The sequence below is a fragment of the Rhodoferax sp. GW821-FHT10B06 genome (genome assembly GCF_059415605.1).
This window is the reverse complement of the sequence record NZ_JBWKNO010000016.1, coordinates 1-56736: the sequence shown is the minus strand read 5'-3', so window position 1 is coordinate 56736 and position 56736 is coordinate 1. Positions and strand designations below refer to the sequence as shown.

The following is a 56736-nucleotide window of genomic DNA, read 5'->3' as shown; positions in this document are numbered from 1 at the left end:
GGTCTTGGGCGCCGCCTCCCATTGGGCGAACATGGCCTGGTACGCAGCTTCCACATTGCGGGCAAAGCCCAGCTCGTCCATCAGCCGGCTATCCCGCATCTGCTGGCGCAATGTGGCCCGCTGATGTGCCAGGGCAGGCAGGTCCGCCGCCAGGGCCACCACTTTGTCCACGTACTCGTCTTCCGTCTGCGCTATCCACTCTGGGTGGCCTATGCCTTCCAGGATGGCGCTGCCGATGCGTCCCACGCTGGGGCGCCCCGCCAGGGTGACAAACGGCAATCCCATGTACAGGGTTTCAAACAAGGTCGTGCCGGAGTTGTGCGGGAAGCAGTCCAGCCCGATGTCGATGCCGCGCAGCACGTCCCACGGCGGGCTGTTGAATCCAATATGCAGCCGCTCCGTGGCAATGCCATGGGCGGTGAATTTATCTACCGCCGCTTGCTGGACGCTGGCATCTTTGAAGGAGCTACTGTCAATAACGATATGTGCCGTGGGCAAGCGCTGCAGTATGGCAGCCCAAACACGGATAGTGCGGTGGTTGATGCGCACGCCCCGGGTCAGGGTGCCCAGGGTCACATAACCGCGCTGCAGTGCAGGCAGGGGGCTGGGTTCGCCGGTGGTGGTGACTGGACGGTAGGCAGTGTAGCTACCGGGCAGGCGCCATGGCTTTTCTGAGAACAAATGTTCGCAGCCCTCAGGTGCGCTGGTGGCGTCGGTGAGGTAGTAGTCGATGGCTTTCAGGCCGGTGGTGTAGCCGTAGCCCATCCAGCTCATGGATACCGGGGCCGGTTTGCGGGCGAACACACCCAGGCGGTTGCCGGCGGTGTGGCCGGCCAGGTCCACCAGAATGTCAATGCCATCCGCACGAATACGCGCCGCCAAGGCCGCATCGCTCATGCCACGCGTGGGGACCCAGTGCTCAACGTAGCCCTTGTAGCGCTGGGTGGCGCCGTCTTCCTGGGTAAGCTCCGCATAGGCATAGACATCGACCACGCGGGCATCATGGTGGGCCAGCAGGGGTTCCATGAAGAAGGTGCAGGCGTGGTTCTTGAAGTCGGGCGAAACATAGCCGACCTTCAGGCGTCGGCCGGCCGCCGGTGGGTTGCTATGGGCTTGCCACTCACTGCGGTGTGGCGCTCCAAAACGCCTCTCGAAGTCCGCATAGATCTCGTAGATCGCCGCCGCACTCTTGTCCGGATGGTAGTTGGCGACGAACAGCAAGTTGTCAAACGCGACACGGTGGTCGGGCTTGGAGGCCAGCGCGTGCTGCAGGGCGTCTATGGCCTCGTCCACCTGTCCGTGGGCATTGAAAATGCCGCTCAGGTTGTTATAGGCCTCGGCAAAGTCGGGCTGCAAGGCAATTGCCCGCTCAAAGCAGGCATGCGCATCATGGATCTGGCCGTTCGCGTTGAAGGCCAGGCCCAGGTTGTTGAAAGCCTCGGCGTAATCGGGTTTGACCGCCACAGTGGCGCGAAACACGGCGATGGACTCGGGAATCTGCCCCAACTCGAAATGCGCGCGGCCCAGGTTGCAAAGACCCTCGGCATCATTCGGCAGCAATTGCACAGCCCGTTTCTTGACCTCCAGGGCCTCTTCCTTTTTGCCTTGCGGCTGCAGCATGGCTCCCAGCGCCTTCCAGGCAAAACCGCTTTCCGGGCAGCGCTCCACCAAGGCCCGGGCATAAGCCTCACCCTGTACATAGCTTTTCTGCTGGAAGTAGACCACCAGGGCTTTTTGCTCTGCCGGGGTGGGCTCCAGCGCCACATGCGGCTTCACGACCTCGTCTGCCGCCGGTACGGGCAGGCGCTCGGACAACGCATTGAACATCGCACGCGACAGACCCTGGGCTTGCGCCAAAGGCAAGACCTGGCGCGCCATATCGAAATACTGGCAGCGGATCAGCCCATCGATATAGCTGAACCAGAACTGGGTGCTGGTGGCATCTACATTCAGCGCCGCCTCGAAATACGGCAAGGCCTCCAGGGGCCGCAGCAGCTGTATGGCCAGCAGCACCCCCAGATTGTGGTTGGCATCGGGGTTGAGAGGCTCATCCTGCAGCACGGCGCGGTAAGCCGCTTCGGCCTGCGCATACTCCATCCGGCGGTGCGCATCCATGGCCTGCGCCAGCAAGCCCTCGGCCACGGAGTCGTCCGTGCGCGGCAGGCTTGCGGTATCGGTGGTCGCGAGAGTCATGGTCGTGCCGCCCTGGGGCACAGGGCCTATGGGATATTCGTACCCTGGAAGAATAACCAGCACCGAGCGAATGCAAAGGCCGATTTGACGTCGTTTTGCGCCCCTTCTCCCCGTGCAAACATCTTTAAATCCGATACATTTACACACAGGGTCAAACCGCTGGCACCGGCACTATCGGCCCAGCCTATCGCCACAACGCTTGCCAACATCCAAACATGATTGTCCTCATCGGCTACGCCGTCTCCATGGGTTGCATTTTCGGCGTGTACGTCTTCCACGGTGGCAATATCAGCGTAATCCTGCATGCCCTGCCGTTTGAGTTGATCACCATTTTTGGTGGCGCACTGGGCGCCTTCGCAGTCAACAACCAACCCAAAGTGCTCAAGGCCACCATCGCCTTGCTGCCCCAGGCACTCAAAGGGTCCAAGTACACCAAGACCCGCTACATGGAGCTGCTGTCCCTGCTCTACGACATCCTGCAAAAAGCACGCAAGGAAGGGCTGATGGCCATTGAAGGCGACGTGGAATCCCCCCACGAGTCTGAGCTTTTCAAGAAATATCCGACGGTCGGCAGCGACCACCATGTCGTGGAGTTCATGACGGACTATCTGCGCATGATGGTGTCAGGCAATCTGAATGCCCATGAAATCGAGTCGCTGATGGACAGCGAAATCGATACCCACCACGCAGAAGCCCATGCCCCCGTCGCAGCCATTGCGCGCCTGGCCGGCGCACTGCCCGCCTTCGGGATCGTGGCCGCCGTGCTGGGGGTGGTGAACACCATGGGCTCAGTGGGCCAGCCACCGGCTGTGTTGGGTGGGATGATCGCGTCCGCCCTGGTCGGAACCTTTCTGGGGATTCTGCTGGCCTACGGGGTGGTAGAGCCCTTGGGTGGCCTGCTGGAGCAAAAATCCGAAGACAGCGCCAAAGAATTGCAGTGCATGAAAACCACGCTGCTGGCCAGTATGCAGGGCTACAACCCCGCCACAGCCATCGAATTTGGCCGCAAAGTGCTGTTCTCCCCTGACAGACCCAGCTTTTCCGAGCTGGAAAACCATGTGCGCGGCAAGAAATAACCTGAGCAAAGACCGACATGGCGACTGAGGGCAAAAAACTTCAACCGATCATCGTCAAGAAGATCAAAAAAGGCGGCCACGCTGTGCACGGCGGCGCCTGGAAGATTGCTTACGCCGACTTTGTAACCGCCATGATGGCGTTCTTCCTGCTGATGTGGCTGCTGGGCTCCACCACAGAGGGCGACAAAAAAGGGTTGTCCGACTACTTCACGTCCCCCCTCAAGGTGGCCATGCAGGGCGGTAGCGGCGCCGGTGCCAGCAACAGCCTTCTACCCGGCGGAGGTGCGGACTTAACCAAAACAGTCGGACAAGCTGCACGCGGCTCAGGCGACGACCCGAAGAAAAAGAAGATGGACGAAACAGCCGCCAAGGCCGAAGCCGCCAAACAGGACGCCAAACGCATGTCCACATTGCGCGCCAAGATCGACGCCCTGATTTCCAGCAACCCCAAACTATCCGAATACCGCTCACAGATTCGCCTGGAAAGCACACCTGACGGCCTACAGATCCAGATCGTGGACGAACAGAATCGCCCCATGTTCGACAGCGGCAGCGCCCTGGTCAAACCCTATATGCGAGAAATCCTTCGGGAAATTGGCTCCGCACTGAATGGCGTAGAAAACCGCATCAGCCTGGCCGGCCACACCGACAGCACCCCTTATGGCAACGGCGAACGCGGTTACAGCAACTGGGAGCTTTCCGCCGACCGCGCCAACGCATCCCGCCGCGAACTGGTGGCGGCTGGCATGCCCGACGAAAAAATGGCCCGCGTCGTAGGACTGGCTGCCAGCAGCCTTATCGATACAAAAAACCCGTTAGCCCCCATTAACCGCAGAATCAGTATTACGATCATGACCCGCGAGGCCGAAGAAAGACTGATGGGCAATGCGACAATAGACGCAGACGTAACAAGTGCAACGCCGAAGGTTACAGACATGACATCCACTCCAGAGCCCTCGCAAGGCGTGCAGAAACCATGAAAATGCCGAGAATTGCAACCATGCGACTTTTTTTAAAACCCCACCTAGAAAGGGTCACCCGTGGCAACTGACCTGCGTTTTCTTATTGTTGATGACTTCTCCACCATGCGCCGCATCGTGCGAAACCTGCTGAAGGAGAGCGGCTACGCTGACGCGGAAGAGGCTGAAGACGGCCTCGCCGCCCTGCAAAAACTGCGCAGCGGTATCCACTTCGATTTCGTGGTGAGCGATATCAACATGCCCAACATGAATGGCTTCGAGCTTCTGGCATCCATCAAAGGCGACGAGAAGCTCAAGCACCTTCCCGTCCTGATGGTGACCGCCGAAGCACGCAAGGAAGACATCGTGGCCGCAGCCCAAGGTGGCGCGGCGGGCTATATCGTAAAACCGTTCACCAAAGCCACCCTGGAGGAAAAGCTCACGCACATCCTCAAGAAGAATGGGTTGATCCCAGCATGACAGCGCACGAGCCCCCATCTACTGGCGGCGGAGCCATGCAGCCCGAAGTGCACCAGAAGATCGGTCAACTGACACGCCAATTGCACGATTCACTCAATGAGCTCGGCTACACGGACAAACTGAAGGACAGCGTCGAGGAACTGCCCGACGCCCAAAGTCGGCTGACCTATATCGCCCGCCTGACAGGTGAAGCGGCGGAAAAAGTACTGAGCCGGGTTGATCTGGCAAAGATTCAGCATGACTTCATCGCAGCCGAAACCAGCCGCATGGGCGCTCTGATTGTGAAAGACCCGGTTGCCGCAGTAGCCACTGGCGCGGTCTACAACTTTGTAGCCGACGTGGACAAGGCCAGCAAAGAAATCGATAGCCACCTGACCGAAATCATGATGGCCCAAGACTTTCATGATCTGACCGGCCAGGTGATCGCCCGGGTTGTCAATTTGACCGCAGTGATTGAAAAGCAGTTGATCGAATTGCTGATTCAAACCGCCCCCAGCCATGCGGCACCAGTCATCACACCCAAAGCACCCGAGAAACTGCAAGGCCCGGTGGTGGACCCCGAAGCACGCACCGACGTGGTGACAGACCAATCCCAGGTCGACGACCTGTTGGCCAGCCTGGGCTTCTAGCCAGCCAAACTGCCCGCGGGCAATTAAGCCACCTAAGGCCCGCTTATCGGGCTTTAGGTGGGAAACCGGATGCCGACAATGGGGTTTCGTAAAACCCCATTGCCATGGACTCATCCAGTCAAGACAAAAACCTACCGGCGACAGAGCGCAAGCTGCAGCAAGCGCGTAAGGACGGACAGGCGTCGCGCTCCAAGGATTTGTCGCACCTGGCCGTTCTGGGCACAGGTTCCGCCGCTGTTCTGGTGCTGGCCCCATCATTGCTGGAGCATTTGCAGCTCGCAATAGCCCAGCAACTGTCATTCAATGCCAGCACCCTGGCCAACAATGGCAGCATGGTGGACCGCTTGCAGGACATGGTCATGATAGGTATGGCCGCCAGCGCCGCATTTGCCGCCATCGTCATGGCTGCGGCCATAGGCAGCGCCATCGCCTCGGGTGGATGGATCGTCAGCCTGAAACCCCTGATGCCCGACTTCAATCGGCTCAATCCGATCTCCGGCCTGGGACGCCTATTCTCCAAAGAACAGGTCACCGACATTCTGAAGCTGCTGGTCATTACCGCCATTTTGATTGCGGTGAGCTGGACTTACCTGAAAGACAGCCTGGAATCCGTGGGTCAGCTGATGCTGCAACCCAGCAGGCTGTCCATACAACAGCTGGCCAGCTGGATTAGCTCAGGTATGAGCATGCTGCTGCTGGTCGTCTTCGCCGTAGCCGTAATCGACGTGCCGCTACAGACCTTCCTGATGAAGTCCCGGCTGAAGATGTCACACCAGGAAGTCAAACAAGAACACAAAGAGTCCGACGGCAACCCGCAGATGAAGGGCAAAATGCGCGCCCGCGCCCGGGAGATCGCCCAGCGCAGCAGCGTCAGTGCAGTCCCCAAGGCTGATTTCGTCGTGATGAACCCAACCCACTTTGCGGTTGCCCTGAAATACGACGAAAAGACCATGGCTGCACCGCAGGTCATCGCCAAGGGCGCGGACCTGGTGGCCATGAAGATACGGGACGTAGCCAATGCCCACGCCATTCCCGTGCTGCAGTCACCCATGCTGGCACGGGCTCTGTACGCGCATGCAGAAATAGACGGCGAAATTCCATCCACCCTATACACCGCAGTGGCCCAGGTACTGGCCTACGTGTACCGGGTGAAGGCCGCCATGCGTGGCGAAGGACAAATGCCGGACAGTTTCACCCAGCCCCATGTCCCCCCTGAGCTGGACCCGCTGAGCAAAACCATTCTGGCTGAGGCGACCACGTGAACCCGCAACTCCAGTCACTGCAGAAATGGTTCAACACCAATAAATCCCTGGTGCAAGGGGTTTCGGCCCCCATCATGGTGGTAACCATACTTGCCATGATGGTGCTGCCCATGCCCGCATGGCTGTTGGACACCTTCTTTACCATCAATATTGCCGTGGCGCTGATGGTGATGATGGTTGCAGCCTACATGACGCGGCCATTGGACTTTGCGGCATTCCCCTCGGTGCTGCTGCTTACCACCTTGATGCGGCTGTCGCTCAACGTGGCATCCACCAGGGTGGTACTGCTCGAAGGCCACACCGGCGCAGGCGCAGCCGGCGCGGTGATCGAGGCCTTTGGGCACTTTCTGATCGGTGGCAACTTTGCGGTGGGCTTGATCGTGTTCGCCATCCTGGTGGTGATCAACTTTGTCGTTGTGACCAAGGGCTCCGAGCGTATTGCGGAAGTGTCCGCTCGCTTTACCCTGGACGCCATGCCCGGCAAGCAAATGGCCGTTGACGCCGACCTGAACGCAGGCTTGATCAACGAAAAAGAAGCCAAGCGCCGCCGCGCCGAAGTGGGCGAAGAAGCCGACTTCTTCGGCTCCATGGACGGTGCCTCCAAGTTTGTGCGCGGCGATGCCATCGCCGGCATTTTGATCTTGCTGATCAACATCGTAGGCGGCTTCACCATCGGCGTGCTGCAGCACGGACTGACCGCCTCCAAGGCAGCCGATACCTACATCTTGCTGGCCGTTGGCGATGCGCTGGTGGCGCAAATCCCTGGCCTGCTGATCTCCATTGCCGCAGCCATGGTGGTGTCGCGGGTGGGCAAGGACGATGACATCGGCAAGCAGATCATTCAACAGCTATTCGACTCGCCACGCGTACTGGGCATTACCGCGGGCATTCTGGCGTTCATGGGCATCATTCCCAATATGCCGCACACCGTCTTCCTGTCGATGGCGGCCGTGCTGGGCTACATGGCCTGGGCCATTGCCCATCGACCCGTCCCGCAAGACTCGACCTTGATCGTCGGCCCGCCCCCCACGGACGGCGAAGCCACCTGGGACGACCTGCAGCCGGTAGACCTGCTGGGTCTGGAGCTGGGCTATCGGCTCATCACTTTGGTAGATAAAACCCGCCCCGGCGACCTGCTGACCCGCATCAAGGGGGTCAGACGCAAATTCGCCCAAGAAGTGGGCTTCTTGCCACCGCCCGTACACGTCCGCGACAACCTGGAGCTCAAACCCAGCGCCTACCGCATCACTCTGCGTGGCGTGGTGGTGGGAGAAGGGGAGGCCTTCCCCGGCATGCACCTGGCGATCAACCCAGGCGGCATCACTACGCCGCTGATAGGCACAGCCACCACCGATCCGGCCTTTGGACTGCCCGCCCACTGGATCGACGAACGGCAAAAGGAAGCCGCACAAATGGCAGGTTTTACCGTGGTTGATTCGGAAACCGTGATGGCCACACATTTGTCACACTTGATGCAAGTGCAGGCGGCCCGGTTGCTAAGCCGCACAGAGACGCAGCAGCTGGTCGAACATGTTAGCAAACTGGCTCCCAAATTGATCGAAGAGGTGGTTCCCAAAATGGTGTCTATCGCCACGTTCCAGAAAGTCTTGCAGCTACTGCTGGAAGAGTCTGTGCACATCCGCGATATACGCACCATAGTCGAATGCCTGGCCGAACATGCCGGCAATACACAAGACCCGGCGGACTTGGCCCGCCGCGTGCGCATTGCGTTGTCGCCAGCGATCGTGCAACAGATCTACGGCCCTACCCGCGAGCTCAATGTCATCGCCATCGAACCAGGCCTGGAGCGCATGCTGGTGCAAGCCCTGGGCAACGCAGCTGGCCCGGCGCTGGACCCCGGTGTTGCCGACTTGCTGACCCGTAACGTGGCAGACGTCGCCATGCAACAAGAAGAGCTGGGTGTTCCCGCCTGCCTGCTGGTCCCGGACCAGATTCGCAATGCCATCTCCCGATTGGTCCGCCGCGTCGCCCCCCGCCTGCAGGTGCTGGCACACAGCGAAATTCCCGAAACACACACCATCCGCATTGGCCCGATTCTTAAAGGTGCACTGACATGAACATCCAACGCTTTCACGCCGCAACATCCCGCGAAGCATTGGCGAAGGCCCGTGCAGTCTTTGGGGACGGCACACTGATACTGTCGAACCGCCCCACACCCAACGGCGTGGAAGTAGTGGCAACCGCCGAAGACGCCTTGTCTGGATTGGACAAAGTGGCTGAGTCTTTAGGTCGGCCCGCCCAAATCCTGCCAGCTGCGGCCAACTCTGCCGCAACACAGGCCATGGCGCAAATCCCGGTACAGGAAGACACAGAACAGCTGGCAATGAGCACACTGTCGTTCCAAGACTATGTGCGCGAGCGCATGCTGCGCCGCCGGCATGAAACCGTCAGCGGCCCCAATGACGAGGGCCTGCCTCCAAAATCAATCCACCGCACGCAAATGGAGCCGCCCAAGCCAACGGCAGCACCAGCACCGCGGGCCAACCACGCAGTCCCCCTGTCGACACCTGCGTTCAGCAAGTCGAAGGCAACCCAGGCATCCGCCGTCATCAACTCCAAAGGCATCGTGGACGAACTGCAGTCCATGAAAGACCTGATTGAAGAGCGCTTCAACACCATGGCCTGGCTGGGCAAGGCCAACAGCGATCCAATCCAGTCGAACCTGATGCTGAAGCTCATCCGGGCTGGCTACTCACCCACCCTGGCGCGAGCCGTCATTGAGCGCCTGCCCGAAGAAGCCACGGCCGCAGAAGCCGTTCGCTGGCTGATGGACGTACTGGAGCGCAATTTGCACACCGACGCAAGCGGCCAATCCATGGTGCAAGAAGGCGGCGTGTATGCACTGGTAGGCGCCACCGGTGTGGGCAAAACCACCACCGCAGCCAAGCTGGCCGCGCAATGCGTACGTATGTACGGCACCAACAGCGTTGGACTGATTACCCTCGACACCTACCGCATCGCCGCCCACGAGCAATTGCGGGCGTACGGACGCATGTTGGGAGTAGTCGCCCACCTGGCCCATGACCGCGCCGCACTGCAGGATCTGCTGGGCTTGCTGAGCAACAAAAAAATGGTGCTTATCGACACCACGGGATTGGCGCCCAGAGACCCGCGCAAGCGCGACATGCTGGACGTGCTGGACCTGCCTGGAGTCAACCGCTTGCTGGTAGTAAATGCCGGCGGCCATGGCGATACGCTGGACGAGGTGCTCACCTCCTTCAAGACGCGCGGCATACAGCAAGCCATTCTGTCCAAGGTAGACGAAGCCGCCAAACTGGGCCCCGCACTGGACGCCATCATCCGCCACCAATTGGTGTTGCGCGGAGTGTGCAACGGCCAGCGCGTGCCGGAAGACTGGGAAGCAGCCGATGCCAAAAAGCTGGTGCGGGCATCCATGCGCTCGTCAAGCAAATCGGCATTCGATCCCAAGGCACTGGACTTGAACTTCTTCTTCTCGCCCGGCCAGTCCGAACCCGACCGCAAGGAACGGGTACATGCTTGAATCCTGCGCTGATCAGGGCGAAAGCTTGCGGCGATGGACGCCCAAGGCCGCTTGGAGCGTGATCGCCATGGTCAGCCAGGGAGATACGTCCACCGAACTGCCGCTACTGTGGCAAGTTTGTGGCGCCTTGCAAGAGTTGCAATACCGCGTAACCGTGCTGGACGCCACCACCCAGGAATCAGAAGGCAACCCTGGTTTACAGAACCTGTTGGATAGCGCACACTGGCTGGAGGACGCACCGGCTCCCAGTTTGCCGCTGCACATCGTGCCAGCCCGGCTAGGGTTGAGTCGCCTGGCACAGCTTGCCAGCCAGGAACACCCCATGCCTTTGCAGCCATTGGGCCACTTGTTTAGAAACTGCGACGTCGTCGTACTGTATGGGGCGGCCCCCTTACTGACTGCGCTGCTGATAAATAGCGAGGTGCGCCCCCTGCTGGCAGTCACTTCGCTGCGAGAATCCGTGCTGGAAGCCTATAAAAATATCAAGAATCTGTTGCTGCAAGCGCGGCTGTTACCCATTATTGTGCCGGTCATCACCTCTCCTATTCAACGCGCCGAAAACCTGGCAAGAACCACGGGCCGGGTACTGCAGAAATGCGCCCAAATATACCTGGGCTGCAATACCGAATTCATGACGGTGCGCTCCTTCCAGCAACATAAACCCGTATGGGACGATGTGCATAGCCTCGTACTGCGTCTCATGGCCAATGCCGCCCCGGTCGTGCAAGGTTTGTCCATGGCACCGCACAACAAACCATGGGTTTCAGGCACCTCCGTCATGGGAGCCCACTGATGTATACCGCCAAAGGCCATATGGACCGCGAACACATGATTCGCCAGTATGTGCCCCTGGTTCGGCGGCTGGCGCACCACATGATCGCCAAGTTGCCACCGAATATCGAGCTCGACGACCTGATACAGGTCGGCATGATCGGCCTGTCTGAAGCCCTGACCCGCTACGAAGTCGCCCAGGGCGTGCAGTTTGAGACCTTCGCCACGCAACGCATACGCGGAGCCATGATTGATGAACTGCGCGACAGCGACTGGATGTCGCGTGGATCGCGCAAAAGCCAGAAGGACATAGAACGGGCCGTTCAAAAGCTAGAGCAAAGGCTGGGGCGCGGCCCCATGGAATCCGAAATTGCGGCCGAGCTCGAACTCTCACTGCCCGAATACCAAAGCCTGCTGGGCAAGGTACGCGGCACCCAACTGGTCTATTTGGAGGACATGACAGGCGGGGGTGATGACGAAGCCAGCTTCCTGGACCGCCATGTAGCCGATGAAACAGCAGACCCGCTGCACTTGTTGCGTGATCACCGACTGCGCGAATCGCTGGTGGAAGCCATCAAGACCCTACCCGAACGCGAGCAATACATCATGAGCATGTATTACGAAAGCGATCTGAATTTGAAGGAAATCGCAGCAGTGCTGGAGATCACGGAGTCTCGCGTCTGCCAACTGCATAGCCAGTCAATTGCCCGCCTACGGGCCAAAATGCGCAGCCACTAACGCTGACTTGACTATCTAGGCCCATTAAAAAAGCCGCTCCGGATGGGGCGGCTTTTTTAATGGACGCAAGAAGCACTCAGGTTGCCATGGCCGCATATATACGGGCCGCACCACCTCGGTAAGTTGATGCCTTTGCGCCGTTGCCATAGGTCTGCGCTTGTGCTGCCTGGGGTAACACCGCAGCCAAAGCTCGGTCCACCACCACGGCCCGGCGCAATAAATTAGAGCGCTGCTGGGACAACGTGAGCGAAACCCGCGCCAACCGCTGACGCAGCACCTGATCCAGACGGGCTGAAGCTGCAGGGCCTTGCAACAAACCTGACAGCCCCACCACCGCCTGCCTCAATGCAGAACTGGTGGACTCCAAAACCAGAGGCTCGCCAGACAGCAAGGCAGCCGAAACATCTTCCAGCAATTGTTCAACCTGGGACAAACTGTTTTCCAGACGGGATGCAAACATGGTTATTGCCCCAGACGACAAGACAGCGAATAAGCGCTTACTTGGAGGTGACGCTCAGCATTTCCTGGGCATTGGAGAGCAATTTGTCTGCAATCGCCTCCGGATCGACCTTGAAAGTCCCGTTTTTGATGGCAGCCCGCAATTCGGCCACCTTCTTGCTGTCGAAGTCGGAACTCACACCGCGGTCGGCTGTTTCCAGGGTGCGAGCCAAGGTGGAAACGGACACGGATGCGCCTGTCGAGGGCGCCGTCTGGGCGCTCTGCTGCGCAATGCTGGCGGGCGCAGCGCTTTTGTCCTGCTCGGCCTTTTTGAGGCTGGCAGAACCAACCGCTCCCGGTAGCTCTTGTCCTGTTCCAATTTTCATCACACTCTCCAACCGCCTCAAACGTGAAGCATCGTAGCAATGGTTTCGGCAGAATCCGCATTATCTTTAGCCCTAAAAACAGTAGTCGGCGTAAAAAAGCTGATCTTGTTACATTTCAATCCGAACGGTACGGGCGTCCAGCACCATTCCAGACATCACCCGCCCACTATCCATCCGCACGCGGGCCACCTGACCCACCACACCGGCTGTCATGGCCTGGCCATCCGAAGTCACCTGAAAGCCCGCGCCTTGGGCCAAAACCCGGATTTGTGTACCTGCCTGGAACACCTGGGCCGGCTTCAGCATGGATTGGCGTATTACCTGCCCTGCGCCCCAGGAGCGCGTTGCGATCTGACCCACCCACTGTTCAGGCAGGGCAGCAACCGGCGAAACATCGTCCGCCCAGTCCACCTCTGCAGCCATGGCGTCGGCCATCGTCAGCACGGCGCCCGCATTGACATTCGATTTTGCGATCCAGGCCGGGCCGAAAGCCTTCACAGTCACCGGCAAAAAAACATTCCAGCGGGTCACCCCGTCCAGACAGCGCAAGCCTATGCGGCTTTTACCCCATAGACGGGTACCGGCTGGGAGGTAAGGCTCCACCTTGGCGCACGGAGCCAAACGCAAGCGCGTATCCAGCGCCCCCACGACCACTTCCATGCGCAACGACGTACCGCTCCCGGACACATCGCTTGGCACCTGGGCCACGGCAGACTCGGCCCAGCGCTGCCCCACGCTCAGCACCTCCGACTCCACCTGGGCGTAGGCCCCTGCAGACCACAACAAGGCCGCCACAGCGGCGCCAACGCCACGGCGCACACCCACCAGAGAAGAAAGAAACTGCATAACACCTCCATGCCCCGACTGGCTTCACGCGGAACACCACGCCGATTCGGTCCGCAACTTGCGGAACTATAGGCAAACACACCCAAAGACAAAGCCGGGAACTGGCCAGAAATCACCCGCTTCTTCCAGGGCTCAAAAGACTCAAGTTTTCTCATAATTTGTCCAACGCGAGAGCCGGGATGGCACCGGATCTCTCGCTTTAGCGAAAACGCGAGGTGTCGCATGTTGGACAAAATGGTGGGTGGGCTTGATTTCCAGAGCAAGGCATTGGTGCTGCGCGCTGAGCGCCAGCGTGCCATCGCCAGCAATATCGCCAACGTAGATACCCCTGGCTATGTGGCGCGCGACTTCAAGTTCAAAGACGCCATGGAGGCAGCCACATCCAGCTCCAGCCTGGTTACTGGCAACAAGACCAACGCCAGGCATATGGACATGCCGGAGTTGAGCGACAGCACCATTGGAGGCGGCCAGAAACTGGGCTATAGCGTGCAAAGCCAACCCAATCTGGACAACAACACGGTGGACTTGGACCGCGAACGGGCCAACTTTGTGGACAACTCGGTCCGCTACGAAGCCACGCTGCGCTTTATCAACGGGCAGGCCAAAACCATGCTCAGCGCCATTACGGGGCAATAAGCCCAGGCCGATCCCAAGGAGTGACGCATGTCCATGTTTTCCATATTCAATGTCTCTGGCAGCGCCATCAGCGCCCAGTCGCAGCGCCTTAACGTGGTGGCCAGCAATCTGGCCAACGTTGATGCGGTGGCCGGGCCAGACCAACAGCCCTACAAGGCACGCCAGGTGGTATTCCAAACCACACTGATGGGCGCAGAAAGCGCTGCTGGCGTCAAGGTAAAAGAGATCACGGAAAGCCAGCAACCCGGCCGCAAGGTGTTGGACCCGACCAGCCCCATGGCCGATGCCGACGGCTATGTCACCCACTCCAACGTGAACGCCGTGGACGAAATGGTGAACATGATTTCCGCTTCGCGCTCGTACCAGAACAACGTTGAAGTCATGAACACGGCCAAAACCCTGCTGCTCAAAACGCTGCAGATGGGTCAATAATTTTTTACAGGGAATCCAGCCATGGCCGTCGATTACTCCGCCATCAACTCTGTCAGCAGCTCAATTGCGAACACCTCGTCCAGCAGCAACTCGACGACGGCAGCCGCCTCCGAAGACCGGTTCCTGAAATTACTGGTCGCCCAGCTGAACAACCAGGACCCCATGAACCCCATGGACAACGCGCAGATGACCAGTCAACTGGCGCAGATCAACACCGTGTCGGGCATACAGACTCTGAACGACACCATGAAAAGCATGGCCACGCAAATCGCGGCACTGCAATCCCTGCAGGGCAGTTCCACCATTGGCCATGACGTGCTCACCGAAGGCTCCAAACTGGACATCGTGGATGGGGTTGGCAAAGGCTCGTTCGATCTGAGCTCCAACGCCGATGCGGTAAAGGTGGAAGTCAGCACCGCTGGAGGAACCGTGCTGGGTACTGTCAACCTGGGCGCCCAGGAAAAGGGCCGCCAAGCCTTCACCTGGGATGCCTCGTCCTACACCGGCTCCGGCGATCTGAGCTTCAAAGTCACAGCCACCAATGGCGGGACTGCCGTTACCACGACCTCCCTGCAACGCAACAAGGTGGTGGCCGTCAGCAATGACAACAACGTTCTGAATCTGCAATTGCAGAACGGATCGTCGGTGGCCTACGCCGACGTCAAAGCCATTCTGTAAATCCAGCCCTCTCTCACCGTACTTTCAGGAGCACTCCATGAGCTTTCAACAAGGCCTTTCCGGCTTGAACGCCTCCAGCCAAAACCTGGACGTGATTGGCCACAACATCGCCAACGCCAACACCACCGGCATGAAAGCCTCGCGCGCCGAATTTGCCGAGCTGTATGCCTCGTCCCTGGGCAGTACCGGCGGTGTGAGCAAGGGCCTTGGGGTGGAAGTACAAACCATCTCGCAGCAATTTACCCAAGGCAACATCAGCGTCACCGGCAACTCGCTGGACGTGGCCATCAACGGCAATGGCTTCTTCCAGCTGCAACTGACCGACGGCAGTACGGCTTATGGTCGGGACGGCGCATTCAAGCTGAATAAATCCGGTGAAATCATCACCAATGATGGCGCCCACCTCTTGGGACTCACCGCCGCCGCCGATGGCACCATTCCTACCGGCGGTGCCGTCGGCCCCTTGACGCTGCCCACCGGAGGCGAGATCCCAGCGGTCGCCACCTCCGCCGTCACCCTGGGCTTCAACCTGGACGCGTCCGCCGCCGTGGCCACTGGTGGCCCACCGCCCGCCGCCCTGGTGCCGGTGCTGCAAACCTACGGTACCTCCATCACCACCTACAACGCCCAAGGCGCTGAAATCCCGGTGAGTGTGTATTTCACCAAGACGGCAGCCAACACCTGGGACGTCTACGCCAGCGTGGACGGCGGCACCGTGACCAACCAAGGTACCTTGACCTATGACGTCAACGGCAACCCGATCTCGCCCAGTTTGACCAGCCTCACGCTGCCCGACGCCGTCGGCGGCACCGTGACTGCCACACTGGACGCCAGTTCGTCCACCCAATACGGTTCCAAATTCGCCGTGAATACCGCCACCCAGGACGGCCAAGCCCCCGGCACGCTGACAGCAATTACCATTGACTCCAGCGGTATCGTCCAGGGTACCTACTCCAACGGTAAGTCGCTGGCGGCGGGGCAAATCCAGCTGGCCACCTTCACCAATGTGCAGGGCCTGGCGCCGATTGGCAGCAATTTCTGGCGCGCCACTCCGTCCAGCGGCGACCCATCGGCCAAAGGCGTACCCGGCAGCGGCAACCTGGGCTCCCTGCGTGCCGGCGCACTGGAGGACTCCAACGTAGACCTGACCAAGGAGCTGGTCAACATGATGACCGCCCAGCGCGCCTACCAGGCCAATGCACAAACCATCAAGACCCAGGACCAGGTGATGTCCACCTTGGTGAACCTGCGTTAATAAGCTGGCCTGCCTGAGGACGCCCCGCCATGGACCACATCATTTACACCGCGATGACAGGTGCCAACACCGCGTCAAACCGACAAGCGGTGCTGGCCAACAACCTGGCCAACGTGTCCACCAACGGCTTTCGGGCAGAGCTGGCAACATTCCGCTCGGTGCCCTTGAACGGCCCCGGCTCCAGCACCCGCGTCTTCGCTCTGGAAACCACCACTGGCCACTCGGAACTGCCTGGCCCGGTACAGCGCACCGGCCGCAACCTGGATGCCATGGCCCAAGGCAATGCCTGGTTCGCCGTGCAAGGCCTGGACGGTACCGAGGCCTACACCCGCTCCGGCGTGTTTGAGATTTCCCCTACCAGCACCCTGGTCACACCGACCGGTCTGCCCGTGCTGTCCGACGGTGGCTCCCCCATCGACGTACCCAATGGCGCAGAAATCACCCTGGGCAGCGATGGCACCATCAGCGCCAAGGTGGCTGGGCAAGCCCCTACCAACCTGGGGCGCCTGAAGATGGTGACCCCGACCACCGACGACCCGCTCAAACGGGGCGACGACGGCCTGTTTCGCGCCACCTCCGGCGACCCCTTGCCCCAGGACGGCACGGCCAAACTGCTGGCCGGCGCCATAGAAGGCTCCAACGTCAACGCCGTGGAAACCATGGTTGGAATGATCCAGGTGGCACGCCAGTTCGAAACCCAGATGCGCTTGCTGCAAACCGCCGAAACCAATGACAAGAGCGCCAGCCAGCTGCTGAACGTACAGGGCTGAAATGCCCGCTAAAGAGAAAGAACTGCCATGATCAACTCCCTGTGGATCGCCAAGACCGGCATGGAAGCCCAGCAAACCCAGCTGGACGTCATCTCGCACAACCTGGCCAACTCCTCCACCACGGGCTACAAACGTGCCAACGCGGTTTTTGAAGATCTGATCTACCAGAACCTGCGCCAGGTCGGAGCCAACAGCACGGAACAAAACCAGCTGCCCACCGGCCTGCATCTGGGCCTGGGCGTGCGCACGGTGTCCACCACCCGTTCGTTCGCGCAGGGTAGCCTGCAGCAAACCGGCAACACCCTGGACGTAGCGATCAACGGCAACGGCTTCTTCCAGGTCAACCAGTCGGATGGCACCATAGGCTATACCCGCGATGGCTCCTTTCAGGTCGATTCACAAGGCCGCCTGGTCACGGCCGAGGGCCTGACTGTGGCCAGCGGCGTGACCATTCCGGTCAACACCCAAAGCGTCACCATCAGCACCGACGGCTCGGTGACCGTCATGCTGGCCGGCAATGCCACGCCGCAGCCTGCAGGCAATATCACGATGGCCAACTTCATCAACCCGGCTGGCCTGGAGCCCAAGGGCGGCAATTTGTACATCGAAACCGCTGCCTCGGGCCAACCCACCACCGGCACCCCCGGCGTCAGCGGCATGGGTGTGATCAAGCAAGGCTTCGTAGAAAGCTCGAACGTGAACATGGTGCAGGAACTGGTCACCATGATCCAGACCCAGCGCGCCTACGAGATGAACTCCAAGGCCGTGCAAACCTCCGACCAGATGTTGCAAAAGCTGGCGCAGCTCTAAAACTGCGCGAGGAGTTTCACCATGCGTATCCCCTTGACTGCCGCTATCGCACTGGGCCTGCTTTGCACCGGCTGCGCAACCATACACAACTCGCCCAAGGTCGATTTCGCCGAAGCAACCACACCGCGCGCCATTCCCACCATGTCGCCGGAATCCACCGGTCCGGCCACAGGCAGCCTGTTTTCCACCAACCGCTACCGGCCCGGTTTCGAAGACCGCCGCCCCCGCATGGTCGGCGATACGCTGACCATCCAGATCGTAGAAAACGTCACGGCCAGCCAAACCTCCACCTCCACCATTGACCGCAAGGACACCCTGGCCTCCAGCGTAACGGCACTGCCGTTTACCGGTACCGGCATGCTGGGCAAACTGGGCGTAGGTGCAGATTCGTCCAATGCGTTCTCCGGCAAGGGCGGCACCAGCAGCGCTAACACCTTTACCGGCTCCATTACTGCCACCGTGGTCCAGGTTCTGCCCAACGGCCACCTGGTCGTGGCCGGCGAGAAGCAAATCGGTGTCAACGAAAACGTGGACGTTCTGCGCTTCACAGGCACGGTGGACCCGCGCTCCGTCCAACCCGGCAGCATCGTCAGCTCGGCGGCGGTCGCGAATACACGCATTGAATCCAAGGGCCGTGGCGCACAAGGCGAAGCCCAGGCATTAGGCTGGTTGTCCCGGTTCTTTTTGAACGTTCTGCCTTTCTGATGCGCCGGAAAATAGTGCTAAAGGTTTAGCCAAATCGGCCGAACCACTCTGTAGAACAGGTTGTTCGCCATGCATTTCTTCCGCCGCCAGCCAGCACTCCGTGTTTCGACATGGATGGCAGCGCTATGCATGGCCGTCGGCATGCTGGCAGCCCTGCCGGCCCAGGCTTTGCGCATCAAGGAACTGGCCGAAGTCCAAGGCGTGCGCAGCAACCAGTTGACCGGCTACGGCCTGGTTGTGGGCCTGGACGGCACCGGCGACCAGACCACCCAGATGCCCTATACCACCCAGAGCCTGGGCAGCTATCTGCAGCAAATGGGCATCACCCTGCCCGCCAGCCTGACCTCGTCGCTGCAGCTGAAGAACGTGGCGGCGGTCATTGTCACAGCCCAATTGCCCGCATTCGCCCAACCAGGCCAGAAAATTGACATCAACGTCGCCTCCATGGGCAATGCCAAATCGCTCAAGGGTGGACTGCTGATTGCCACCCCCCTGCGCGGTGCAGACGGTGAAATCTACGCCATGGCCCAAGGCAATATGGTGGTGGCCGGCGCTGGCGCAGCCGCTGGCGGAAGCAAGGTCCAGATCAACCACCTCAGCGCAGGTCGCATCCCCGAAGGCGCCCAGGTGGAACGCAGCGTTCCCACACCTTTGCAAGACGGTGACTTCATCACCCTCGGCCTCAACTCATCCGACTTCCAGACCGCCCGCCGGGTCGCAGAAGCCATCAACAGCAAGCTGGGCCGCGGCCTGGCGAATGCACTGGATGGCCGCACCATCCGTGTGCGCGCCCCGAACGACCCGAACTCCCGCGTGAACTTCCTGGCCGACCTGGAAGAGCTACCGCTGGAGGCCTCGGCACCAGCCGCCAAGGTGGTCATAAATTCGCGTACCGGCTCCATCGTGCTGAACCAGTCGGTCACGCTAGGCCCTTGCGCCATCGCCCACGGCAACCTGTCCATCAGCATCAGCACCACACCATCGGTCAGCCAGCCCAATCCGCTGTCACAAGGCCAAACCGTGGTGACCGAAAAAAGCAATATCCAGATCAAGCAGGAACCTGGCATCCTGATACAGGTACCGCCCTCCCCCCAGTTGGCGGACGTGGTGCGCGCCCTGAACGCCCTGGGCGCTACGCCGCAGGACCTGCTGGCCATTTTGCAAGCCATCAAGGCCGCGGGCGCATTGAATGCGGAGCTGGAGGTCATATGACCCATATGACCTACATGACCTCCCTCAGGCTTCGCAGCGTTTAAGACGATGAAAGGTTGATATGTCCATCCAGCAGACATCATCCGTCGCAACCAACTCGCTCGCCGCAGACGCGAAGTCGCTGAACGCGCTGAAACTGCAAGCGGGCAAGGACAGCCCGGCGGCCATCAAGGAAACTGCCAAGCAGCTGGAATCCCTGTTCATGCGCGAGCTGATCAAAAGCATGCGCGAAGCGACCACCAAGTCCGGCATGATGGACAGCGCTGGAGAAAGCCTTGGCACCGATCTGCTGGACCAGCAGTTCTCAGTGATGATGTCCGGCCAACCCGGTGGAATCTCGGCGGCCATCGAACGCCAGCTGTCACGGCAAACTGTGCCCAGCGACAGCTCGGAGCTCAAGATGGGCCCCGCTCCCAGCCCCGCTCCCGCCAAGCCAGCCACCATCAGCCAAACAGAGTTTGTGGAAAAACACAACACTGCCGCCTCCGTGGTGGAGCAGGCCACCGGCATCCCCGCCAGCTATATGCTGGGCCAGGCCGGCCATGAAACCGGCTGGGGCAAACATGAAATCAAGAACGCCGACGGCAGCACCTCGTTCAACCTGTTCGGCATCAAGGCTGGTGCCGGCTGGACCGGCAAGACCGCCACCGTCACGACCACCGAGGTGGTGAACGGCGAAGTGCGCAAGGTCAAGGCCAAGTTCCGCGCCTACGACTCGTACCAAGATTCGTTCCGCGATTACGCCAAGCTCATCAACGACAACCCGCGCTACGCCCAGGCTCGCCAGCAAACCGGCTCTGCCCAGGCCTATGCCACCGAGCTCAAGCGCGCCGGCTATGCCACCGACCCCGACTACGCTGCCAAGCTGAACCGGGCCATCAGCACCACGCAGCAGCTGCGTCGGGCCTACGCATAAGAGAGCACCATGGCTGACCTTCTCAATCTCGGGGCGCGTGCGCTGGTTGTCAATGCATCCGCGTTGCAAACCATTGGCAACAATATCGCCAACGCCAATACGGTTGGCTATTCACGCCAGTCCGTGGTACTCCAGACGGTCGAAGGCCAGTTTACGGGTGGTGGCTATATCGGCCAAGGCGTTGATCTGGCTACGATCCAACGTAACCACGACGAATACCTGACGCGCCAAGCGGCCCTGTCCAAGTCGGTCACGGCCTCTGACGTGTCCCGCGCCAACAAGCTGCTGCTCATGGAAAACGTCTTTACCGGCGGAACCAATGGCCTGGGCGCTGCGGTCAACGACATGCTGAACGCCTACTCTGACGTAGCCAGCGCGCCGACCGACCTGACCGCGCGCACCGTGGTGCTGAGTCGCACCAATGAAGCCGCTGCCCGCTTCAATGACGCTGCATCACAGCTGGACAATATCCAGAGCGGCCTCACCACCGAGCTACAGGACAAGATCACACAGATCAACACCCTGACCACCAATATCGCCGCAGTCAACGGCCAGATCCAGCGCGCCAAAGGCACAGGCCAATCGCCCAATGACTTGCTGGACAAGCGCGACAACCTGATCAACCAGCTCAACCAGTACGTACAAACCAGCCAGATCGAGGCCGACGACGGCACCGTCACGGTGCTGGCCTCCGGCAGCCAGCCGCTGGTGCTGGGCACGACCGCTGCCAGCTTGAAGGTGCAGGCCGATCCGCAGGACGCCTCACGCAGCCAGGTCGCCATCGTGCGTGGCAATTCCTCCGTGGTAATGGACGAGAACATGATGGGTGGCGGCGAAATAGCCGGCCTGCTGAAATTCCAGAACACCGACCTGGCCGAAGGCAAGAACCTGCTGGGGCGCCTGGCGGTCAGCATCACTACGGTCGCCAACGCGCAGCACCAGTTGGGCCTGGACCTGGACGGCAATCCGGGTGGCAATCTGTTCAGCCCGGTCGTGATGACGAATGGCGCCGGCGCCCCCGCCAACACCGGCAGCGGCACGATCGCCTTGGCGGTGGACCCGGCCAATGTTGCCAAGCTGCAGGCCTCCGATTACGTGGTGACCTATAGCTCCAGCAGCACCTTCACGGTGACGCGCAAGTCCGACAACACCGTGATCACCCCCGATGCCACCACCGGCAGCTACGACGGCCTGATGCTGACCATGGGTGGCACCGCCAACGCCGGCGACAGCTTCTTGCTACAACCCTATAACACCGCAGCCAGCAAGATCACGGCCGCCTTCTCCTCGCCGCGCCAGCTGGCCGTGTCCAGCCCGGTGCAGGCCAGCATGGGCACCACCAATACCGGCAGCCTGTCGGTAGCCAGTCTTGCGGCCAAGTCTGTGCCCATCCCCGCAGCCGTCACGCTGACCTTCACGGGCACCAACACCTACACGCGCTCAGACGTGGCCGGCACCTTCACTTACAGCCCGGGCACCCCGATTCCGGCCGACACCACCAACGCGGCAACCGGCTGGTCGCTGACCATGGCAGGCGTCGCCCAGGCTGGCGACACCGTGACCCTGGGGCCGGCCAACACCAGCTTCGCCCAGCTCAATGCCGGCAATGCCGACGCCATGCTGGACCTGCGCGACATGCAGTTGTTCGACGGCGCCAAGCTGTCCGATGGCTATGCCGCGCTGATGTCGCAGGTCGGCGTCAAAGTGCAAAGCGTGCAGTACACCGCCGACGTGTCCAAATCGATCTCCGACAACCTGGAGACATCGCGTACCGGCGTTTCCGGCGTGAACCTGGACGAAGAAGCCGCCCGCCTGCTGCAATACCAACAGGCCTACCAGGCATCGGCCAAGATGATCCAGATCTCGCAGAGCGTTTTCGACAGCATGCTGCAAAGCATTGGCCATTGATCCCGAGGAGAGTTAGATGAGCAACAGCTTCACCCGTCTGGGCTCCGCCAACGGCTACGACCAGGCCCTGCGCAACCTGAGCAACCGCTATGCCCAGCTCTCGTCGCTGCAAGAAAATGTGACCTCCGGCAAGAAGATCCTGCGCGCCAGCGACGACCCCACCGGAGCCGGCCAGGCCGAGCGTGCCACCACCCGCATTGAACGCATCAAGACGGAAGCCCGCGCCCTGAACAACCAGGTCAGCTCCATCAGCCAGGCGGAATCCACCCTGGGCAAAGCCAGCGACCTGCTCACCTCCTTCCGCGATCTGGTGGTACAGGCAGGCAACGGTGCCAACAGCCCGACCGAGCGCGAAACCATCGCCAAACAGCTCACCGGCATCCGGGACGAACTGTTGACCCTGGCCAACACCAAGGACAGCAACGGTATGCCGCTGTTCAACGGCCTGGGCAGTACAGCCACACCATTCCAGACCAGCGCCGACGGCGTAGCCCCCGACCCGGACTACAGCTTCAACGGACTGCCGGGCCAGAATTCGGCCACCACGGTCGCCATTCCCTACGCACTGGACGGCCGCGCCACCTGGATGGATGTGCCGCAAGGCAATGGCGTGTTCAACATCAGCCTGGGCAGCACCAATACCGGCACCGCGTTTTCCGATGTAGGGACGGTGGTGGATGCCACCACCGCCGCTGCCCAGGGCACCGACTACACCATCAACTTCACCGCGCCCGTAGCCCCGGCCACCGGCGCCACCACCTACACGGTGACCGATAACACCACGGCCACCACCTCGGCGGCCCAGACCTACACAGCCGGCCAGGCCATCACCATGGGCGGCATCTCCATGGTGGTGCGCGGCACGCCGGGCAATGGCGACACGCTGGACGTCAACGCCAATGTGCTGGCCAACCGGCCTAGCATCTTCAGCGTGCTGGACCGCACCATCGACTCCATGTTTGCCAAGAACTCGGCAGGCGTGACCACCACCACCGGTGCCAAGAGCACCGACGCCAACTTCAACCAGGAACAGGCCATCTCCCTGGCGCAGATCGACAACAGCCTGGCCAAGATCAGTGCCAGCCGCGGCCACGCAGGCGACCTGCTGAACCGGGCCGACCGCATCACCGACGCGCAAACCCTCAAGTCCACGCAGGCCGAGACCGACCGATCCAACGCGGAAGACATCGACATGTACGCCGCCGTGGCCGACCAGAAGAACCAGCAAACCGCCTACCAGGCCGCCCTGCAGTCCTACGCCTCGATACAGAAGCTGTCCCTGTTCAACTACATCAGCTGAGCCCCATGCCATGAACGCCACCGTGCTGGGCAGCGTCAGCCTGGGCTACCGGCCACTGTGGGACCGGCGCCGCTCGCTGTCGGCAGTGCAGTTGCTCATAGAAGCGCGGCCCGACACCGCCGTGGATGCAGGCCACCTGCTCGCCGCCCTGCAGGAACAGGGCGACGCCAGCACCCCGCCCTGGCTGCTCTCTCCCAACTCACCCGAGCTGCTGCGCGACCTACTGGACCAGACCAGCTCCAGCCGGCACTGGATAGAAGTACGCGGCGACTGGCTGCAGGCCCCCGCCATCAGCGACCGCGTGCAGCGTGCGCAGCGGCGCGGCCTGCGCATGGTGTGGCGCGGCGAGGCCGATATGCTGCCCGGTGGCGCGCTGGAGCGCTGCTTTTTCACCCACCTGCTCTACCTGTCGCCCCAGGCCGCGCTCAGTGCTTTGCAAGCCGCTGCACGCAAGCGGGCCGGTGCCCAGGGCGCGCTGCACAGCCCGGTGCAGGCAGGCCAGATCTACGAAGGCATTGCCAGCCGCCTGCTGATGGAGCATTGCCTGGACCAGCAAAACGCCGCCGCGCTGCTGGGCTGGCCGGACGAAGACATCCTCTACGCCCTGCAGCACAAGGCCACCGGCCCGGACCGCCAGGCCGTGCTGCAAATGATCCGCGCCGTGGACGAAGACCGCAGCACCGAGCACATCGAAGCCCTGCTGTGCGCCGAGCCCATACTCACCTTCCGCTTCCTGGCCTATGCCAACTCGGCCTCCGTGGGCCTGCGCAACACCATCGAGTCGGTGCGCCACGGCCTGATGATGCTGGGCCTGCAGGCGCTGCGCCGTTGGCTGTATGAAATCCTGCCCGGCGCCTCCAGCGACCCGAATCTGCGGCCGGTCAAAGCCTCCATCGTGCTGCGCGCCAAGCTGATGGAACACCTGATGCACGCTGGCGCCGAGCAGGAGCTGAGCCGCGAGATCTACCTCTGCGGCCTGTTCTCGCAAATCGACGTGCTGATGGGCGAGCCCCTGGGCACGGCGCTGCACCGGGTGCCGCTGTCCAGTCGTATCTACGCGGCCACTCTGCACGGAAGCGGCCCCTACGCCCCCCTGCTGCAGATTGCCTGCGCGCTGGAAAACGGCCACGGCACCGCCACCCGCGCACTCTGCCACCAGTTGGGCATGCCGCTGGAAGACGTGAACCGCGCCCTGCTGCGCACCCTGGCCGCGCTGAAACTCGCCGTTTGAGCTGACCCGTGCACCGAGGTGGCGCCTACCGCGTCTGCTATGCACCTCACTCAAAATATATAGAAATCGGCCTCTAGCGCAGGAAATATCTGTGCCAATAGCTATTTAAAACATAGCAACTCAAACCCATCGATTCCGGCAACACCGCGTACGCGCACACATACGGTGCGATTCTTGCTTTGTTTTGGAGCATGCCTGTGCAATCCTGCTTTGGCGCACCAAAACAAACCAATTTATCTCTCGGAGAAGCTATGGAAGCACTAAAACAGGGCGCGGACGCCTTGTTCATTCTGCTCGGCGGCATCATGGTCCTGGCCATGCATGCCGGTTTCGCATTTTTAGAACTCGGTACGGTTCGCAAGAAGAACCAGGTCAATGCGCTGGTCAAGATCATGGTGGACTTCTCGGTCTCCACCGTGGCGTACTTCGTGGTCGGCTACGCCGTGGCCTATGGCACCTCGTTTTTCGTCGGCGCCGAAGAGCTGGCCCTGCACAATGGCTACGCGCTGGTGAAGTTCTTCTTCCTGCTCACCTTCGCGGCCGCTATTCCGGCCATCATCTCGGGTGGCATTGCCGAACGCGCGCGCTTCTGGCCGCAGCTGATCGCCACCTCGGTCATCGTCGGCTTTGTCTATCCCTTTTATGAAGGCATTGCCTGGAACCAGCATTTCGGTGTGCAAGCCTGGCTGAAAGCCACGACCGGCGCCGAGTTCCACGACTTTGCCGGCTCCGTCGTGGTGCATGCCCTGGGCGGCTGGCTGGCGCTGCCGGCCGTGCTGCTGCTGGGTGCACGCAGCAACCGCTACCGCAAGGACGGCAGCCTCAGTGCCCACCCGCCATCGAACATCCCCTTCCTGGCGCTGGGCGCCTGGGTGCTGTGCGTGGGCTGGTTCGGCTTCAACGTGATGAGCGCGCAGACGCTGGACAAAATCTCCGGCCTGGTGGCCGTGAATTCGCTGATGGCCATGGTGGGCGGCACGCTGGTGGCCCTGGTGCTGGGCCGCAACGACCCCGGCTTTGTGCACAACGGCCCGCTGGCTGGCCTGGTTGCCGTGTGCGCCGGCTCCGACCTGATGCACCCGCTAGGCGCGCTGGTGGTGGGCGGCGTGGCCGGCGCCATCTTTGTGCAGATGTTCACCCTGACACAGAACAAATGGAAGATCGACGACGTGCTGGGCGTGTGGCCGCTGCACGGCCTGTGCGGCACCTGGGGTGGCATCGCGGCAGGCATCTTTGGCAGCAAGGCCCTGGGCGGCATCGGCGGCGTCAGCCTGCCGGCACAGCTGATCGGCACGGCCATGGGCGCGGGCTGGGCCCTGCTGGCCGGCACCGTGGTCTACGGTGCACTCAAGTCCAGCATGGGCCTGCGCCTATCGGCCGAAGAAGAATTTGACGGCGCCGACCTGTCCATCCACAAGATCGGCGCCACGCCCGACCGCGAAGCCAGCTGGTAGCAGCTTGGCCCCCCGGGGCCTGCTGCAGGCCCCTGCAACGCCCTAGTGCAAAAAGCTGGGCGGCGCGTCGTGGGATGATTTGAACTTGCCCTGCCAGCCGGCCCGCGAATGGGACCTGGCCGGGGAGTTCTTGGCACGCCGCTCCACTACGGGGCGCGACTGCTCTTCCTGCAGCCGCTTGTCCAGCTCGGCCTTGAGCTGCACCACGACCGCATCGCCCTCCCCATAACGGCTGCGCAGGTCATCCAAAAGACTATCCAAGCCGAATGCGTGTGTAGGCATAAGTCCACTCCCGTGAAAAGTAGCGGACGCCAGTGTAGGTTGGATGCCCCAGCCCATGGGTAACAAACTGCAGCCCATGCTGCCGGTACCACGCCCAACTCTGCAAAACTTGATGCGCATCAAACTGCACACATGGGTGCCCTACGTTACGCTTGAGGCCTACGAAAAGACATAGAGAAAAGTGCCTCCAGCGCAGGAAATACATACGCAATAAGCTACATAATTTATAGCAAAAATAGCCGGCATACGCGCCACGTCTGCCGCAGCTTAATTTTTGCCCGCAGAGCCAAATGCCACGCGCTGCACCCGGTAGCCATGCCGGGCCATCCAGGCCGGAATGCCGGTAGGGCCGACCATGTGCAGGCTGCCGACCGCAGCAAAGACAGAAGTACCCTGCCCATGCAGACGGTCTATGGCCTGCGCCATGCCGAGGTTGCGGTCGTCCAGCAGGGCTTTCATTGCGCGGCGCTCGCGGTCGTTCGCTGGAGCGCATTCGCACCAGGCCTTGTAGGCCTGCAAAGTGGCGTGGTCGCCCTCGTCCCACATGCGGACCATGCGCAAGGTGATACGGCGCACCTTGCCAGAAGCCATATCGTCCAATTGCTCCTGGACGCCCTCGTTACGCTCCTCGGCATTGGCGGCCAGCAGCAAGCGCACCTGGTCTTGCGGTGTTTCCAGCCCCACCACCGGCATGGCGCGCGCGTGGGCGATGGCGGCTAGCTGGACGTCTGCGCCCCAATCTCCCGAATATCCGTCGGCGCGCAGCATGCCAATGTCCAACATGGTCACCTGCATTTCCGGCGCAAACATATCGCTCAAAGCCGGGGGCAGGCAGGCTTGGGCCACCGCTTGGCGCAAACGCGCCTCCAAGGCGGGCGCCAGTACCTGATTGGGCTGGCGCGCCAAGCCTGCCATCAGGGCCTGGATGGTGGCGGGCACAGCGTCCATTTCCAGCGCCAGCTGCTGGCTCGCGTCCAGCGCGGCCTGGGTCTGTGGACCTGGCCGGGCCCAATCGGGTTTGCCTATATGCATGGTGCCGTACAGGTAGGAGGTGTGGCCGCCCTTGCTGATACGCCACAGAAAACCACGGTCGCGCACCGGGCTGTCTGGCATGGCCACCAGCGGTGGGTAGCGGCTGGCGCAGTCGGCGGGCGGTTCGTCTGCACTGGACGGCTGGGCCCAGGCCAGCAGCGGAGCCATCAGGCAGGCCGCCAAAGCGGCACAAAGAATACGGGGCAGCGGAAGGCTTAAAGACATCGCGCCAGCATATCAAGCCTCATCGCGCACCCGCGTAAACACCTTCCAGAAAGCCGCGTCCTGGGCGTTCGCAAAGTTGATGCGCATCAGGCTGCTGGGCTGGCGGTTGGCGTGGAACAGCGCGCCCGGGGCCAGCATATAGCCCTCGTCCAGCATGCGCTGGGCCAGCGCGTCGGTGTCCACGCCGGTATCCACCCAGCCAAACAGGCCGGCCGGCTCGGAGGCAAACCGGCAGCCGGCCGCCAGTACCAGCTTGGTGCTGCGGGCGCGCGCCTGGTCGAGCCGCTCGCGCACCCGTTCGGAATGGCGGCGCAGCTGGCCCTGGTCGATACACCAGGCCAGGGCTTTCTCCAGCAGGGCCGGGGTGGTCAGGGTGGCCAGCAGCTTGGTGTCGGTGAGCCGCTCGACCAGCGCCAGCGGCGCCGCCAGAAAGCCCACGCGCCAGCCCGGCGCCAGGATCTTAGAGAAACCGCTGGCGTACAGGGTGCGCTGCAGGCCGTCCAGCACACAGAGCCGGGTTGCGTGTTCGGGCGCCAGGTGGCTGTAGGTATCGTCTTCCAGGATGTAGAAGTTGTGCGCATTCGCCAGGGTCAGCACCCGGTGCGCGCTGCCCGGCGTCAGGCTGAAGCCGGTGGGGTTATGCAGCACGCTGACGCTGACAAACAGCTTAGGGCTGTGCGCCTCGCAGTAACGCGCCATCACCTCCAGGTCCGGCCCGTCGGCATGGCGCGGCACCGGCAGGATGCGCATGCCCATGGCCTCGAGCCGGGCAAATTCCACCGCCCAGCCCGGCTCCTCGACCATCACGTAATCGCCAGCGCGCAGCAGGGTGCGGCTGGCGATGTCCAGCGCATGGGTGGCGCCCACGGTGGTGATGATCTGCTCGGGCCCGGCGTGCACATGCAGGCCGGCCAGCTTTTTGGACAGGCTCTGGCGCAGGCCCGGGTCGCCGGCCGGGTCGCCGTAGCGGCGCGAAAAGTCTGCCGTGCCGGCCGCCACCCGGCGCACGGCTGCGGGCATGAAGCTGTTCTCCAGCCAATCCGGCGGCAGCACGCCCATACCCGGCTGGGGCTTGTCGCTATCGCCCTGGAACATGCCGCGCATCAGGGCCGTGGCGTCGATGGGGCGGCGCAGCGGGCCGTCGCTTGCTCCTGAATGTGTAGCTGCTCGCGCAAGTACATCCTGCGCTGGGGCCGTTTCTCTTACATAAAAACCGCGGTTCTTGCGGGCTTCGACCAGGCCCAGCGCCAGCAGCCGGTCGTAGGCTGCCACCACGGTGGAGGCGCTGACCTGGTGCTGCTGCGCGCACTGGCGCACCGAGGGCAGGCGCGCGCCGCCGGCCAGCAGGCGGCTGCGGATGCGCTCGGCGAAATGGCTGGCAAGCTGCTCGGTGAGCGACTGGGCGGCGGCTTTCATCAACATGGAATGCACTCCTGTGTGCTGGCCTCAGGACCAGTACAGATAAAAAACTGGCTGGTTAAAGTGTACTGCCAGTGTGCTGGTATTGCCACTACATTGGATGTCCACTCTGTACTTGCCACCGCATGACTACCTTGCACGCCACCCTCCCCCTTGCGCCCACCTCCGCCGAGCGCCGCGGCCTGTGGCTGGGCCTGCTGGGGGTGGTGATTTTTGCGTTGACCCTGCCCATGACGCGCCTGGCCGTGGGCACGTCGGCCGACCCGCAAATGTCCGGCGTATTCATCGCCATGGCCCGCGCCGCAGCCGCCGGGCTGCTGTCCATCGCCTTCCTGCTCGCCACCCGGGCCCCGCTGCCGCAGCGCGCCGACTGGTGGCCGCTGGCCCTGACCGCCTCGGGCGCGGTGTTCGGCTTCCCCTTGCTGACCTCCATCGCCATGCGGCACGTGGAAGCGGTACACGCCAGCGTGATCGTCGGCGTGCTGCCGCTGACCACCGCCGCCGCCGGTGCGCTGCTGCACCGCCAGCGCCCGTCCAAAGGCTTCTGGCTGTGTGCTGCCCTGGGCAGCGCGCTGGTGGTGGGCTTTGCGATGCTGCGCTCTGGAAGCGGCTTGTCCATACAGTCCGCCGATGTACTGCTGTTGCTGGCCATGCTGTTTGGCGCGGTGGGTTATGGATTTGGCGGCCTGCTGTCGCGGCGCATGCGGGCCGACCATGTGATCTGCTGGGCCCTGGTGATCTCGCTGCCGCTGACCGTGCCCGGCGCGGCGATCACCTGGCCTGCAACCGCGCTGCAGCCCACCAGCTGGTTGGCCTTTGGCTACCTGGCGGTGTTCTCGCAGTGGCTGGGCTTCTTCGCCTGGTACCGGGGCCTGGCGCTGGGCGGCACGGTGCGCGTCAGCCAGGTGCAGCTGGTGCAACCCTTTTTGAGCATGCTGTTCGCCGTGCCGTTGCTGGGCGAAAGGCTGGACGCGGTCACCGTCGGCTTCGGCCTGGCCGTGATCGCCGTGGTGTTCGTGGGCAAACGCATGCCTGTTCACTGAACACCCCCAGGCTGCAGTGCTACGCATCTTTCGCCAACCCCCTTGCAGGGGGCAACACCAGCAGCCTGGCAAAGCCAGTTCTGCGGTGTTTCTGGAAAGCGTGCGTTATGCATCTTTGAGTCGTTACGTTGATTGTTTTAAAGAAACCTTATGACCACCCAACTCTTCTTTGCGCTGACGCTGTTCGCCTTCGTCAGCTCCATCACCCCCGGCCCGAACAATCTGATGCTGCTGGCCTCGGGCGTGAACCACGGTTTTCGTGCCACGCTGCCGCACATGGCCGGGGTGTCGATCGGCTTCTTCATTCTGCTGGCCGCGGTCGGCCTGGGGTTGGGCCTGCTGTTTGAACAAATACCGCAGCTCTATCTGGTGCTGAAGTGGCTGGGCACGGCCTATCTGCTGTACCTGGCCTGGGGCGTGGCCACGGCCGGCGCGCCCCAAGACGCCGAGGCCAGCCACCCCATCAGCTTCTGGGGCGCGGCCGGTTTCCAGTGGGTCAACCCCAAAGCCTGGGTGATGGCGGTGGGCGCTTTCAGCAGCTATGTGCCAGCCCACAGCAGCCACGCACTGGTCGTAGCTGCGGCCGCCTGGTTTGCGATTGTCGGCATACCCGCCATCAGCCTGTGGGCCTTATCGGGCAGCCGGCTGCGCCACTGGTTGCGCATACCCCACTACCGGCGACTTTTCAACGGTTTGATGGCAGTTTTGCTGGTCGCTTCGCTCGCACCCATGCTGTCCTAGCCGACAATCCCTTTCCAACTACGCGTAAAAACCTGCCGCGCTGTGCGGCACCTTGAAAGAGCACCATGAGCATCCCCGCGAACCCCTGGCATCTGGCCGCCCGCACCGAGAAAATGAACTCTTCGGTGATCCGTGAAATCCTCAAGGTGACTGAACGCCCCGGCATCATCAGCTTTGCCGGCGGCCTGCCCTCGCCCAAGACCTTCCCGGTGGCTGAGTTCGCCGCGGCCTGCGAAAAGGTGCTGCACGAAGATGGCCGGGGCGCGCTGCAATACGCCGCCAGTGAAGGCTATGGCCCGCTGCGCGAGATCGTCGCCGCCCAACTGCCCTGGAATGTGGAAACCTCCCAGGTACTGATCACCACCGGCTCGCAGCAAGGCCTGGACCTGCTGGGCAAGGTGCTGATCGACCCGGGCAGCAAGGTGCTGGTGGAGACGCCCACCTACCTGGGCGCGCTGCAGGCCTTCGCCCCCATGGAGCCCAAGGTGGTCAGTGTGGCCAGCGATGACGAGGGCGTGGACCTGGACGACCTGGCCCGCAAGGCAGACAACGGCCGATTCTTCTACGTGCTGCCCAACTTCCAGAACCCCACCGGCCGCACTATGACCGAAGCCCGCCGCGCCGCCTTGGTGGAGCGCGCCGCCGCCGTCGGCCTGCCCCTGGTCGAAGACAACCCCTATGGCGACCTGTGGTTCGACGCGCCGCCGCCCGCGCCGCTGACCGCCCGCAACCCCGACGGCTGCGTCTACATGGGTTCGTTCTCCAAGGTACTGGCGCCCGGCCTGCGCCTGGGCTATGTGATCGCCCCCAAGGCGCTGATGCCCAAGCTGCTGCAGGCCAAGCAGGCCGCCGACCTGCACAGCCCCAGCTTCAACCAGCGCATGGTGGTGGCGGTGATGCAGGACGGCTTTCTGGCCCGCCACGTGCCGACCATCCGCACGCTGTACAAGGCCCAGCGCGATGCCATGCTGGCCGCCATGGAGCGTGAAATGCCTGCCGGCGTGACCTGGAATACGCCCGACGGCGGCATGTTCCTGTGGGCCCGCCTACCCGAAGGTATCCACGCCGTGGACCTGCTGCCCAAGGCGGTGGACCAGGGCGTGGCCTTTGTGCCCGGCAGCGCGTTCTACGCCGACCAGGCCGACCCACGCACCCTGCGCCTGTCCTTTGTGACGGCCAGCGTGGAACAAATCAATATCGGCATCAAGGCCCTGGCCGCGGCCATTCGCGCCCTCTAAACTCACACCCAATCCCCCTCTCCCCCGGCGGGGGGGACTGGGGGACACCACCGACAGCCACTCTGAAACACCCGCCATGTCCGCACTGCAACGCCCTTTCCAGCAAGTCGATGTTTTCACGCCCACCCCCTACCAGGGCAACCCCCTGGCGGTGGTGATGGACGGCACAGGTCTGAGCGAGGCGCAGATGCTGCGCTTCGCCAATTGGACCAATCTGTCAGAGACCGCCTTTCTGCTGCCACCCACGCCCGAGGGCCGGGCCGCTGGCGCCGACTACCGGGTGCGCATCTTCAGCCCCATCGACGAAATGCGCTTCGCCGGCCACCCCACGCTGGGCAGCTGCCACGCCTGGCTGCAAGCTGGCGGCCAACCCCGGCAGAGCGGTGTGGTGGTGCAGGAATGCCAGGTCGGCCTGGTGCGCATCCGCCGGCGCGACAGCCGCCTGTTCTTTGCCGCGCCGCCTTTGAAGCGCAGCGCCCCCAGTCCCATGCTGCTAGCCCAGTTGGCCGCCGCCCTGGGGCTGAAGGCACGCGACGTGGTGGCCGCGCAGATGCTGGACAACGGCTCGCCCTGGCTGGGCCTGCTGCTGGACAGCCCGCACACCGTGCTGCAGCTCAAGCCCGACCAGCTGGCGCTGAAGAACCTGGGCCACAAAGTCGGCGTGGTCGGCATCTACCCCCGGGAAGAGGCGCCGCCGCTGATAGGCCGTTCCAACCGCGAAGCCCGTGCCTTCGCCAAGTCGGCCTCGGCCAGCGAGCCCGAGCCCTTGCTGGAAGTGCGCGCCTTTGGCGCCCCGGTGGGCATCCTGGAAGACCCGGTCACCGGCAGCCTGAACGCCAGCCTGGCCCAGTGGCTGATCGCCGATGGCTACGCACCCGAGGAATACCTGGTGTCCCAAGGCACCTGCCTGGACCGCGCCGGCCGTATCCACATCGAACGCGATGCGCAGGGCCAGGTGTGGGTCGGCGGCGAGTCCGTTACCTGCGTCAGCGGCAGCGTACTGCTCTAGCCAAACGCTAGTTTTTTAATAGCTGTCTGCGCAGGCAATACCTGCGTTGGCGGCCTTTTTTCTTTATGGAGCCTGCCATGCCCAATCGTCCATTCCAGCAAGTCGATGTATTCACCGCAACGCCCTACCAGGGCAACCCGCTGGCCGTGGTGCTGGACGGAGCGGGCCTGGGCGACGCCGAGCTGCAACGCTTCGCCAACTGGACGCATCTGTCCGAAACCACCTTTCTGCTGCCGCCCACCGAGGCCGGCCGGGCGGCAGGAGCCGACTACCGGGTACGCATCTTCGACCCGGTAAGCGAGCTGCGCTTTGCCGGCCACCCCACGCTGGGCAGCTGCCACGCCTGGTTGCAAGCCGGTGGCCAGCCACAACGGCCGGGCGTGGTGGTGCAGGAATGCCAGGTCGGCCTGGTGCGCATACGCCGCGACGGCAGCCGCCTGCAGTTTGCCGCGCCGCCTATGCAACGCAGCACGCTGGCCCCAGCGCTAATGGCACAGATCATTGCCGCCATCGGACTGAAACCCCAGCAGCTGCTGGCCGCGCAAATGCTGGACAACGGCCTGCCCTGGCTGGGCCTGCTGCTGGACAGCCCGCAGACCGTGCTGGCGCTGGAGCCCGACCACGCGGCGCTGAAGAACACAGGCATCTGTGTCGGCGTGGTCGGCATCCACGCGGCCCCGGCCGACCCGCTGCTGGAGGTGCGCGCCTTCGCCGCCGCCGTCGAAGTGCCCGAAGACCCGGTCACCGGCAGCCTGAACGCCAGCCTGGCCCAGTGGCTGATCGCCGATGGCTTTGCTCCCACGCAATACCAGGCCGCCCAGGGCACGCGCCTGAACCGCCAAGGCCGGGTGCACGTCTACCAGGACACGGACGGCCAGGTGTGGGTGGGTGGCGAGTCCGTCACCTGCATCGAGGGCCGGGTGCTCCTGTAGTCAAAGCTGGTAATCAACGCCGCAGGGCTGCGGCCACCTGGCGGGCGGCTTGATCGATTGCCTCCGGGCTGAAGGGCGCAAAGCCCATGACCAGGCCCTGGCCCACCGGGTGGCTGCTGGTGTAGCGCCCCAAGGGCGCAGCCTGTATCCCGATGGGGGCCAGCCTGTGTAGGGCCGTGGCCTCGTCCATATCCACCAGGCGGCCCACCACGTCCAGCCCGGCCTGCACCGTGGGCAGCTCGATCAGCCCGCGCCAGTGCGTGTGGGCCGCCTGCTCCAGCGCTGCAGCCCGGGTCGCATAGATCTTGCGCATGCGGCGCACATGGCGGTCGAAATGGCCGTCGGCCATGAAGTCGGCCAGCACCGCCTGGGCCAGACCATTCGCATGGCGGGAGGTCAGCGAGGCGGCGCGCTGAAACGGCTCGACCAGGTGCGTCGGCAGTGCCACATAGGCCAGGCGCAGGGCCGGGAACAGCAGCTTGCTGAAGGTGCCGGCCAGCACCACATGGGCGTCTGCGCCCGGCAGGCCTTTCAGCGCCGGAATCGGCTTGGCGACGAAGCGGTATTCGCTGTCATAGTCGTCTTCGAAAATGCAGGCCTGGTTGGCTATCGCCCAGCGCAGCAGCGCCAACCGTCGCTCGGGCGACAAGGCCACGCCCAGGGGTGCCTGGCGCGATGGCGTCACATAGGCCAGGCGTGCCGTGGATGCCAGGCGCAGGCCGTCTTCCACCCGCAGACCGTCCGCGTCCACTGGCACATCCACCACCTGGGCACCAGCGGCCAGCAGCACCTGCCGCGCGCCGGGGTAACCCGGGTCTTCCATCCACACCGCGTCACCGGGCGCTAGCAGCAAACGCGCACACAGGTCCAGCGCCTGCTGCACGCTGCTCAACACCACGATCTGCGTGGCCGACACCGCCACACCACGGGCAATCGCAAGGTGAGCGGCGATGGCCTCGCGCAGCTCGGGCAGGCCGGCGGGGTCGGCGTCCCACAGCGCGTGCAGCCGGGACGGGCGCAGCTGGCGCGCATGCAATTGGCGCCACAGGGTCATGGGGAAAGCGCTGACATCGCAGCGGTGGGGCGCGAAAGGCAACGGAGCCCCACCGCCACCCAACGGAAACGGCGGCTCCAAGTGGGCCACGCGCTGCAACCATGGGCCGGACGGAGGCGTCGGCTTGGCGGCCGGCAGCGGGCTGCGCCGTCGGGGTATCGGACCGACGCGCAAGACCAGGTCCGGCAAGGCATGGCTGACACGCGTGCCGCTGCCAGGCTGGGCCAGGAGGTAGCCCTCTGACACCAGCTGACTGTAAGCCGCCTGCACCGTGCCACGGGCCAGGCCGTGCTGCAGCGCCAGGCTGCGCGTGCTGGGCAAGATGCTGTCGGCCGGCAGCCGGCCATCGAGGATGGCCCGGCGCAGCGCGCCGTGCAGCCAGTGCTGCAGGCCTTCGCCAGGTGCGGGCGTACCCAGCGGCAGGTCGCCGATCAGCGGGGCCTGCGTATGTTTTCCGGCCATGGCGTGGTGAAAAGTGGACTAATCATTTTGATAAATATTGGCCTAATGCTTGGACCAGTGTAGTTTGAGAATGGGAACTCTTCGTTCAGTCACCCTCTAGGAAACAGCATGTCTAGCCACCCAACCCGCATCAGCTACCCCGATTTCGAACGCCTGGCCCCGAAGGCCGTCACCGCCTTGTACGGCCTGGGTACCGCCTCCCACGGCGGCCTGGACGACCAGTTGGTCGAACTGCTGGAGCTGCGCGCCTCGCAGATCAACGGCTGCGCCTACTGCGTGCAATACCACCTGGGCCTGGCGCGCAAGGCCGGCCTGCCGCAGACCAAGATCGACATGCTGCCGGTATGGCGCGAGGCGGGTATTTACTCGGCACGCGAACTGGCCGCGCTGGCCTGGACCGAGCATCTGACCGACGTCAGCCGCCAGGGCGCCCCCGATGCCGCCTGGGCCGCACTGCGCGAGGTCTTCAGCGAGGCCGAAGCCGCCAGTGTGTGCGTCGCCATCGTGGCGATCAACGCCTGGAACCGCGTCGCCATCGCGCTGGGCTTTGCCCCCACGGCTTGATGTCCACCACCGATGGCCTGTTCGAGATTGCGGACGATGCAGCCGTACATGCACGGCTGCTGCGCAACGCCCTGCCCTTGTGACAGCTCAGCCATCCCTGTTTTCAACCAACGATCGTTACGCCATGCACTCTATGAAATCCATCCTCCTCGGCCTGGCCTTGGCGCTGCCGCTGGCCTCGATCGCACAGGTCCACGACAGCGAGCGCGCTTCCAGCGTCCAGCCCATCTTCAACCAGGCCATCACGAATATCGCCGGCAAAACCATGGTTGCAGTGACGGTCGATTACCCGGCCGGCGGCGGCTCGCCTGCGCACAGGCATGCGGCTTCGGCGTTCATCTTTGCGTACGTGGTGCAGGGTGCGATCCGCAGCCAGGTCGACGGCGGGCCGGTGCGCATCTACCGCGCGGGCGAGAGTTTTTATGAGACACCGGGCCAGCACCACGGCGTCAGCGAAAACGCCAGCAACACCCAACCGGCCAAGCTGCTGGCGGTATTTGTGGTGGACAGCGATGCCAAGGATCTGACCACGCCCGATTGAGCCTGTAGCCAGGAGAACTAAAAACCAGAACCCACGCCAAGTGGGCCAGGGCTTTGCGTATAGTGTGCGTGCACAAACGACACACGATAGGCTCAGATGCAATCCGTCCATGGCGACCAAATGCTTGTCACCGGTGACAAGCGCCGTACCAAGCACCTGCTGGGCCAAGCGTGCTATGGCGAAATGAACAGCGTCTGCCATCCGGCCTGCAGCGCACGAGCATGAGCACGACCGCGTTCGACCTGTCGGTCGTCGTCAGCACCTACAACCGCGCGGCGGACCTGCGCCGCATGCTGGACGCTTTGGCACGCAACCACACCGAAGCAGGCCTGCGCTGGGAAGTACTGGTGGCCGACAACGCCTCCAGCGACGACACCGCCGCCGTGCTGCAGGACTTTGCCGCCACAGCGCCCATGGCCGTGGTCACTCTGTATGAGCCGCGGCGCGGCAAAGCCTATGGCCTGAACCAGGCACTGGGTCTGGCGCGCGGCGAGTTGCTGGCCTTCATCGACGACGACATCCTTGTCGCCGACGACTGGGTGGCCACGGTGGTGGCGCATTTCCGAACGCACCCGGCTTCGCACTGCATAGGCGGGCGGGTCGAGCTGCACGATCCGCTGGACGCACCGGTCACCATCAAGCGCTCCCTGCAGGCCAGCCGCACCGGGCTCACCGGGTTCAGCCCGGACAACATTCCCATCATCGGCTGCAATATGGCCTTTCGGGCCGACTGGCTGCGTAGCCTGGGCCGCTTCGACACCAATATCGGACCCGGCAGTGCTATCGGCGTGGCCGAAGACCTCGACATGCTGTACCGCGTAGTGCGTGCCGGTGGGCTGATCGAATATGTGCCCGGCCTGCTGGTCCAGCACAACCATGGCCGGCGCTCTGCAGAACAGTTGCGGGGGCTGTACGCCGGCTATTACGCCGGACGAGGCGCGTTCTATGCCAAGTACATCTTGCGCCGTGATGCCCTGGTGATGCGCTGGGCCTACTGGGAGGCCCGCAAGCTGCTTCGTCCGCACACAGAGCCGATGCGCCAGGGCCTGTACCGCCGCTCCCGCCTGCATAGCCTGCTGCAGCTGGGCCGCGGGGCGCTGCGCTACCTTCGATTGGCGCAAAACAAAAGCCAAGCCTGACCTGGCTGACACATCCTCCTTCTTTAGGAGAAATCCAGCCGCCCTGCGGTGGCGCCTGGATTGACATTGCCCGCGCCCAGGTGAACCATCTTGGCCGCGGTACGCGCATGCGGGCTGCCGCCCCACCCCCTCCACCGAAAGAACACCATGGACAGACGCGCTGCCGCCCAACAGGCCAAACTGGTTTTGTACGCCTTCGACATGTGCGAGGCCAACTGGAGCCAGCTGACGCCGCCGCCCGATCCGCGCATCACCCCCGACGGCTGGACGCTGCGGGCCTATATCTCCGGCGCCGACGTGTCTCGCCAAAGCGGGCTCACCTCCACCAGCACCGTCATGGGCATGGGCGATGTGCACTGCTACGGCTTTGTGGCGCAGGACGCCGGCGGCAACTTCGCGGTTGCAATACGCGGCACCAAGAGCCTGCCCGAATGGATAGACGACCTGGACTTCTTGATGGTGCCCCACCCCGTAGGCGGGCTGGTGGACCGCGGCTTCTACAACATCTACCAAAGCATGCAGCTGCATGTGCTAGGCGGCGGCCCGGGCTGGTCGCCCCTGGCCAGCGGGATGAGCGCCCTGGTGGGCGCCAGCCCTGTCACCGTGCTGGGCCACAGCCTGGGTTCGGCCATCAGCACCTATCTGACACTGGACCTGCGCCGCCTGGGCCTGAACGCCAGCGCCTGCCTGTTCGCATCGCCCAAAACCGGCGACAGCAACTTCGTCAACGCCTTCGAGCAGAACGTGCCCAACTACGACGTGTTCAACTACGCGCACGACCTGGTGCCCCAGCTGCCGCCCTTCGACATACTGCACTGCTCCAAGTACCGCGACCTGCTGCAGGCCAAGATCTTCAACGACGACTTCTCCATGGCCAAAATCTGCCAGGACAAAGCCTGCTTCCACCACCTGGTCTGCTACATGGCCATGCTGGACTACCCCACGTACACCGAGGTCATGGCGAATATGCCCACCGACGACGACATTGCCTGCGCTAAATGCGTGCTGGGCAAGAACGCCTGAGCCGCAAACCGCTATCAAAAAAGAAGCTGCCTGCGCAGATGCCACCTGCGCCAGGGCCATAAAATCCTTGAAACCTGTGGGGTCGCCTGCACGGGCACTGACGGAGGCGCACAATCGGCGCAGCATCAGCTTCATGCCCCGCATGCCCAAGACCTTTTTGCCCTCCTTGCGCACTCTGTACCGTCTGCGCCGCAGCAGCCTGGCGCTGGCCCTGGCCGGCTGCGCCGGCGCCCAGGCCGCCCCATCCGACCAGGCGCTGCAAAACTACTTCAACGACCCCTTCCTGCAGGTCACCTCGGCCATCACCAGTTGCCCGCCCCAACTGGGCCCGCGCATCAGCCTGGCCGAGATGCAGGCCGAAACCCATTGGCGCGCCGAGCGCGGCACCAGCTGCTACCGTTCCGGCCGCTGCCGCCTGCCCAACGCCTATCTGTACGACGCCGAAATCATCCCCCGCGCGGCCAAAGCCATCCTGGCCGACGGGCGCTTTGCTGACTCCAGCATCTGGGTGCTGGGTCAGCGACGCTGGGTCTGGCTGCAGGGCTGCGTACGCAGCCGCGAAGCAGCCCAAGCCGTGGAGCAGCTGGTGCGCGGCATCGACGATGTGGAAGCCGTCATCAACGAACTCAGCGTGCTGCCCGCCCCTTGAAGAAAATCTGCCCGCAGCGCACATTCCACCTGCGCCAGAAGCTACCAAAACCATAGCAAACACCATGTGCCTGATTGCATTCCAGTGGCAGCCCGACGCCATTGCCCCGCTGACCATCGCCGCCAATCGCGACGAGTTCTATGCCCGTCCCGCCCTGCCGCTGCACCGCTGGGCCAACAGCCCCATCGTCGCCGGCCAGGACCTGCAAGGCGGCGGCACCTGGATGGGCCTGCACACGCCCAGCGGCCGGCTGGCCGCGCTCACCAACTACCGCGACCCCAGCCGGCACAACCCCAAGGCCCCGTCGCGTGGCGGCATCGTCACCGCCTTTTTGCAGAGCCAACAAACGGCCGAGGAGTTTGCGCAAGCCCTGGCCGCCGAGTCCGACGCCTACAACCCGTTCAATCTGCTGCTGTTCGACGGCCAGCAGCTGCGCGCGTATGAGAGCCGGCACCGCAAGCACTTCGCACCCGAGCCCGGCGTCTGGGCCGTGTCGAATGCCGACTTCCACACCCCCTGGCCCAAACTGGTCCGCCTGCACCACGGATTCGCCCAGGCCCTGCAGCAGCACCGAGCCGCCGAGTCCGACCACCTCAGCCCCGCCCTGGAAACCGAGCTCTGGCCCCTGCTGACCGACACCCGCCTAGCCGATGATGCGGACCTGCCGCACACCGGCATCCCCCTGGACCTGGAGCGCGGCCTGTCGGCCGCCTTCATCCACCTGCCGCACTACGGCACGCGCGCCAGCACCTTGGTGCATTGCGCGCGGGACCAGGTGACGTTGATGGAGCGCAGCTTTGGCGTGCAAGGGGTAGAAGCTATGGCGGGCGAGGTACGGGTGGTGTGCAATATCAGAACCGAGGACCGGCCAGTTCTATGAAAGTACGGCGCCGTCCGCCGGGAATGTGCCGGACAAAAGCTCAGAGTCGGTCAGTGTGCGCCCCTGCCACACCTTGACCTGGCTGCCACCGGCACCTAAGGCCATTTCATGGAAAGCGCGTATTTCTACCTGCGTCAACCCGCCCGCCGGATCGCCCAGCGGGTGCATCACCACGCGCGGCGCCATCGAGAACCATGTGCTGCGATTGACACGGAAAAAACAGGCTTTGAGCAGCTGCTCGCCCACCGTGAAGTCACCCACCAAGGTCCGAGGATGCCCAAACGGGTTAACGATTTTCACCGATGGCTCCGCAGCCCGCATGCGTGCTTCGGCCCCTATGCCAACAATCTTAGGTTTGGGCACATGGGCAATGGCCACTTCTGGCACTTCAGAAAAATACTGGCCTGACTTGGGGTTGCGTACAGACAAGCGATCGGGTGACAACTGGACATACAGAGTGGAAGAGAAAAGCGACGCGAGAATGCTCATGGATGGACTTCAAGAAAAAGCATGACAGCTGCGGGCGTTACTAGGCCTGCAAAACGGCAGGCAAAAACGACAAACCACTATAGCCCGGTGCCTCACAGCCACTTCCCGCGCGCCTGCATCTTTCCTTAAAAAGGCGGAGACTGGCATCACCTTCTTTTTATATATATTTCGAGGCAAGTTGAGGGGTATAGAGCGCTCCTGATACCCACGCCCCCGACCGGGGACGCTGGCACCGCGCATCAATGAATTAAACCGGATAGCCCACAACTGCATATAAAACCTGCACCAACAGCTACGAATAAAATAGCAGACACGCCGCGAAGCCATCCACGCTTCAAGCTCTCACTCCATGCAGCACACCACCTATGACTGGCGCAGCATCGCCGCGCTGAACGCGGTCTCCACCTTTGCCCAAGTCGGGCAATTCGGCATTCCATTCGTGGTGCTACCGCTGTGGCTGGAACAACAAGGCGCGACGGCCTTGCAGCTCAGCCTGTATGCCGCATCCCTGTGGCTGGGACAGCTTCCGGGACTGGGCGTGGCACCACGCTTAACCCGCCAGTTTGGCGCGCGGCCCACCATTCTTGCGGCGCTGCTGTGCTCCATCCTGGCCCTGGCGGCCATCGCGCTGGGTATCTCGGCGCTGTGGTTACCCGCGGGTTTGCTGGCCGGCTTTGGACAGGGGCTGCGCTGGATTGGGCTGGAGCCTTGGCTATACCACATCGCGCCCAGCCATGCGCGCGGGCGGCTGGTGGGCTTCCATGAAACCCTGATTGCACTGGCGCCCATCGTGGCTCCGGCCATGTCGGGTTGGTGGGGCATTGAGGGTCTGGCGCCCTTGTGGCTGGGCATGGGCTTTCTGCTGATGGCGGCCCTGCCCTTGCTGTGGGCGCACGAGGAGCGGGCATCCACTTCCAACACCTCCGCGCAGCCCCCCGAGGCAACGCCGTTCTGGCAGTTGCCGCGCGAGAAGATCTTCCTGCTGGGCCTGGGCGTGGCCTTGTTTGGAGGCATGTCGGAGTCGGCATTCATCGGCCTGTTCCCGGTATTTGGTACGGCGCAGCAACTGGATGCAGCGCAGATTGCCAGCCTGTTGGCCAGCTTCGGCCTGGGCGGTTTGCTGATGCAGTACGTGGCCGGCTGGCTGGCCGACCACCGGGGCATGGCCTTCGCCAGCCTGTGCTGCTGTATCGGCACCGCCGTGGTCGCGCTGGCGCTGACCTATGCGCTAGGCCCGCTGCTGCTGCACGCGGCGGTGTTCTGCCTGGGCGGCCTGGTCACGGCCTACTTGACCCTGGCACTAATCGCCAGCGCCAAGACGCAGGGCGACAGCATGGCGCGCAATATGAGCGCGGTGTCCATGGTCTATACGCTCAGCGCGGTCGCCGGCCCATTGGTGGCGGCGGCTGCCATGCATGCCGTGGGCGGCAATGGCCTGATGTGGGTGATGGCCGGGTTTGCGCTGCTGATGGCGGTGTATGTGGCCCGCGTTGCCTCGGGCCGGCGGCTTACCTAGTTACTCGCCCAGCGTGTACAGCGCCGACCCGTCGCCGTTGTCCTTCACCAGCCGGATGCCGGGGTGGTTCGCAAGGTAGCGGATGCCACCACTGCCGGAGCTGAAGGCCATGCGCACGCCGGGCACAGGCTGGATCTTCCAGTTGTTGTCGGCCTGCGGGTTGACCTGGCCGCCGGGCGTCAGCGTGCCCATGAGCTGCAGGTATTCCACCAGCACCTGGCGGTTTTCGTCGGGGGCGTCCAGCACCACCTTGGCGGCGCCCAGGCCGGGGAAGTTGCCGCCGCCGAACGCGCGGTAGTTGTTGGTGGCAACGATGAATTTGGCCGCCGGGTCTATCGGCTTGCCGTCGAAGCGCAGGTTCTGCACCCGGTGTGCGCTGGCGGCCGCCAAACCACCCTTGGCGTCATAGCGGGCGGGCTGGGTCAGGTCCAGCTCGTACGCCACACCGTCGATGGTGTCGAAGTTGTAAGACGGGAAAGCATCGTTGACCAATGGCTGCTGCGGCGCGCCTTTCGGGTCGATCTGCAGGAACTGGCCGGCCGACATTTCCAGCCATTCCTGCACCTCGGCGCCGGTCAGCAACATGGCTTTCAGGGTGTTGGGGTAGATGTACAGGTCGGCCATGTGCTTGATGGCCAGCGGGCCGGCGGGGATGTCGGTGTAGTAGCTCCAGCCCTGGCGGCCGCCGGACTTGAACGGCGCGGCGGCCGACAGCACGGGGTACTTTTCATAGTCTGTGCCCTGCATGGCGCGCTTCACATAGGCGGTCTGCGCGTTAGAGACGATCTGTACCGAGGGGTCGTCGCTGACCAGGGCAAAGTAGCTGTAGATGGGTGCGCTGCTGAAGGCCACCTTGTTACGCACATAGTCCAGCGTCTGCGCGTGCTCGGTGGCAATGGCTTGCTCGACCATGGGGTCGGCGGCGGCCAGCGACTGCTTGGCGGCACGGTCAAAGATGGGGCGGATGGACGACTGGCTGTTCACCACCTTCCAGCTGCCGCTGCTGTCATCCAGCGTGAAGTCCACCACGCCCAGGTGGTCGCCCCAGCGGCCCGGCATGACGGCAGCCACGCCGTGGATGGTGCCGCGCGCGGCGTCCACGGCAGGGTAACTGGCGAAGGCCTTGCTGGGGAATTCAGCATGCGCGTGGCCGAACAAGATGGCGTCTACGCCCGGCACCTCGGCCAGCTTGGACACCGCGTTCTCAGCCAGCAGGCCAACCTCGCCCTTCTCAAAGCCGCTGTGCGGAATAGCCACCACCAGCTGCGCACCTTTGGCGCGCATCTCGGGCACGTATTTCTGCGCCGTGGCCACGATGTCGCGCACCACTACCTTGCCCTCCAGGTTAGCCTTGTCCCACTGCATGATCTGCGGCGGCGCAAAGCCGATCACACCGATGGTGATGGGGTGCTTCTTGCCCTCGGCATCCAGCAGCTCGCGCTTCAGCAGCAGGTAGGGGGTGAATGCATGCTGCTCCTGCGCGCCGCTATCGAGGTAGATGTTGGCATTGACATAGGGAAAGTTGGCGCCCTTGAGCGAGCGCTGCAGGAATGGCAGGCCGAAGTTGAACTCGTGGTTGCCCAGGTTGGCCGCGTCATAACCCAGCTGGTTCATCACCTTGTAGGCAGGGTGGGTCTGGCCGTCCTGCAGCGGGTGCACCTTGGCAATGACATCACCCATAGGACTGCCCTGCAGCAGGTCGCCGTTGTCGAACAGCAGGCTGTTCGGTGCCTCGGCACGCGCCGCCTTGATGAGGCTGATGGTGCGCGCCAGGCCGTACTGGTCGGTGGGCTTGTCCTGGTAGTAGTCGTAGCTCAGCAGGTTCATGTGCACATCGGTGGTCTCCAGGATGCGCAGCTGCAGCTCCGCCGCCCCCACGGTGCTGCCCCATGCCAGCGCGAGGCCGGCGACGATTCCTACAGTACGCATCTGTGTTACTCCTGATTGCATAGCGGCTTGTGCAGGTGGAACCTGCTGTACGGGCCATTTTCATGTGAATGATTGAAACTTGTACAGGCCTCGGCGCCTAGCTTAAAACACTGCCACTACACTGCCGCTCTTTTCTTCGCATCCGCAAAGAATGCCAACGCCCGCAACCCATGACCTCCCTCGCACTGCCCCGATTCTCCCAACTGGCCGCCCTTCTAGCTGTGGCCGTCACCCTTGCATGTACCGCAGCCCGTGCGGAAGATGTGTTCAGCGACAACTTCACCCGAGACTACAAACCGGTAGAGAAGCTGGCAGAGCTACCTGATACCAGCACAATGGGCGGTTACCCGATTTTCCGAGGTGGGCGCACGTGGCGGGTCGTAGCAGGCTCGTCGACGGAAAACAATATCCGCGTCCGCCTAGGCTCGTTGACTGCCATTAGTCCGATCGACAATGCCTTCTTCGCCGAAGCCCATACCTTGGTCAATCTAAGCCAGGCCAACGCCTACTTCCTTGCCGAGCCCTGCAAGGGCAGCCATCTGGTGGCGATCAATCAAGGCGGTCGCCAGTTCGACAACTGCATGACGATTGACACGGTATTCAGTGCGGTCGGCAAAGAGAGCCAGACACTGCTGGATATCCGGGTGCGAAATTCGCAGAACGGCTCGCGCATCTACGGTCTGGAGCTGTTTTTGAGCCTGAAGCAGCTGGGCTTTCCCGACTCCCAACCCAGCGACTGGACCGAACAGAGTCTGGCGGCCGACCCGGTGAAAAAAGAGTTCATCACCAAACTGTCCGCCTGGGCGCAAAAGCTGCAGACCGGTGTGAACCTGGCGATTGGCTACGACAAACCGCAAGACGCCTTCGCCGCCGTGCCACCACTGGCGGACGTGCTCGCGTTGGCACCCAAGACGACACCCTAAGAAAATCGGTCCATGCACATCCGACTAGACGACCTCCAAGGCCCTGAAGTCCACGCGCTGCTGGAAGAACATATGCGTGGCATGCATGCCCTGTCGCCGCCGGAGAGCGTGCATGCGCTGGACCTGGACGGCCTGCGCCAGCCGAACATCCGTTTCTGGACCGCCTGGGACGGCAAGGACTTGCTGGGTTGCGGCGCACTGAAACTGCTGCACGCGCAGCATGGCGAGATCAAATCCATGCGCACCGCCGCCCAGCATCTGCGCAAAGGTGTGGCACGTGCGCTGCTGGCGCATATCGTGGAGCATGCCCAGGCGCTGGGCTTGCGGCGCCTCAGTCTGGAGACCGGCCCCGTCCCCGGCTTTGCCGCCGCGCACAGGCTGTACGAAGCGTTTGGCTTCCAGGAATGCGGGCCGTTTGCCGACTACAAGCTGGACCCGCACAGCGTGTTCATGAGCCGCCTGCTATAGCAAATGCTATTTAAAACATAGCGCCTTGTGCAGCATGCATCTGCATCGAGAGGGCTTTTTTCAACATCACACCAAACGAAAGGTGCCCACAACCGCAGCCAGTTTGCTCGCCTGTGTTTTGAGACTGTCTGCCGCAGCACTGCTTTGCTCTACCAATGCGGCATTTTGGAGTGTGACTTCGTCGATTCTGTGGACAGCGTTGCGTACTTGACTGATGCCATCGTGTTGCTCGGCACCTGCGTTGCGTATGTCCAGAATAAGCTGGCTGACGGTTTGCGCCTGAACCACAATTTGCTCTATCGATACGCCAGCTTCGTTGACCTGGCGCATGCCTGCATTGACCTTCTCAACGTTGTCACCGATCAGCTTTTTAATGTCCTTGGCCGCCTCGGCCGATCGCTGAGCCAGCAAGCGGACTTCGCTGGCCACCACGGCAAAGCCACGCCCTTGTTCACCTGCACGGGCCGCTTCAACCGCGGCGTTCAGTGCCAAGATATTGGTTTGGAACGCGATGCCGTCGATGACGCCGGTGATGTCACTGATGGTTTTCGACGAGGCGGAGATACCCTTCATGGTGGCCACGACCTGTGCCACAGCCTGCCCACCTTCCACCGCTGCAGATGACGCCTTGGAGGCCAATTGATTGGCCTGTTCTGCGGTATTCGCATTGTGCTGAACCGTCTCGGCCAGGCGCCCCACGGACTGGACCGTCTGCTGCACATCGCTGGCTTGCTCTTCGGTGCGCAAGCTTAAATCCAGATTGCCGGAAGCAATCTGTGCGCTACCGGAAGCGATGTGCTCACTGCTTTGCCGGACCTCTCCGACGATGATGGCAAGGCGCCCGCGCATGGTTGCCATGGCAGACATGACGCTGTTGCTATTTTCCCCATGCACCGGAACATGCATGCTCAAATCTCCGTCTGCAATAGCCAACGCAATCCGCGCAACATCGTCTGGCTCTCCGCCCATCTGCATCGCAATGGAACGCACCACGGCAACAGCAGCGGCCACACCGCAAACCAATGCCAGCAGGCAGCCCCCGATGAGCAGGCTTATCGACCGCGCATAAGTTTTCGCGCTGCTGTCGGCCAGGTCGTCTGCGGTTGCGGACTTCAGTTTCCACTCATTGTCGATAGCGGTGGCAGTCGCTCGGTACAGCCGCTCCGACCGCCCTGTAAAAAGGCGCCGTGCTTCTTCCGTTTTAGCTGGGTCCTCTATGGATTCGCGAGAAATGCTTTTTAACTTGTCCCAGTAACCCATGGACAAGGTCGCTGCATTGGCCACACTCTTCCAGAGCGCCCGGTCCTCGTCACTGGAGAGCAGGCGTTCATGCTCGGCCAGTGCTGTTTTGAATTCGCCGTACTCGTGGTCAATGCTGGTTTCCAGTACCGCCATGTCATCGGCCGTCGCAGCCATCAGATGCTGTGCCTCCAGCATGCGGATGTTGGCTATCTTTTCCTGCCACAACCTCACCGCTTTCAATGACGGCGTAGTGGTAGTTGTGTAGTAATTGAGAGCTCCGTTAACCGACTGAATCTGTGCTGCCGCTACGACTGCAATACCCACGATCAGAATCAGCAAGATGCCAAATGTCGACGCCAGCCGATACCCCAACTTCATTCTTTTTAACTTCATGTCCGTCTGAACTTCCTTGGTTATCTAAACAACACGAGGGAAATAGGCATATAGCTCTGGCTGCCGTGCAAATACACCTGATGCTCAGGGCTGCACTGCTTCGGCAAAACGCTTTTCAATGGCTGCGCCATGCTTGATCCAGAAATTAGGATTGAACGCCAAGGCTTTTCGCAGGTTGCCCGGTGCCGATGGCAGCTCACTGCCAAGCATCGACAAATCAACCAACGCCTGGTGGGTGGAGGTACTTTGCGTACGGCGGCCGGTGTCGTATTTCAATATGGCATTCATATTGGTCGGGCCGTATGGAATTTCACGAGAAAAGGCCAGTTGCGCATCTTCTGTGGTGGCGTAAGCAATGTATTGGCGGGCCAGGTCTTTCCGAGGTGTTCCTTTAGGGATGACCCAATAGTCCAGCTCGTAGATAGCCCCTGGCCAAGCGATCTCAAGCCTGGATGTTGGATTTTCACGATTGGCCACTGCGATGCGTCCATTGAAAGCAGTAGACATCACGACCTCACCCGCAGCCAAGCGCTTGGGGGGCTGCGCACCGCTGGTCCACCAGACGATGTAGGGCCTGAGCGCATTGAGCTTTTTGATGGCGCGTGCAAGGCCGGCCTCCGTGCCCAGCTCCCGGTACACCTCGTCACGCGGAACGCCATCGGCCATAAGTGCGAACTCAAGGTTGTAGCGCGGGCCAGCACGCATTCCTCGTTTTCCGGGGAACTTGGCAACATCCCAGAAATCCTGCCACGATTTGGGGGCATCTTTGAACCGGGTCGGGTCGTATGCCAATACCGTTGACCACACGAATGCGCCCACTCCGCAGGACTGAACACTTCCCGGAAGCAGTTGTGGAGCATGTGGCAAAGTGGACTGGTCCACGCTTTCGAATAGCCCCGCCTCACAACCAGCCAGCAAATCTGTCGACTCGACTTCCACTACATCCCAATCGAACGCCCCCTTTTTCAGCATGGCGCGGATGGTGCTCAACGACCCGTCATATTCCACTGCCGTTGCCACCACATTGTTGCGCTGCGCAAAAGGTCTTTGAAATGCCACAGCTTGTGCATTGGCATTGGCTCCGCCAAAGTTGGCGATGGTGAGCCCCGCGGCGTGGGCAGGCAATAGATTTGCACTTGCTGCACAAGCAACCGCCAGGGCTAAGACACGCGCAAAAATCGGACGCAAAAGGAACCGGTACATACGCAAACTCCAAGAGATTACGGAACCAACGCGCACCGGGAATACCCACTATGCGCGAGAAGATGCGGTGCCAAGCAAGTCTCTGCACAGCCCAACACCGCCCTCGCTAAACCAAGCTGTGAACAGGCACAGGACATGGCCAGCCAGCGCGTCGCGCCACCTATGACGCCAGCACAGTTAGTGGTTGATTGCAGGGGATGGCTAGCTTGCGAACGTGCATCCCCCTTGTTCCGTACAGCCACCATCGATGGCAGGCATGGAAACATTCGCTACCGGCTCATGCCAGTGGCAGGATGCAAATAGCAAGCCGGAACTTACTTATCCAGCCCGCCCAGGCAGATGTACTTCACTTCCATGAACTCCTCCAGCCCGTACTTGGAGCCTTCGCGGCCCAGGCCGGATTGCTTGACGCCTCCGAAGGGTGCTTCGGCGGTGGAGATCAGGCCGGTGTTGACGCCCACCATGCCCGACTCGATCTGCTCGGACACGCGCATCACGCGGCCGATGTCGCGGCTGTAAAAGTAGGCGGCCAAGCCGAACTCGGTGTTGTTGGCGCGCTCAATGACTTCGGCTTCGGTGTCGAACACAAAGATCGGGGCCAGCGGGCCGAAGGTTTCGTCCTGGGCGAACAGCATGTCTTCGGTGGCACCACCAATGACGGTGGGTTCAAAGAACAGGCCGCCCAAGGCATGCGGCTTGCCGCCGGCCAGCACCTTGCCACCCTTGGCCACGGCGTCGGCGATGTGCTCCTTGACCTTTGCCACGGCCTTGGCGTCGATCAGCGGGCCCTGGGTGCTACCGGCGTCCACGCCGTTGCCAACCTTCAAGGCATTGACCTTGGCGACCAGCTTGGCGGTGAATGCTTCCAGCACGCCGCGCTGCACGTAGAGGCGGTTAGCGCAGACGCAGGTCTGGCCGGTGTTGCGGTACTTGGAGATCATCGCGCCATCCACAGCGGCGTCCAGATCCGCGTCGTCAAACACGATGAAGGGCGCGTTGCCGCCCAGCTCCAGCGACAGCTTCTTGATGGTGTCGGCCGACTGGCGCATCAGGGTGCGGCCCACTTCGGTGGAGCCGGTGAAGGTCAGCTTGCGCACGATGGGGCTGCGCGTCATCTCGCCGCCGATCTGGCTGGCGGAGCCGGTCAGCACCGATAGCAGACCCTTGGGTACACCGGCGCGGTCGGCCAGCTCGGCAAAGGCCAGGGCGGAATACGGCGTCTGCGTGGCGGGCTTGACCACCATGGAGCAGCCGGCGGCCAGCGCCGGGCCGGCCTTGCGGGTCAGCATGGCGGTGGGGAAGTTCCAGGGCGTGATGGCGGCTGTCACGCCAATGGGCTGCTTGATAGCCATCAGACGGCGGTCGGCGCTGGGCGTGGGGATGGTGTCGCCATAGCTACGGCGGGCTTCGTCGGCAAACCACTCGATGAAGGACGCGGAGTACACGATCTCGCCCTTGGCTTCGGCCAGGGGCTTGCCCTGCTCGGAGGTGAGTATCAGCGCCAGGTCGTCCTGGTGTTGCAGCATCAGGTCATTGAGCTTGCGCAGGATGGCCGCGCGGTCCTTGCCCGACACATTGCGCCACTGGCGCTGGGCGACCTCGGCGGCGGCAATGGCGCGCACGGTTTCCGCCGTGCCGCACATGGGCACGGTGCCCAACACCTCGCCGGTGGCGGGGTTGGTCACGGGCACGGTTTCGCCGTTGTCGGCATCGACCCAGGCACCGGCAATGAAGGCCTGCTGGCGCAGGAGGGTGGGGTCTTTGAGATTGAGCTTGGTAGTCATCAGATGATCTTCGTTATGCAGTCATGGCAGCGGCCAGGATGTCCAGGCCTTCGGCCAGCACGCTGTCTTCAATGGTCAGCGGGAACAGGAAGCGGATCACGTTGCCATAGACGCCGCAGGTCAACAGGATCAGGCCCGCGTCCAGCGCGCGCTTTTGTACGGCCTTGGTGAAGTCGGCGTCAGGCGTGCCGTCGGCCTTGTTGAACTCTACCGCCACCATGGCGCCCAGGCCGCGGATTTCGGCGATCTGCGGCACCTTGGCGCGCAGGCTTTCCAGGCGGGCTTTCAGCACCTGGCCCAGACGCTCGGCGCGGGCACACAGCTGCTCGTCTTCAATCACGTCCAGCACGGCATGGGCCGCGGCAATGGCCAACGGGTTACCGGCATAGGTGCCACCCAGGCCACCGGGGGCTGGTGCGTCCATCACTTCAGCGCGGCCGGTCACGGCCGACAAGGGCATGCCACCGGCCAGGCTCTTGGCCATGGTCATCAGATCGGGCACCACGCTGTGGTGGTCCATGGCAAACATCTTGCCGGTGCGGGCGAAACCGGTTTGGATTTCATCGGCGATCAGCAGGATGCCGTGCTGGTCGCACAGGGCGCGCAGGGCCACCATCAGCGCGGATGGCATCACATAGAAGCCGCCTTCGCCCTGGATAGGTTCCAAAATGATGGCCGCCACTTGCGCGGGGTCGATATCGCACTTGAACAGCTGCTGGATGGCATGCAGCGTGTCGTCCACCGTCACGCCATGCAGGTCCGTGGGGGCTGGCACGTGGTAGATGCTGCCAGGGAAAGGACCGAAGCCGACCTTGTAGGGCACGACTTTGCCGGTTAGCGCCATGCCCATGAAGGTGCGGCCATGGAAGGCGCCGGTGAGTGCGATGATGCCAGGGCGGCGGGTGGCGGCGCGGGCGATCTTGATGGCGTTTTCCACGGCTTCGGCGCCGGTGGTGAAGAAGGCGGTTTTCTTGGCGTGGCTGCCGGGGGTCAACGCGTTCAGGCGCTCGGCCAGATGCACCGAGCTTTCATAGGGTACGACCTGGTAGGCGGTGTGGGTGAAGCAGTCCAGTTGGGCCTGGATGGCAGCAACCATGCGCGGGTGGCGGTGGCCGGTGTTCAGCACGGCAATGCCTGCAGCAAAATCGATGAAGCGGCTACCTTCCACATCCCACAGCTCGGCATTCAAGGCACGGGCGGCGTACATCGGCGTGCCGATGCCCACACCACGCGGCGTGGCTGCGGCACGGCGCGCATCCAGGGCTGCGTTGCTGGCGGCGGTGGCAGGGCGGAGATGCTGGGTATCGGTAGCGGAGTTCATAGAGTCCTTGAAGACGGTGGATGGTGAGTGTGGCGAAGTTTAAAATTAATTTGGCCCCAAAATTAGAACCAATATCGAATACTTTATGGAACCAATTAAGCACAACCGGGTGGCCAAGGCCAGCACCCTGCCCGACTTTGTGCTGCGCCAGTTCGACCGGCACAGCGGCCAGCCGGACCACCGCCAGCTCTACACGATCCTGCAGGGCGGCATACGCCAGCAAGTGCTGGCGGCGGACACCAAGCTGCCGCCCACGCGCGCCCTGGCCCAGGCCCTGGGCATTGCGCGCAACACCGTGGTCCACGTATACGAGCAGTTGGCGCTGGAAGGCTATGTGCAGGCCGGCGTGGGCCGCGGCACCTATGTGGCGGCCATAGGCCCGCGCCTGGTGGACCGCAGCAGCACGCCCGCCCGCGCGCGCAGCGCCCTGCTGTCCAAACGCGGCAGCCAGCTGGTCAGCGAGGCGCGGGCCGCGCGGCTGCAATGGGGCGCCTTCACCCCGGGCGTACCCGAGGTGCGCATGTTTCCCACCCAGGTGTGGAGCCGGCTGCAGGCGCGGCTGGCACGCAGGCACACGCCAGACCAGTTGACCTATGCCACCGGTCCGGGTGACGCTGGCCTGCGCCAGGCCGTGTCGGACTACCTGCAGGGCACGCGCGGCGTAGTCTGCAGCCCGGAGCAGGTGGTGATCACCAGTGGCACCCAGCAGTCGCTGCACCTAGTGGCTCAGTTGCTCAGCGACCCGGGCGACAAAGTATGGATGGAAGACCCCGGCTACTGGGGCGCCCGCAGCGTGCTGCGCGCGCATGGGCTTGACCTGCAGCCGGTAGCGCTGGACGCCGAGGGCATGGCGCCCAGCCCCGAGCAGCTGCGCCAGCCGCCGCGCCTGATGTTCGTCACCCCATCGCACCAGTACCCGCTGGGCGCATTGATGGGCCACGGCCGACGCCAGCAGCTGCTGGACTACGCGGCGGTGCACGGCGTGTGGGTGGTGGAGGACGACTACGACAGCGAATTCCGCTACGGCACCCGCCCCCTGCCGGCGCTGCAGGGCCTGGACGTGCACGACCGCGTGGTCTACCTGGGCACGTTTTCCAAGACCCTGTTCCCCGCGCTGCGCATTGCCTACCTGGTGCTGCCACCCGATCTGGTGGACGGCTTCGCGCGCGCGCTCAACGAGCTGTTCCGCGAGGGGCAAACCGTGCAGCAGGCGGTGCTGGCGCAGTTCTTGTCCGAAGGGCATTACGCCACCCACATCCGGCGCATGCGCGGCGTGTACAGCAGCCGGCACGACGCGCTGATCCACGCCATCCAGCATGAGTTTGGCGGCCAGCTACCCGTCATCGGCGGCGATGCCGGTCTGCACCTGGTACTGGGCCTGCCCCAGCATGTGGACGACGCCGCCGTGGCCGACGCTGCCCAACGCGCCGGCATCAGCACCCGGCCGCTGTCGCTGTACCACCTGCAGCAACCCGCCACGAACAAGGGCCTGCTGCTGGGCTACGGTGCGGTGCCCGAGGAAGAAATTGGCCCCAGCTTTGCGCGGCTGGCACAGGTGGTGCGGGGATTTTTGTAGTCAAGGCGACGCTGAACAAGGCTGCGCGCCGCAGACCGCCCGAGACCAGGGATGCACAGGCCGCGAGAGATTTGGTCTGCGTTGCCTTAACCCTCTGCGGGTACGTCCGCATCGCTGCAAACCTGGTTGCGGCCCTCGCGCTTGGCGCGGTAGAGCTGCGCATCGGCCGCGTCGAGCATGGTGTGAAAACTCTCCACCTGGGTATTGCTGCTCAAACCCATGCTGATGGTGATGCGCAGATCCGGGTGCACCTCGTGCCATGGGTAGGCCTCGACCCGCTGACGCAGGGCCTCGCAGGCTTCTCGCGCGTGCGGCAAATCGGCCTCGGGGAAGGCCACCACGAATTCCTCGCCGCCGTAGCGCGCCACCAGATCAGAGGCACGCATGCTGCTCTGCAGAATCTGGCCGATGCGGCGCAACACCTCGTCCCCCGTGGCATGAGAAAACCGGTCATTCACACTTTTGAAGTGGTCTATGTCACCCAGCATCACACTGAACGGCCGCTGGTAACGCTGCGCGCTGGCGAAGAACTGCGCGCACTGCTCGTCGAAATGGCGTCGGTTGTGCAGGCTGGTCAACACGTCGCGCAGGCTGAGTTCACGCATCTGCGCGGCCATGGCCTCGATCTGCGCGTGGGATTGGCGCAGGTCTTCGTACTGCTGGGCGATGACGTCGCTCATGCGGTTAAAGGCCTGGGCCAGCACACCTGCCTCGTCCTGTGACTCCACGGGTACGCGCTGGCGCAAATCCCCTTGACCCATGGCATGCACCGCGCGGGTGAGCTTGCGCAGGGCATGGCTCAGGCGGTTGCCCAGCACCACACCCAACACCAGGGTCAATAGCATGCCAGCCGCCGTACCCATCAGCAGAGACTCACGCATGGCGGCCAGATAGCCCAGGTCAAGATCGGAATAGTTCACCTTCCCCTGCGGAGAGGCGTAGGCTACCAGCTTGCCGTCCAGCAAGATGGGTTGCATGCGGCCCCGATCTTCGTCACGAATAGGGTCACCCGGGTGATAGGGCTCCAACTCGAAAAGCGAGCGGTAGTCCGCATCAAACAAATAGAAGCGGAAAGGCGGCCGATGCAGATTACCCGGTGGCGGCGGCCGCTGCCCCGGCTCGGGCGCGAGCCCCAGCTGTTCCACTGGCGGCGGACGCAGCCCACCGCCGGCATCCGGGCGCATGGTGGCATGTCGGCGTTCAACAAAGGCGCGGAAAGGCTCGCGCCGCTGTGCTTCGGCCCAGGTTCCGTAGGTGCGGAAATACTGCTGCACATCGGCCTGGAAGTTGCGACTGGACTCTTTCATCACCAGGGTGTCGAACTTCTGCATCAAACGCTGGTGCGCCAGCACGCCCACGATGGCGATAGACACCTGGCTGGTCACCAGCAGATAGCAGATGAGCTTGGTTCTGAGCGAAAGGTTACTGAAAGAAAATGAGAACGGCATAGAGTGGCTCAACTTAACGTGCTGCATCCAGGGCCGAGCGCAGCGCATCCACGCTGATGCCCAACCGACCTGCCGCGCCCACCAGGTCTGGAGGCGGCGGGCCTAGGGCATCGCGTAACTTCTGGACCGAAATACCCAGCGTAGCTGCGGCACGGCTCAGGTCCGGCGGGCCGTCCATGGGGCGCGGCGCGCCACCGCCAAACATAGGCATGCCCGACCCAGGTGGATTGCGCCCCTCGGCCCCGGGCCTTCCGCCCTGCCCGCGCTGCGGATGTGGTCCGCTGAGAGCCATCACGTCGGCGTTGCTGTACTTGCCACGCAGACAGCCGGCGGTATAGGGGAAGTCCGGTGTTGCGTGGTAGTGGTACATAGCGACCTGCTTGCCCTCCCACGCAATGGTGTGGATATGGCCATGGCATTCGTCCAGGTCCTGGCTGGCCAAGGCCTGGCCGTTTTCGCCATACGTGCCGTACAGCCCAAAGCCGTCCAGCAGATAACCCACCAGCACGGAATGCCCGCCGGGCTCGCGTTTGTCGGGCAGGCAGTTGCTGAGGCTGTGATAGTGGTACACGCCACTTTCCTGCGGGTGGCCCTGGCAGCCGTCCTGGGTTTCATGGGCCACGGCGTCGCGCCCTGGCGCGTCCAGCGCATTGAACAACACGGCCCCGGTCAGCAAAAAGCCCAACGCCCCCGGCGCGCAACTGGCCTGCGCCGCCAGTGTGGGCCACAGCGGCAAAGCCACTTGCAGGGACTGCGCGCCAATGCGGTTGGGGTTGCGGTCGTAGCGGTAGGCCTCGCTATCGCTGGGTACCGGGAAGGTGCCCGTGGTGTGGCTGGGCAGATCATTGCTGCTGAACACGCGCTGGTCCTGCCGCACCGTCAGGCTGAACTGCGAAGGCCAGGCCACTTGCCCCGGCACCACGGCCTTGGCCGTCACGTCATAGGTGCCCTTGGCCGCATTGATCCAAGGCCCGTCGCGCTGCGAGCCGCCGGCCTGCGGGTCGACATGGCAGGCCCAGATCCAGCCCACCTTGGGCGCCTGCGACAACTTGCCGTCACCCAGGGGCAACGCCTTCAAGTCATGACCATAGCCCAGATTGGACACACAAACCAAGGCCATGGTGGCCGCCATCTTGTTCATTCCCGCCTCCGCTGCTTCGCTGTAGTGGGGGGTGAGGATAAAGCGGTTTGTAAAGCAATTGGCTCCCGATCAACCCGGGCCGTACCAGCTACTGGACCACCCGCGTTCAGTTTCGGCGTCAGGGGTAGATGGACGATTACTCTTAAATTGATAGCTTCTCGCGCAGGTAATTCGTGCGCCAGTGAGCGATTTGACTTGAAGCTTTGGATTCGCTTGGTGCTGCCAGCATCCCCGGCCGGGAAGTGCGCCCGGCGCAGCCGGGCTGCAACCGCCTCGCGCCCTAGGCGCGATGTGGCGCACAGCGCCACCGATCCCGCTCCCCGGGGTCCCCCTCTGTATGCGCCGAGGAGCGCAGCTTTGGGCGGATCAGGGCTGGCGTTGTTTGAGGTTCTATGTTTTTTTCAAGTTGTTTTTGGACTTAAACGGGCCGGATCAAATGTCTCGGTTCCATTCCAAACTGCA

At 62.8% G+C, this 56736-nt stretch carries 53 protein-coding genes (1 of these 53 only partly in view); 37 read left to right on the top strand and 16 right to left on the bottom strand.

The genetic code is table 11. The annotated features are described in order from the left end of the window. Positions 1–2193: the start of a tetratricopeptide repeat protein gene (locus AC07O2_RS20725; protein WP_495234230.1), read on the bottom strand. It extends 3864 nt beyond the left edge of the window; only the first 2193 of its 6057 coding nucleotides appear in the window; it begins with the start codon at positions 2191–2193; its stop codon lies off the left edge, out of view. A 215-nt stretch (positions 2194–2408) separates the two neighbouring features. Here AC07O2_RS20725 and motA point away from each other — a divergent pair, with 215 nt between their 5' ends. From motA to AC07O2_RS20680, 9 genes are all read left to right on the top strand, one after another. Beyond that, positions 2409–3269 (top strand): flagellar motor stator protein MotA, encoded by an 861-nt coding sequence (motA, locus tag AC07O2_RS20720; protein WP_495098488.1) that lies wholly within the window; start codon positions 2409–2411, stop codon positions 3267–3269. A 17-nt stretch (positions 3270–3286) separates the two neighbouring features. Continuing rightward, positions 3287–4249: a flagellar motor protein MotB gene (gene motB, locus AC07O2_RS20715; RefSeq protein WP_495098489.1), complete on the top strand. Its 963-nt coding sequence runs from the start codon at positions 3287–3289 to the stop codon at positions 4247–4249. A gap of 60 nt (positions 4250–4309) precedes the next feature. Beyond that, positions 4310–4708: a chemotaxis response regulator CheY gene (cheY, locus tag AC07O2_RS20710; protein WP_495098490.1), complete on the top strand. Its 399-nt coding sequence runs from the start codon at positions 4310–4312 to the stop codon at positions 4706–4708. Next, positions 4705–5337, top strand: coding sequence for a protein phosphatase CheZ (locus tag AC07O2_RS20705; RefSeq protein ID WP_495098491.1), 633 nt, complete (start codon positions 4705–4707; stop codon positions 5335–5337). Before cheY ends, AC07O2_RS20705 begins: the two co-directional genes overlap by 4 nt. Before the next feature lie 104 nt (positions 5338–5441). Further along, entirely contained in the window at positions 5442–6599 is a 1158-nt protein-coding gene (locus tag AC07O2_RS20700; RefSeq protein ID WP_495098492.1) for an EscU/YscU/HrcU family type III secretion system export apparatus switch protein, read from the top strand. Continuing rightward, positions 6596–8677, top strand: a complete 2082-nt coding sequence (gene flhA / locus AC07O2_RS20695; RefSeq protein ID WP_495098493.1) for a flagellar biosynthesis protein FlhA — start codon at positions 6596–6598, stop codon at positions 8675–8677. Before AC07O2_RS20700 ends, flhA begins: the two co-directional genes overlap by 4 nt. Further along, entirely contained in the window at positions 8674–10122 is a 1449-nt protein-coding gene (gene flhF, locus AC07O2_RS20690) for a flagellar biosynthesis GTPase FlhF (protein WP_495234229.1), read from the top strand. Before flhA ends, flhF begins: the two co-directional genes overlap by 4 nt. Continuing rightward, the gene (locus AC07O2_RS20685) at positions 10115–10915 is read left to right on the top strand and encodes a P-loop NTPase family protein (RefSeq protein ID WP_495234228.1); all 801 of its coding nucleotides are present in this window, start codon (positions 10115–10117) and stop codon (positions 10913–10915) included. Before flhF ends, AC07O2_RS20685 begins: the two co-directional genes overlap by 8 nt. Continuing rightward, the gene (locus tag AC07O2_RS20680; RefSeq protein WP_495098496.1) at positions 10915–11631 is read left to right on the top strand and encodes an RNA polymerase sigma factor FliA; all 717 of its coding nucleotides are present in this window, start codon (positions 10915–10917) and stop codon (positions 11629–11631) included. Before AC07O2_RS20685 ends, AC07O2_RS20680 begins: the two co-directional genes overlap by 1 nt. 76 nt (positions 11632–11707) lie before the next feature. Here AC07O2_RS20680 and AC07O2_RS20675 read toward each other — a convergent pair whose 3' ends face one another. The 3 genes from AC07O2_RS20675 to flgA form a co-directional block, all read right to left on the bottom strand. Continuing rightward, positions 11708–12091, bottom strand: a complete 384-nt coding sequence (locus AC07O2_RS20675) for a hypothetical protein (RefSeq protein WP_495234227.1) — start codon at positions 12089–12091, stop codon at positions 11708–11710. Between the two features lie 37 nt (positions 12092–12128). Continuing rightward, entirely contained in the window at positions 12129–12455 is a 327-nt protein-coding gene (gene flgM / locus AC07O2_RS20670) for a flagellar biosynthesis anti-sigma factor FlgM (RefSeq protein ID WP_495098498.1), read from the bottom strand. A 108-nt stretch (positions 12456–12563) separates the two neighbouring features. Then, positions 12564–13301, bottom strand: coding sequence for a flagellar basal body P-ring formation chaperone FlgA (gene flgA / locus AC07O2_RS20665; RefSeq protein ID WP_495234226.1), 738 nt, complete (start codon positions 13299–13301; stop codon positions 12564–12566). 222 nt (positions 13302–13523) lie between these two features. Here flgA and flgB point away from each other — a divergent pair, with 222 nt between their 5' ends. The 13 genes from flgB (at position 13524) to AC07O2_RS20600 (ending at position 26608) form a co-directional block, all read left to right on the top strand. Further along, positions 13524–13937 (top strand): flagellar basal body rod protein FlgB, encoded by a 414-nt coding sequence (gene flgB / locus AC07O2_RS20660; protein WP_495098500.1) that lies wholly within the window; start codon positions 13524–13526, stop codon positions 13935–13937. Positions 13938–13964: 27 nt separating this feature from the next. Further along, on the top strand, positions 13965–14369 hold the full coding sequence (gene flgC, locus AC07O2_RS20655) for a flagellar basal body rod protein FlgC (protein ID WP_495098501.1): 405 nt from the start codon (positions 13965–13967) through the stop codon (positions 14367–14369). 21 nt (positions 14370–14390) lie between these two features. Further along, positions 14391–15047 (top strand): flagellar hook assembly protein FlgD, encoded by a 657-nt coding sequence (locus tag AC07O2_RS20650; RefSeq protein WP_495234225.1) that lies wholly within the window; start codon positions 14391–14393, stop codon positions 15045–15047. A gap of 37 nt (positions 15048–15084) precedes the next feature. Further along, complete coding sequence (gene flgE, locus AC07O2_RS20645) at positions 15085–16302, top strand: flagellar hook protein FlgE (RefSeq protein WP_495234224.1); 1218 nt, start codon at positions 15085–15087, stop codon at positions 16300–16302. Between the two features lie 29 nt (positions 16303–16331). Continuing rightward, on the top strand, positions 16332–17072 hold the full coding sequence (flgF, locus tag AC07O2_RS20640) for a flagellar basal-body rod protein FlgF (RefSeq protein WP_495098504.1): 741 nt from the start codon (positions 16332–16334) through the stop codon (positions 17070–17072). A 27-nt stretch (positions 17073–17099) separates the two neighbouring features. Next, positions 17100–17882 carry a flagellar basal-body rod protein FlgG gene (gene flgG / locus AC07O2_RS20635; protein WP_495098505.1) on the top strand — a complete coding sequence of 261 codons (783 nt, stop codon included), beginning with the start codon at positions 17100–17102 and terminating at the stop codon, positions 17880–17882. A gap of 21 nt (positions 17883–17903) precedes the next feature. Continuing rightward, positions 17904–18587 carry a flagellar basal body L-ring protein FlgH gene (locus AC07O2_RS20630; RefSeq protein ID WP_495098506.1) on the top strand — a complete coding sequence of 228 codons (684 nt, stop codon included), beginning with the start codon at positions 17904–17906 and terminating at the stop codon, positions 18585–18587. Between the two features lie 114 nt (positions 18588–18701). Next, on the top strand, positions 18702–19799 hold the full coding sequence (locus AC07O2_RS20625) for a flagellar basal body P-ring protein FlgI (protein WP_495098585.1): 1098 nt from the start codon (positions 18702–18704) through the stop codon (positions 19797–19799). A 61-nt stretch (positions 19800–19860) separates the two neighbouring features. Continuing rightward, on the top strand, positions 19861–20715 hold the full coding sequence (gene flgJ, locus AC07O2_RS20620; RefSeq protein WP_495105740.1) for a flagellar assembly peptidoglycan hydrolase FlgJ: 855 nt from the start codon (positions 19861–19863) through the stop codon (positions 20713–20715). 9 nt (positions 20716–20724) lie between these two features. Beyond that, a complete protein-coding gene (gene flgK / locus AC07O2_RS20615) occupies positions 20725–22623 on the top strand; it encodes a flagellar hook-associated protein FlgK (RefSeq protein WP_495234223.1) in 1899 nt (632 codons plus the stop codon). 16 nt (positions 22624–22639) lie between these two features. Further along, the gene (flgL, locus tag AC07O2_RS20610) at positions 22640–23923 is read left to right on the top strand and encodes a flagellar hook-associated protein FlgL (RefSeq protein WP_495234222.1); all 1284 of its coding nucleotides are present in this window, start codon (positions 22640–22642) and stop codon (positions 23921–23923) included. A gap of 10 nt (positions 23924–23933) precedes the next feature. Further along, positions 23934–25154 carry an HDOD domain-containing protein gene (locus AC07O2_RS20605; protein WP_495234221.1) on the top strand — a complete coding sequence of 407 codons (1221 nt, stop codon included), beginning with the start codon at positions 23934–23936 and terminating at the stop codon, positions 25152–25154. Between the two features lie 251 nt (positions 25155–25405). Continuing rightward, positions 25406–26608: an ammonium transporter gene (locus AC07O2_RS20600; protein ID WP_495234220.1), complete on the top strand. Its 1203-nt coding sequence runs from the start codon at positions 25406–25408 to the stop codon at positions 26606–26608. Positions 26609–26650: 42 nt separating this feature from the next. Here AC07O2_RS20600 and AC07O2_RS20595 read toward each other — a convergent pair whose 3' ends face one another. The 3 genes from AC07O2_RS20595 to AC07O2_RS20585 form a co-directional block, all read right to left on the bottom strand. Then, on the bottom strand, positions 26651–26890 hold the full coding sequence (locus AC07O2_RS20595; RefSeq protein ID WP_495234219.1) for a hypothetical protein: 240 nt from the start codon (positions 26888–26890) through the stop codon (positions 26651–26653). A 267-nt stretch (positions 26891–27157) separates the two neighbouring features. Then, the gene (locus AC07O2_RS20590) at positions 27158–28147 is read right to left on the bottom strand and encodes a TraB/GumN family protein (RefSeq protein WP_495234218.1); all 990 of its coding nucleotides are present in this window, start codon (positions 28145–28147) and stop codon (positions 27158–27160) included. Positions 28148–28159: 12 nt separating this feature from the next. Further along, complete coding sequence (locus tag AC07O2_RS20585; protein ID WP_495234217.1) at positions 28160–29569, bottom strand: aminotransferase-like domain-containing protein; 1410 nt, start codon at positions 29567–29569, stop codon at positions 28160–28162. A gap of 122 nt (positions 29570–29691) precedes the next feature. Between AC07O2_RS20585 and AC07O2_RS20580 the strand changes: the two genes are divergently transcribed. From AC07O2_RS20580 to AC07O2_RS20560, 5 genes are all read left to right on the top strand, one after another. Continuing rightward, a complete protein-coding gene (locus AC07O2_RS20580) occupies positions 29692–30609 on the top strand; it encodes a DMT family transporter (protein ID WP_495234216.1) in 918 nt (305 codons plus the stop codon). 150 nt (positions 30610–30759) lie between these two features. Then, on the top strand, positions 30760–31350 hold the full coding sequence (locus AC07O2_RS20575) for a LysE family translocator (RefSeq protein ID WP_495234215.1): 591 nt from the start codon (positions 30760–30762) through the stop codon (positions 31348–31350). A gap of 65 nt (positions 31351–31415) precedes the next feature. Further along, complete coding sequence (locus tag AC07O2_RS20570; RefSeq protein WP_495234214.1) at positions 31416–32588, top strand: aminotransferase-like domain-containing protein; 1173 nt, start codon at positions 31416–31418, stop codon at positions 32586–32588. Positions 32589–32664: 76 nt separating this feature from the next. Beyond that, positions 32665–33597 carry a PhzF family phenazine biosynthesis protein gene (locus tag AC07O2_RS20565; protein WP_495234213.1) on the top strand — a complete coding sequence of 311 codons (933 nt, stop codon included), beginning with the start codon at positions 32665–32667 and terminating at the stop codon, positions 33595–33597. A gap of 77 nt (positions 33598–33674) precedes the next feature. Further along, a complete protein-coding gene (locus AC07O2_RS20560) occupies positions 33675–34529 on the top strand; it encodes a PhzF family phenazine biosynthesis protein (protein WP_495234212.1) in 855 nt (284 codons plus the stop codon). A 13-nt stretch (positions 34530–34542) separates the two neighbouring features. On the opposite strand, the gene pdxR (AC07O2_RS20555) is transcribed toward AC07O2_RS20560, so the two are convergent. Further along, positions 34543–36045, bottom strand: coding sequence for a MocR-like pyridoxine biosynthesis transcription factor PdxR (gene pdxR, locus AC07O2_RS20555; RefSeq protein ID WP_495234211.1), 1503 nt, complete (start codon positions 36043–36045; stop codon positions 34543–34545). A gap of 108 nt (positions 36046–36153) precedes the next feature. Between pdxR (AC07O2_RS20555) and AC07O2_RS20550 the strand changes: the two genes are divergently transcribed. From AC07O2_RS20550 to AC07O2_RS20525, 6 genes are all read left to right on the top strand, one after another. Beyond that, positions 36154–36609, top strand: a complete 456-nt coding sequence (locus tag AC07O2_RS20550; RefSeq protein WP_495234210.1) for a carboxymuconolactone decarboxylase family protein — start codon at positions 36154–36156, stop codon at positions 36607–36609. A 124-nt stretch (positions 36610–36733) separates the two neighbouring features. Continuing rightward, positions 36734–37150, top strand: coding sequence for a cupin domain-containing protein (locus tag AC07O2_RS20545; protein WP_495234209.1), 417 nt, complete (start codon positions 36734–36736; stop codon positions 37148–37150). Between the two features lie 221 nt (positions 37151–37371). Then, positions 37372–38289 (top strand): glycosyltransferase family 2 protein, encoded by a 918-nt coding sequence (locus AC07O2_RS20540; protein ID WP_495105726.1) that lies wholly within the window; start codon positions 37372–37374, stop codon positions 38287–38289. Positions 38290–38436: 147 nt separating this feature from the next. Next, complete coding sequence (locus AC07O2_RS20535; protein WP_495234208.1) at positions 38437–39312, top strand: lipase family protein; 876 nt, start codon at positions 38437–38439, stop codon at positions 39310–39312. A gap of 133 nt (positions 39313–39445) precedes the next feature. Beyond that, on the top strand, positions 39446–39961 hold the full coding sequence (locus AC07O2_RS20530) for a BON domain-containing protein (RefSeq protein WP_495098528.1): 516 nt from the start codon (positions 39446–39448) through the stop codon (positions 39959–39961). A gap of 64 nt (positions 39962–40025) precedes the next feature. Next, complete coding sequence (locus AC07O2_RS20525) at positions 40026–40841, top strand: NRDE family protein (protein ID WP_495234207.1); 816 nt, start codon at positions 40026–40028, stop codon at positions 40839–40841. On the opposite strand, the gene AC07O2_RS20520 is transcribed toward AC07O2_RS20525, so the two are convergent. Continuing rightward, entirely contained in the window at positions 40836–41330 is a 495-nt protein-coding gene (locus AC07O2_RS20520) for a rod shape-determining protein (protein ID WP_495234206.1), read from the bottom strand. The two genes, AC07O2_RS20525 and AC07O2_RS20520, sit on opposite strands and share 6 nt — an antisense overlap. A gap of 349 nt (positions 41331–41679) precedes the next feature. On the opposite strand from AC07O2_RS20520, the gene AC07O2_RS20515 reads away from it, so the two are divergent. Further along, positions 41680–42846: an MFS transporter gene (locus tag AC07O2_RS20515; RefSeq protein ID WP_495234205.1), complete on the top strand. Its 1167-nt coding sequence runs from the start codon at positions 41680–41682 to the stop codon at positions 42844–42846. Here AC07O2_RS20515 and AC07O2_RS20510 read toward each other — a convergent pair whose 3' ends face one another. Continuing rightward, the gene (locus AC07O2_RS20510) at positions 42847–44775 is read right to left on the bottom strand and encodes a bifunctional 2',3'-cyclic-nucleotide 2'-phosphodiesterase/3'-nucleotidase (RefSeq protein ID WP_495234204.1); all 1929 of its coding nucleotides are present in this window, start codon (positions 44773–44775) and stop codon (positions 42847–42849) included. A gap of 170 nt (positions 44776–44945) precedes the next feature. Here AC07O2_RS20510 and AC07O2_RS20505 point away from each other — a divergent pair, with 170 nt between their 5' ends. After that, complete coding sequence (locus tag AC07O2_RS20505; RefSeq protein ID WP_495234203.1) at positions 44946–45698, top strand: hypothetical protein; 753 nt, start codon at positions 44946–44948, stop codon at positions 45696–45698. A gap of 12 nt (positions 45699–45710) precedes the next feature. After that, positions 45711–46166: a GNAT family N-acetyltransferase gene (locus AC07O2_RS20500; protein ID WP_495234202.1), complete on the top strand. Its 456-nt coding sequence runs from the start codon at positions 45711–45713 to the stop codon at positions 46164–46166. A 66-nt stretch (positions 46167–46232) separates the two neighbouring features. Here AC07O2_RS20500 and AC07O2_RS20495 read toward each other — a convergent pair whose 3' ends face one another. The 4 genes from AC07O2_RS20495 to gabT all read right to left on the bottom strand — a co-directional run bounded on the left by AC07O2_RS20495 (position 46233) and on the right by gabT (position 52109). Then, positions 46233–47801 (bottom strand): methyl-accepting chemotaxis protein, encoded by a 1569-nt coding sequence (locus tag AC07O2_RS20495; protein WP_495234201.1) that lies wholly within the window; start codon positions 47799–47801, stop codon positions 46233–46235. Positions 47802–47885: 84 nt separating this feature from the next. Beyond that, the gene (locus AC07O2_RS20490; protein WP_495234200.1) at positions 47886–49004 is read right to left on the bottom strand and encodes an ABC transporter substrate-binding protein; all 1119 of its coding nucleotides are present in this window, start codon (positions 49002–49004) and stop codon (positions 47886–47888) included. Between the two features lie 314 nt (positions 49005–49318). Then, positions 49319–50788, bottom strand: a complete 1470-nt coding sequence (locus AC07O2_RS20485; RefSeq protein WP_495234199.1) for an NAD-dependent succinate-semialdehyde dehydrogenase — start codon at positions 50786–50788, stop codon at positions 49319–49321. 13 nt (positions 50789–50801) lie between these two features. After that, positions 50802–52109 carry a 4-aminobutyrate--2-oxoglutarate transaminase gene (gabT, locus tag AC07O2_RS20480; RefSeq protein ID WP_495234198.1) on the bottom strand — a complete coding sequence of 436 codons (1308 nt, stop codon included), beginning with the start codon at positions 52107–52109 and terminating at the stop codon, positions 50802–50804. Between the two features lie 85 nt (positions 52110–52194). Between gabT and pdxR (AC07O2_RS20475) the strand changes: the two genes are divergently transcribed. Further along, positions 52195–53685, top strand: coding sequence for a MocR-like pyridoxine biosynthesis transcription factor PdxR (gene pdxR / locus AC07O2_RS20475; RefSeq protein WP_495234197.1), 1491 nt, complete (start codon positions 52195–52197; stop codon positions 53683–53685). An 86-nt stretch (positions 53686–53771) separates the two neighbouring features. On the opposite strand, the gene AC07O2_RS20470 is transcribed toward pdxR (AC07O2_RS20475), so the two are convergent. After that, the gene (locus tag AC07O2_RS20470; protein WP_495234196.1) at positions 53772–55133 is read right to left on the bottom strand and encodes a GGDEF domain-containing protein; all 1362 of its coding nucleotides are present in this window, start codon (positions 55131–55133) and stop codon (positions 53772–53774) included. A gap of 13 nt (positions 55134–55146) precedes the next feature. Further along, positions 55147–56274 (bottom strand): YHYH protein, encoded by a 1128-nt coding sequence (locus AC07O2_RS20465; RefSeq protein WP_495234195.1) that lies wholly within the window; start codon positions 56272–56274, stop codon positions 55147–55149. Positions 56275–56736: the final 462 nt, after the last annotated feature.

Excerpts from the sequence above, each read along its gene's own strand:
- motA (WP_495098488.1), top strand. The coding sequence starts at position 2,409 with ATGATTGTCCTCATCGGCTACGCCGTCTCCATGGGTTGCATTTTCGGC.
- motB (WP_495098489.1), top strand. The coding sequence starts at position 3,287 with ATGGCGACTGAGGGCAAAAAACTTCAACCGATCATCGTCAAGAAGATC.
- AC07O2_RS20705 (WP_495098491.1), top strand. The coding sequence starts at position 4,705 with ATGACAGCGCACGAGCCCCCATCTACTGGCGGCGGAGCCATGCAGCCC.
- AC07O2_RS20700 (WP_495098492.1), top strand. The coding sequence starts at position 5,442 with ATGGACTCATCCAGTCAAGACAAAAACCTACCGGCGACAGAGCGCAAG.
- flhF (WP_495234229.1), top strand. The coding sequence starts at position 8,674 with ATGAACATCCAACGCTTTCACGCCGCAACATCCCGCGAAGCATTGGCG.
- AC07O2_RS20685 (WP_495234228.1), top strand. The coding sequence starts at position 10,115 with ATGCTTGAATCCTGCGCTGATCAGGGCGAAAGCTTGCGGCGATGGACG.
- AC07O2_RS20680 (WP_495098496.1), top strand. The coding sequence starts at position 10,915 with ATGTATACCGCCAAAGGCCATATGGACCGCGAACACATGATTCGCCAG.
- AC07O2_RS20675 (WP_495234227.1), bottom strand. The coding sequence starts at position 12,091 with ATGTTTGCATCCCGTCTGGAAAACAGTTTGTCCCAGGTTGAACAATTG.
- flgM (WP_495098498.1), bottom strand. The coding sequence starts at position 12,455 with ATGAAAATTGGAACAGGACAAGAGCTACCGGGAGCGGTTGGTTCTGCC.
- flgA (WP_495234226.1), bottom strand. The coding sequence starts at position 13,301 with ATGCAGTTTCTTTCTTCTCTGGTGGGTGTGCGCCGTGGCGTTGGCGCC.
- flgB (WP_495098500.1), top strand. The coding sequence starts at position 13,524 with ATGTTGGACAAAATGGTGGGTGGGCTTGATTTCCAGAGCAAGGCATTG.
- flgC (WP_495098501.1), top strand. The coding sequence starts at position 13,965 with ATGTCCATGTTTTCCATATTCAATGTCTCTGGCAGCGCCATCAGCGCC.
- AC07O2_RS20650 (WP_495234225.1), top strand. The coding sequence starts at position 14,391 with ATGGCCGTCGATTACTCCGCCATCAACTCTGTCAGCAGCTCAATTGCG.
- flgE (WP_495234224.1), top strand. The coding sequence starts at position 15,085 with ATGAGCTTTCAACAAGGCCTTTCCGGCTTGAACGCCTCCAGCCAAAAC.
- flgF (WP_495098504.1), top strand. The coding sequence starts at position 16,332 with ATGGACCACATCATTTACACCGCGATGACAGGTGCCAACACCGCGTCA.
- flgG (WP_495098505.1), top strand. The coding sequence starts at position 17,100 with ATGATCAACTCCCTGTGGATCGCCAAGACCGGCATGGAAGCCCAGCAA.
- AC07O2_RS20630 (WP_495098506.1), top strand. The coding sequence starts at position 17,904 with ATGCGTATCCCCTTGACTGCCGCTATCGCACTGGGCCTGCTTTGCACC.
- AC07O2_RS20625 (WP_495098585.1), top strand. The coding sequence starts at position 18,702 with ATGGCAGCGCTATGCATGGCCGTCGGCATGCTGGCAGCCCTGCCGGCC.
- flgJ (WP_495105740.1), top strand. The coding sequence starts at position 19,861 with ATGTCCATCCAGCAGACATCATCCGTCGCAACCAACTCGCTCGCCGCA.
- flgK (WP_495234223.1), top strand. The coding sequence starts at position 20,725 with ATGGCTGACCTTCTCAATCTCGGGGCGCGTGCGCTGGTTGTCAATGCA.
- flgL (WP_495234222.1), top strand. The coding sequence starts at position 22,640 with ATGAGCAACAGCTTCACCCGTCTGGGCTCCGCCAACGGCTACGACCAG.
- AC07O2_RS20605 (WP_495234221.1), top strand. The coding sequence starts at position 23,934 with ATGAACGCCACCGTGCTGGGCAGCGTCAGCCTGGGCTACCGGCCACTG.
- AC07O2_RS20600 (WP_495234220.1), top strand. The coding sequence starts at position 25,406 with ATGGAAGCACTAAAACAGGGCGCGGACGCCTTGTTCATTCTGCTCGGC.
- AC07O2_RS20595 (WP_495234219.1), bottom strand. The coding sequence starts at position 26,890 with ATGCCTACACACGCATTCGGCTTGGATAGTCTTTTGGATGACCTGCGC.
- AC07O2_RS20590 (WP_495234218.1), bottom strand. The coding sequence starts at position 28,147 with ATGTCTTTAAGCCTTCCGCTGCCCCGTATTCTTTGTGCCGCTTTGGCG.
- AC07O2_RS20585 (WP_495234217.1), bottom strand. The coding sequence starts at position 29,569 with ATGTTGATGAAAGCCGCCGCCCAGTCGCTCACCGAGCAGCTTGCCAGC.
- AC07O2_RS20580 (WP_495234216.1), top strand. The coding sequence starts at position 29,692 with ATGACTACCTTGCACGCCACCCTCCCCCTTGCGCCCACCTCCGCCGAG.
- AC07O2_RS20575 (WP_495234215.1), top strand. The coding sequence starts at position 30,760 with ATGACCACCCAACTCTTCTTTGCGCTGACGCTGTTCGCCTTCGTCAGC.
- AC07O2_RS20570 (WP_495234214.1), top strand. The coding sequence starts at position 31,416 with ATGAGCATCCCCGCGAACCCCTGGCATCTGGCCGCCCGCACCGAGAAA.
- AC07O2_RS20565 (WP_495234213.1), top strand. The coding sequence starts at position 32,665 with ATGTCCGCACTGCAACGCCCTTTCCAGCAAGTCGATGTTTTCACGCCC.
- AC07O2_RS20560 (WP_495234212.1), top strand. The coding sequence starts at position 33,675 with ATGCCCAATCGTCCATTCCAGCAAGTCGATGTATTCACCGCAACGCCC.
- pdxR (WP_495234211.1), bottom strand. The coding sequence starts at position 36,045 with ATGGCCGGAAAACATACGCAGGCCCCGCTGATCGGCGACCTGCCGCTG.
- AC07O2_RS20550 (WP_495234210.1), top strand. The coding sequence starts at position 36,154 with ATGTCTAGCCACCCAACCCGCATCAGCTACCCCGATTTCGAACGCCTG.
- AC07O2_RS20545 (WP_495234209.1), top strand. The coding sequence starts at position 36,734 with ATGCACTCTATGAAATCCATCCTCCTCGGCCTGGCCTTGGCGCTGCCG.
- AC07O2_RS20540 (WP_495105726.1), top strand. The coding sequence starts at position 37,372 with ATGAGCACGACCGCGTTCGACCTGTCGGTCGTCGTCAGCACCTACAAC.
- AC07O2_RS20535 (WP_495234208.1), top strand. The coding sequence starts at position 38,437 with ATGGACAGACGCGCTGCCGCCCAACAGGCCAAACTGGTTTTGTACGCC.
- AC07O2_RS20530 (WP_495098528.1), top strand. The coding sequence starts at position 39,446 with ATGCCCCGCATGCCCAAGACCTTTTTGCCCTCCTTGCGCACTCTGTAC.
- AC07O2_RS20525 (WP_495234207.1), top strand. The coding sequence starts at position 40,026 with ATGTGCCTGATTGCATTCCAGTGGCAGCCCGACGCCATTGCCCCGCTG.
- AC07O2_RS20520 (WP_495234206.1), bottom strand. The coding sequence starts at position 41,330 with ATGAGCATTCTCGCGTCGCTTTTCTCTTCCACTCTGTATGTCCAGTTG.
- AC07O2_RS20515 (WP_495234205.1), top strand. The coding sequence starts at position 41,680 with ATGCAGCACACCACCTATGACTGGCGCAGCATCGCCGCGCTGAACGCG.
- AC07O2_RS20510 (WP_495234204.1), bottom strand. The coding sequence starts at position 44,775 with ATGCGTACTGTAGGAATCGTCGCCGGCCTCGCGCTGGCATGGGGCAGC.
- AC07O2_RS20505 (WP_495234203.1), top strand. The coding sequence starts at position 44,946 with ATGACCTCCCTCGCACTGCCCCGATTCTCCCAACTGGCCGCCCTTCTA.
- AC07O2_RS20500 (WP_495234202.1), top strand. The coding sequence starts at position 45,711 with ATGCACATCCGACTAGACGACCTCCAAGGCCCTGAAGTCCACGCGCTG.
- AC07O2_RS20495 (WP_495234201.1), bottom strand. The coding sequence starts at position 47,801 with ATGAAGTTAAAAAGAATGAAGTTGGGGTATCGGCTGGCGTCGACATTT.
- AC07O2_RS20490 (WP_495234200.1), bottom strand. The coding sequence starts at position 49,004 with ATGTACCGGTTCCTTTTGCGTCCGATTTTTGCGCGTGTCTTAGCCCTG.
- AC07O2_RS20485 (WP_495234199.1), bottom strand. The coding sequence starts at position 50,788 with ATGACTACCAAGCTCAATCTCAAAGACCCCACCCTCCTGCGCCAGCAG.
- gabT (WP_495234198.1), bottom strand. The coding sequence starts at position 52,109 with ATGAACTCCGCTACCGATACCCAGCATCTCCGCCCTGCCACCGCCGCC.
- pdxR (WP_495234197.1), top strand. The coding sequence starts at position 52,195 with ATGGAACCAATTAAGCACAACCGGGTGGCCAAGGCCAGCACCCTGCCC.
- AC07O2_RS20470 (WP_495234196.1), bottom strand. The coding sequence starts at position 55,133 with ATGCCGTTCTCATTTTCTTTCAGTAACCTTTCGCTCAGAACCAAGCTC.
- AC07O2_RS20465 (WP_495234195.1), bottom strand. The coding sequence starts at position 56,274 with ATGAACAAGATGGCGGCCACCATGGCCTTGGTTTGTGTGTCCAATCTG.